The following is a 57,671-nucleotide window of genomic DNA, read 5'->3' on the forward strand; positions in this document are numbered from 1 at the left end:
GCCGTTTCCTTGGCCAACTACGGGGTTCCCGTTGATTTCGTGACCCGTTTGCCCAAGAACGATATCGGCGACTGTGCCCTTATGGAAATGCGCAAAAGGGGCGTAGGTACCGACAACATCATATTCGGCGGCGACCGCTTGGGCATTAATTTCTGAGCTCCGTCGTAGTTGGCATCAGAAAAAATAAATGAGTACAGTTAGGTAAACCCAGAATTTTGGGATATTTTTCATTCCTAGTAAAATTAATTAGCATGACCATAGCAACGATTGCCGAGTGAGCGCACCCAGCAAGCCTTATAATAACAAACTTAAACGCTGTATAGTGGTTGTAATAGATTAAGATAATGACCCGTTGCAGGTATAAAGCATTATAATATGGCCCCACTTACATCAACGCTTTCGAACAGATTAAAAAGGGTACTGAAAAATTATGGCCCGGCGTTTTTTATAATTGGGTATGTAGTGGGTACCGGGAGTGTAACTTCCATGGTTATTTCTGGTGCCAATTATGGATTGAGCCTTTCATGGGCGCTGTTACTTTCCTGTTTTTTCACCTACTTCCTTATTGTTGCTATCAGTAAACTAACCATTGTTTCGGGGGAAACCCTGATGTATAATTTTAGAAAGGCTTTTGGAAAACCTTTGACCATTTTTATAATTACAGCACTAGTTATTTCTATAGTTTCTTCCTGCATTGGGGTTATGGGAGTAGTGGCCGAAGTTGCCATGGAATGGATTTCGGTCAATACCTCGGTATCGTTTTTAAACGGTCCGATTATCGCCAGTGTACTTATTCTTTTGTTAGTAGGGCTTTTTTGGACCGGAAAGCACGAAAATTTCATCAAAATTATGAGCATCATGGTGGCTTTTATGGCCTTAGCATTCATCATCACGAGTATCATGGTCGTTCAGGAAGCAGGTACATCTATTCTTGAATTCTTTCCTAAAATAGAAGGAGGAGAAAGTACAGGACTTGTAATTGCGGGGGTTGTGGGCACAACTATGGCCGGGGTATGTTTAGCGTCTAGAAGCATTTTGGTACAGGAAGAAGGCTGGGGATTGAACGACTTAAAGACTGAGAATAAAGATGCCATGTCTTCTATGGTCATGACATTTTTAATAAGTCTGGCCATTATGATCAGTGCAACAAGCACCCTCTATTTCAACGATATACAGGTAGATGACGCTACCGATATGATGCACGCATTGGGACCTTGGGCGGGAGATTTTGCCCTTACCCTGTTTACACTCGGAATCATAGCCGCAGGTTTATCTTCTATATTTCCCAATCTGCTATTGTTTCCTTGGCTAATCGCAGACTACACCGGAACCAAGCGCGACATGAAAAAACCCCTGTACAAACTCATCGTCGTCATTGTAGCCCTAACTGGATTAATAGTCCCGCTTGTGGGTGGTAAACCGGTTTGGATACTAATTGCTTCCCAAGCCCTTAGCCCTTTTATAATGCCCTTGATTACGCTTTTCTTATTGATTTTGCTAAATAGGGACGCCATTATGAAGGAACACAAAATCAAGACAGGAATGAACATTGCGCTGGGCGCGACCCTTATTTTCAATTGCTATATGCTCTACGTAGCATTAAATGGATTCTTAGATTTGATATAGTACGAAAAAAGAAGTTCTACTTTTAATCAGTCAATGACAACCTGAAAGTTCTTTCGTTGTAATTGCGAACAGCAGTCAATTTTACCGTCTTGCCACGGTACTTTTCGAACAATCGCTTCAAATCATTGATATTGCTAACGTTTTCACCGTTCACTCCCTGAATTACCCAGCCGCTCATAAGTCCTGACTTTTTCCAAATCTTATCGGAATCTGCACCAAGAGACTTTATGAAACATCCAGAATTATACCCTCCGGAGGCATCTATCAAATCTGGATCATCAGCTATATTAATCATAGTAGCTCCATAAATTTCAATGGAACGCTCAGTATTATCTACTACTGCTGTTTTTGGGCCTTTGTAATTGCCGGAAAGAAGCGTGCCCAACCAACTTGGATGAATTAGTTTATCGACCTTCTTATAATCTGTTGAATTCACAAACCCTACAGCATGGCCCTGTTCGTCAAAAGAACAAAATTTCAAATGGATGGATCGGTTGAATTTTAAGGGTTGAGTATATAAAGGGGATGCTTTCGTAGGTTCTGAACCATCAGTCGTGTAACGGATACTTCCCGATTTCTCGATTCTGTTGTCGGCAATAAGCTTAACGGTTATTTCTTTTTCGAATTCACCACCAAAAGGAACTGCCTTTGTCATTTGATGACCGAATTTATCCATCGGAAAATTTTTAAATCCCAATTGCAATGCGGGGGAGTTCTCCGCGACTGTATAATCACCATGTTCGGGGTCTACAAACATCGGCTTGACAATTTTGGAATTCTGATCATAACCTTCGGCCTTCCATTGTGCAAAATTCTTTTCTTTTAGAATCTGGCTTGTATTAGGGAAGTTTACATTCCAATATAGATTATGGTCATAGTGATTACTCCACTTCGTATTTTCCGGTAATCTTATGGGCCGTATGAAGATATCGGTAGGTGCTTCTTTACCCGGTACACTTCCAGAAATAACAAAAATATTCTTATAGACCTCATCTTCCGAAGCCCGGGGCCATACATGCCAACCGAGAGGTACTGCACTGACACTAATATTGTTGAACACTTTACGGAACATGCCATCTCGTAACTTTATAGTAGAGCCTAAATTCAGGTTATTATATATTTCATAGAAACTAGAGCCATCGTCCAAATCAATTGTCCAGTTTCCCGCACTTATCGATTTTCTATAGTTGGCGATACGATTATTTCTAACGATTACGGGGTCAATGGCATCCAACTTTACATATTCCTTTATAAAATCAGTATCGGCGCTCCCCCCTGCCCCTAACCACTGACGTTCTCGGCCCCAAGAATTAAACGGACCATGCTCGCCCGTTTCGCGCACCGTTTCCCAAATATCGTTATGCTCGATAATATGGCCGCCCCACGTACCATCATTGATACAGATACCTGCTCTTGGGCAATCATAAATGGTATTATGCGATACGCTGATTTTATGACTCATGGAAATGTACACCCCGGCCACCTGTTTGCCGTAGTCTCCAAAATCATGCATAATATTATTTTCTACCGTACAATTTTTAGGATAATCGGGCGACTTAGGACCTGGTTCCAGATCCATACCTTTTCTCATTTCGTTCCAATCTTTTCCGTTTATTTCCTTATCGTCCCAGGTTTGATAAAAACGTACGGCTTCGGGAGAACCGACCAGGCATACAGCGCTTTCCCCAATATGGTAAAACCGACAACCTCTAACCGTATTATTACGATTGTAGTTGCTCATAAAAATTCCATTGCCTCCCAAGTATTCGAAATTGCAATCGGTAACGATACAATTTTCGGCACCTTCCAAAAAAATGGCGCCTCCCCGATGAATCGCCCAATCTCCGCGATCGAGCGGTTCATAATCCTCCATAAACGTGGTGTTGCTCTGGGAAAAGTCAAGTCCCGTTATGGTGATGTGTTTGACCGGTTTTTTACTGTTTCCTTTTATCTGGATCAAATCTTCAAGCACGGGAACTTCAAGCACCGCATTGCTTAAATCAATACCTTCTTCGGGATAGTAATAAAGTAATTCTTTCTCCGTATCAAAAAACCACTCACCGGGCACTGTCAGTTCCTCAAAAATATTTTCAATAAAAAACCAAGAGGCGTTTTTCCCTTTTCCGCCAATACCGAATGCCCGTTGCAATTGCCACCCGCCTTCTCCCAGAACTATTTTGTTTTCACTTTTTTCGACATGCTTTATACGGTATTGCATATTGCCCCAATTGTGACTTTGAAAAGCATGAACGATACCAGTACTGGGGTTTTTCCAGTTCTTGTTTTCAAAATCTTCGGACTTCAGCGTAATCCATTTATCATACCGGCGATCGGTACCATCTGCCACTTGTAAATAACCTTTTCCGTCACGCAAAGGGTTTTCATAATCAAAATCGGGAAAGCGGGAACGCACCTGCCGTTGACCGTTTACAAACAACTGATCAAAGGCCATACCCGACGGAAGACTCGTTACGTAAATTCCATTTTTGTAGGGTTGCCACTGTAATCCCTTCAAAAGACGTGATCCTTTAATAATAACCTCAGCACCAGGTTCACCGGAAAAAACAACGGGGTTCTCTGCGGTACCCGATAATTCTGGCCCCAAAACAATCGTTTCCTCCAAGTAGTAGGTGCCTGACTCGAACCAAACAATTACCGGTTCTTTGCCCGCAAACTTGTTCAGCTCTTCTACCGCACGTCCGAAGGTGGCAAAAGGTGCCGATTTGGAGCCTTTATTTTGGTCATTGCCCTTTTCCGATACAAATATATCTTGGGATCCGTATATCTGCACAGAATATAGCAGGATAATGAATAAGCACATTTTAGCCATCCTTTTCATATGCATACCAATTTGATTTGAGTTTTTTATTTTGCTTGATTCCAAAGTCGGTATGGGTCGCCGTGAAGTTCCATTTGCTCTAAAAGCAAGGTTTCCATTTCGGCAAGCTTTTCTGCATATTTCGGATTATCAGCAAGATTCGTTTCCATTTCACCTTCCTTATGATGTTCTTTTAGGTACTCATTGGGGTTCTCTGCCAAATTAAACAATTGTGTTTCATGTACAGCTCCGTTCATTACATCATATTTGATTAATTTCCAATCGCCTTTTTTTACAGTTCTCATTCCTGGTTTTGTACCTCCCGAATACACCCCGTACATCACCTCTCTAACGGTTTCCTTTTGTCCATTTAACACAGGTTTAAAGCTTGTACCCTCTACTGTCTTTGGAATATCAATACCCGCCAAATCGCAAAGTGTCGGTAAAACATCGAGCAGATAAATATTTCCTTTCACCCTTTTACCCGCCTCAATACCAGGGCCTTTTACGATAAAAGGTACGCGCCACGTATGCTCGTACAGGTTTTGTTTCCCCATTAGCCCGTGTCGCCCTATCGACATACCATGGTCAGAAGTATAGATAACGTAGGTATTATCCAACTCGCCCATTTCCTCTAATTTTTTAAGGACCTTGCCCAATTGAATATCAATATTCTCCGAACAGGCATATTCGCGCCCCAATTCATTGCGAACGGTTTGTTCATCTCTATTTTTCCATACGCCACTCACCCGTTCTTCGTCCCTTAGTAAGGGATGCCCATGAAAAAAAGGATGAGCCTCTAAATAATTATCCTGTAATGGTGGTTGGTTCGCATTGCTCGGAGGAAGGTTAAGGGTATCGGTATGATTGATTGCCCCATATTTTGCCAAAAGTTCAGGAGTGCCGTCGCGGGTATCATGTGGATGCGAAAAGCCAAAGTAAATCAGAAACGGGTCAGTCTCCGTTGCACTTTCACGATCATTTAAATAACTCATTACTTGTTTGGCGTGCCAAGCACTACCGGTTTCTTCTGTACCGCCTCTCTTGGTGGCATCATGTACTACCGTGAATTGCTCGTTTGCCGCGGGGTACGAATTGCCCCTTTTGCAGGTCCGCATAGTTTTATACCCCGCACGGTTGAAAACAGCTCCCATGGTTTGTTGTTCTAATTTCACTGGTTCATTTGGATTTTTGAAATCACCTCTCGAAGGAAGGTGCCAAAGAGTGCGTCCGCTCATAATCATATGCCGCGACGGAGTACAAACGGCCCCCAGCCAAGAACCCATATTTCTTGCACTTTCGAAGACCATGCCTTCGTTGGCAAGTTTTGAAATAGTCGGTGTCTCCAATATTGATGCTGGATCATAGGTCTGTAAATCAAAAGGTGATTGGTCGTCTACCAATACGAACAAAAAATTGGGTCGTTTCTTCTCTACGATTTTCTCCTCTCCATTCTTACAGGAAATAAGAATAATCATCAAAAATAGTGGCAATATGAAGCGCTTTATACTAAAATTCATACATGTAGTTTTTTATTCCGATACTAGTTTGTAGACCCTGAAATTATCGAGGGTCATATGATTATTGACCGTTCTGAACCCAAAATGTCCTGATTTGTAGGGATGGGCGTCATAAAAATCGACAATGAGTTTCCCATCGCGATAATATTGAATGATACCATCGAACGCTATAATCTTGATTTCTGTGACCTTATTCGGTTTTATCAGAAACTTTCGTTCCGAAAGGTCATGTTCGGGCAGCAAGGGTCTATTACCATCGCCTACATATCGCCGAAAACGAGTCTTTGAATTATTATGCCCGCCTACACCCATATAATAGAGTTGCAAACTATCGTAGTTTGAAAATTTGCCGCCCCGTTCTTCGGAGTTTGCAAAAATGTTATCAGGATACTCGATATCCTTGGCCATCCAAAAGCAATTCAAATCGGATACGCGATCCTGAGGACCTTTTTCATCGATTACATAGGCATCATAGGTTATCATAATTGGCCCTTCCAACTTCTTTTTTAGCCAAATGGTACACCCTGAAACATCAGTAATTTCCAATTTTCCGTTTCTTGGTTCTACCGTACCTCCCGGCATCTGCTCGACTACCCAATTTTGCAATCCGACCTCAAAAGAATCAAAATACACCATGGTTTTTTTTACCGTTAGCGTATCATTGATACGTTCGCTTACTTCTTGTGCGAATGCTGCTATCGAAAGGGATACAAGCATTAAGGTCAGTAGCACTTTACATTTCATCTGTTCAAATTATCGGTTTATAAATAGGCCTACTACAAAAGATCATTCTCAAATTTCATAAGGGGTGCCAAAAAACGTAAAGCCGTAAGTTAAAAAATGAGCGGCAAATCTATTCTAATTTTAAGACAACTCGTTAGTGATGTCCTTTCGATAAAAAACAAGCTACTACATAATGGCCTATTAAACATCAGCATATTTTTTAATCTTTGACCTTTATACAATCTGTATACCCTTTTGGTAAGGGCGGTATATTTAAAACTTCTTTTTCATCTGGAAACCTGTTTGATGTTGTTTGTTTATCACCATACCAATATACCCCTACACCGTAGCCCATTTCACAATCTGTCCAGCTCCAAACCTCCATATCTAGTTGTAAAGCGCTACTAAACGGCATAACATCCAAAGCGCGGGACCTTGTTTCTGTACTGTAGCCCAAGGTGTTTTTTTCTTTACTTATTTTCCGATTCAGTTTGTTGTAGACAAAGCTTTTCGGTTGGGCATGAAAGGGATGTTCATAGAAATCGGTGCTTCTACCTCCCCAGGAATAGGCATAATAATCTTCGGTTCCGGTTCCAAAAATGGATGGAAAATCCTCTCCGTCGACCCATATTTTTTCATCCCCTTCGCCCCACCATCTTTCTACGGGATTCATAATCGTTAGGGCATCGCCCACATATACGCCACGCCCTTTAAGGGTTACGTAATTCCAATCCAAAAACGGTCTAGTCGTCACGGGGTATTGCCCTCTCCAAGCTGCATTAAAGTACATGCTTTCACTATCCCACTTCCAGCTTCCAACGGTAGCCTTTAAATCGATATTTATGGCTGTTTCACCTAAATTGACCACGGATATTTTACCGGATTTTTGATAAGGCATTGTCCATCTGCAAGTCATTGTTCCATCTTCACTTACCGTTCTGTACCACCCTTGAAACGGATTTAAACCGATACCACTGCCGAAAAAATCACCAATTGGCGTCCAAACCGTTTGCATGCCATCAAATTCCATTTTTAAAACGACCGAACGGGTTACCTCGGGATTTTTGTAATCGGCCAATTGTAAGCTTAGTTCCCTGACCGCAGCATTTCCAGAAGGTAGTGTTATAGATTTCTCCTCTTTAGCCCCTAACTCTCCATTGAATGAAATTTGTTTGCCTTCGTGCCGATTTTTTGGGTGTAATAACAGTTCACCTACCCTTTGGGTCAAGGGCATCGTTTTGCCAAAATCAGTTTTTGTAAAGGTTTTTATAGCTGTGTCCTCGTCATAGGCCCTATAGGTAAACTGATAAAAAAACGGTCTGGCATCTGTGGTAATTTTGCAACTTTTAGCATAGGGTATCGGAAAAAAGGATACCGCAGATCGTAACGATTGATGCGCCAATGGATATGGAATCAGCCCTGAGCCATCAAGCAGGCCCAACATATTTCCTTCTAAGGCCGGTTTAGGGTTTCCGTCTAAATAAATTCTGATTTGTATGTCGGTATTGGGTTTATCCGCACTTAAAAACGGCATCCACGTACGTACAATGGCGCCTGGGCCCGTATGATCCATCAACACCCATTCTTTTTGTCCGTTTTTTTCTTCTATCCTAATAAAGTTGCGATCTTTTTCATTGGTGTTAAAATCCCTATTCGTAAACCAACCAACGGTGTCGGCAGGGGTTTTAGAGGCCCTGTTATAGCTACTTTCCTGTTTTAACCTAAAATCAGTGCTGGGAAAACGTGCCACAGCATCACGATTTACCATCTCGTTTAATAGCGATTCGATAGAAACTTTATCCTCATCTTGAGCAAAAGCAATAGAAGCAAATGCCATTACCGCAAGGCCTAGAATTGATTTTGTTAATTTCATTTTCATAAAAGTTTCCCCTAACATATAAATAAAGACCGGTTATTTGGCAACTAATTGTTACTGATGGCGGACTCTAGCGTTGAATTTTGTTCAAACGCCCTTAGGTAAAAAGAGGATTGTTTTAAATACCAAAAAAAATCTACCCCATGATTCGTAGAAATCATTTACTTTTCTAATTCCGCCAACGTCCAATATTCTTCTCTATCGGCAGTCTGCTTTCTAGCATTGGCAACGAACCTTTTATGAACACCTCCTTCATCGTTCATTGCTCTAATGTAGCTAAGGACGTCTGCAATCCATTGGTCGCCATTGCTTTTTAAAGGCATCATTATACCATAATCCTTTCCATCAATTGGCCCAATTAGACCATTCAACAGTATTTTGCTCAGTTTTTCTTTATCACCGGTCACACGCGGACTCCCTATTAGTGAAGGAGCAATAAGAGAATTATCTGCAGTAGGCAATCCTTTTAAATCGGGACCATGACAGGTAGCACATAGCTGCTTATAGGAGTCATATCCCCTTAAAACACTTTTTTTACTATCGGCATCTCTAGCAGAAATTCTTTCTTTTAAATTTGCCAGTTCTAAATCATCTTTTTTAAGACTTTCTGTAATAGCATGCAACACTATTTCATTATCGGCATACTTGTTCCCAATTTTATTTAGCACATCAGTAGCCTGTTTGTCTTTACTGAATCTTAAACTAAGTGCAAGCTGATTTACCACCTCCAAATCTTTGTCGTTAACTAACTTTTCTAGGTTGTCAATAATATCGGTATCACCTGATTTTAAGAAATTTTCGCTTAATCGTATGGCTGTTGATCTTACTCGGGGATCTTCATCCGATAATTTATCAATAATTAGATTTCTATCTACAATTCCAAGTCCTTCCAAGGTCCATAGCGCATGGACTCTTTCTATTCCAAAATCTTTAGCGGGATTGAATATTCCATCAAAAATTGAAGTATTGTTTTGAGCAATCTTTTTTAATTCGGGAATTACGGAAGCATCATCCTTTAAAATTATAAGTTTTTGTGCCGTATTACGATACCAGCCATTAGGATGGCCTAGAAACTGTATTAAGTCGGATGCTTTTTTATTTAAAAGTTCTGGTTTTTTATCAGGTTTTATATCCTCATGAACGATTCTATAAATCCTCCCTTTTCCAATATTTTTATCCAATTTTTTTCGAATGATCACGGGGCGGAGAAAACTGCCTTCTTTTGTCCAATTGCTTTCTTGGATTATTCCACGATACATATCTACAATGTACAACGCCCCATCTGGACCTGTTTTAGCCTGCACAGGTCTAAAATTAAGATCGGTCGATGCCATGAACTCGGTTTTGTCATAGGCATTATAAAGCACTTTTTTACCCTCTTCAATTTTTACTTTGGCACGTCTAATAAGTCTGCCAACGGGTTCTGGTATAAATAGGTCGCCATAGGTGGATGGCGGCAACTTATGACCCCGAAATATTTCTTGGCCCGCGACACCTGTAAAATAGTTTAGGGTGTTATCTTCCCGAAGTCTTTTCGTACCCCCCTGTACATCTGGTGTGCCCACAATTGGCCACGGCTGTACAAAGTCGGGCGACAACCTTTCGGGCGGTGAATAATCTCCATAAACTGCAGGCTGTTGAAAGCCATAAGCCGGATTTTCGCCACCCGCAGTTGAATAATACATGACCCCCATATCATCTTGCGTCAGTCCCCATTGACCACGAGGCATGATGTCGAGGGAATCAACCAAAACTTCTCCACCTTTAAATTTAAATCGCACTGGGTTATAGGTTGTATATACCCAATTATCCAAATTCCAAAGCAACCCACTTTGTTGGTGTTCCAAATTACCCCCTCGACGATTAGGATTATAATATACGCGCTCTTTCTTATCAGCTACACCATCATTATCGGTATCCTTATAGCTCCACAGGTCATAAGAATATGTTTCATTTACGATAAGTTCATTTTCCAAAGGCAATATCATACGGGGTAACAAAAGGCTATCAATAAATACCGTGCTTTTATCCATTTTACCATCACCATCAGTATCTTCCAATAATTTTATTTTACTAATAGGCCTATTTGTTCCAGAACCGTTTACGTCTTGCATGTAAGTATTCATTTCTGCCACATACATGCGGCCATCTCCATCCCAGGCAATTGTGGCAGGCTCGTCGATCATGGGTTCGCTCGCCACCAACTCTACTTTATACCCTTCAGGAAGGTAGAAAGTTTTCATACTTTCTTCCGGGGAAAGAAAATCGGAGGCTGCATCTTTTATAATCTCTGGTTTTTCATATATTTTTTCCGAGTATTCTTTTTCTTGGCAGCATGACAGTAGGGCGACGGCCAAAATCAGGAATAATTTTTTAAAATAAGGCATCGTTATGTTCATTTTTGGTTCTTATGAATTTATCTTTTCCATCGATGGAATCATTCTCGGAAAACAATAATAGAAATTTTATATGTATTATCCATTGAACTGATTCAAAACAGTAAAAATGCCTTCCTGTAATGTCTTAATGCCACGTAATTTTAGCCTTCGTTGTCTCGGTATTGCCCCATACGCTCGTAAGCTCAAATTCCCTGTAAATATCCATCCATCTGTTTTTCACATTTAAGGACTCCTTTGGGGCTCCCAAGTGGTTTTTGTTTGGCAGGATAATTCACTAGGTTGCCATCTTTCAAATTACAACCCCAATTCCATAGAAAATACGAATAAGGTTGAGCCCCGATAAGGAAACAAGCATGGTAATATTCCAATTGATCTTTAGACCTTTGTTCTATTCCATCTGTTTTTGTGAAGCCTACGTTATAAAGTTTCATTCTTTTCCTTTGGCACCGAATCGATAGATTGAAATTTTTCCCGCATTGGCCACCCGAACCATATCACCCCATTCTTCGAGTAGATTTTCTTTATTGGTAACCGTAGCATTGTAATGCTCGAACATAAAAGCATCACAGTAAGGGAAAACATCTTTAGTACGGGCACCATTGTTACCGACCAATATTTTATCCGGTCCCATTTTTGTTTTAAGGGCGGCCATCATTTCACCTTTGGCTTTTGCGATTGCAGCCAAGTCTTCTTTCGGATAACCTGCATTATCATCTACATTCATACGGTCGATAAAAACACCGTCGGCCCCAGAAATTTTAACGCCTTCAACGGCCGATGCCACCCACCATTTGCGAAATTCAGGATTTAAAGCATCCAAATAGTACGAAAATGCAGGTCCATTGGTTTTTTCCAATAGTTTCCCAGTCTCTGGATCAACGGCCAAAAATTTCGCCAATTCTTTATTTTTAGCAATGCCATCAGGGGTCAGATTTTTATTGAACCGGGGAAAAGGCCACGCCACGTATGAATTATAGTAGAACAATACTTTGGTTTCCGGCTTTATTTTATGAAACGCCTCCACTTCATGTTTTGTGCCCAATACTTGGTCACCGAGCCGGTTGTACGCATGTGATTTTTCGATACAGATAAAACCGGTTCTATCTGCAATGAATTTAACCTCTTCAGATTCTAATACGCGGTCAATATCACCAAAATGATAGTACATCGGGGTCGTATCCCAAGTAAATTCTGGAAAATAGGCTTTCGATTCAAAACTGGAACCGTCACTAATCTCTAGCGACGATTTTTGTTGTGCGTACGAAAACAAGCTAACGGAGATTAGACTACATACACTACTTAGTGTTTTAATGGACGAAATCCGAAAAGGCACTATTATTTTCATACATTCTAAATTTATTCCAATACAATTTTACGCAGTGCACCGGCACTAAATTCCTTTTCTGAGTTATTGTGTCTGATTGTCACGGGTACTTCGTTATTCAATAGTAGTTCCTGTTGTTTGAATTCCAAAACGATATTACCGACTTCGGATGCCGAAATAGTATACCCTTTGGCTATAACTTCTGTTCCGTTACCCACAAAAATTACCCAGTCCCCATTCTCTTCATTGGCGATCAACGTATAAGTGGCATCGGTCGATAGCTCTTTGTAATTGACTTTATTAGAATTGGCCAATGAAAAAACAAGATCTTGCCGACCTGATTTATGGGTAATGTGTAGCCCTACAAATTCTTTGTTTCCGCTTTCATCTTCAAAACTTGAAATTTTCACGATGCTTTTTCCTTCACCAGATGTAAAAGGTTCATAAACCGAAACGAATGGCTGCTCCCAAGCCGCCCCATGTTGTCTTGCCGCCAGAGTTAAATAAGGTACCTTGTCAACTTCGTAGGGCAAGCCGTGGTTTGCTCTAAAAGCTTTGTTGGGTGGCGATTTAATGGAAAATACCTCACGGCCTTTGGCTCCTTTCATCCATAAACTCATAAATACGTCATCTTCCCCTTCCGGCATATCTATTTTCCATTCCGCTTGATAGTCATCTTCCAGCTTTACAGATTTTTTATCCCACATATAATCGAAAGCGTACAGATGACCTCCTGCAAATCCCATTTCCTCGCTTGGAGCTAGATTTAAAGGAGTTCCATTGGCATCCATAAAATTCATGGTTTGACCGAGGTTGTGGTAAAAATAATCGTGGAATTTATCGCCTTGACGCTGCTTCTTAGAACGGAAAATATCAATGTAATACCCCGTTTCTTTACCTGTTTTTACAATACTCACCAAACGCTTTTGGTCGCTTCGGGTCTCTGGTTCCAAAAAATAAACATCGGAATAGGTAATGTCTGGATAATAGCCTTCCTTCTGTTCCGATTTTGGATATTGTCCCATTAAATCGAAAGCGTGGTAACTCAACATTTCGGTGTAAGAAGAAGCTCCGTCAACCATCACCGTGTTATGTGCCGGAAACTGCGAATAATACTCTAAATAGATCGGTTGTAAATAGCCTGACCCCTTTCCCGGGTCGGCACCTTGCACAAATCCCTTACCGTATAGCTCCATGTTGATTCCATTGGCATGCATATGGTTTCCCAAAGATGCGTTCAACGATACCATCATGCCATCTTTACCTTGTCCCATGCGTTGCACATGCCAACTCACATTCGGGGCGTAGAAGGTTTGGGTTATGTAATCGCTTAAATTTCCTTTAGAGTACTTCGGATTCAGCACCAAAGGCTTGCTTGCAAAAAACGAACCGATATCAGCTCTGGGCTTTCTGTTGGGATTCGATAGTTCGGGGCCATGGGTGAGCAAACGATATAGTGCGGTAAACTCTTTTTCCAATGCGGCATCTCCATTTTTTTGTGCCGTACGGATCATATCGCCTATCGCCCCAATTTTTAGCGATTCGTAATTGCTATCACCGAAAGCGACGGTCTGACCGTTGGGGAACAGATACTGCGGAAGAACTTTTACGGCTTTCTGCATGATTGGCATATAAGGCAATATATTGTGGTCGAAGGTGTTGTCGAAATCATTGACAAAGTGGGTCAAATCGCTCGTTACCCCGAACGAATACCCGGGGCACTCGGCCCAAACCCCGTTGGCCGGATCATAGCCATAGTCCATGAACTTTGTCAGCGACCATTGGCGAGGGGAGGTAACGTTGAGAATGTAATCAATGTAGTATTGACGCCCTTTTTTATCCGCATACGTATCATCGTTTTGCAAGACCATGGCGGCCTTCAATATGATTTTTGCCTGATGCAGGTTCCAGTTGTTCTGTGGCACACCGTTTTTTATGATTTGGTTGATCCATTTTTTTATGGTTGTGTCATACTTTTCAATTTTATCGGGATGGTTTCCTTCAATGTAGTGATGTAGAAAATCATAGAGTTCCGACGCATATACCAAGGTGTTTTCGTGAATGACCTGAAAACATTCGAGCCCCACCAAGGTCTGTATATGCCCGTTCATCAGGTCGATCGGCTCGTTACGGTAGTACATACCCATCATGTACGAATCGAAAAGGTCGAAGGCAAATTGGGCGAAGCGGTCGTCTTCTTCAAGCCAATACAGAAATGCGGCATCGCGGGCCAACCCCATCATTTTTTGATTGTGCCTGTGGATAAGCCCCCCGGTTTTGGACTGCTCGACCCATTCCAAAGGCTCTCCCTCCTTGGTTTTGTTACGAAGGTACAGGCCCCGTTCATCGTCCATGTAAGGTTCAATGTCTTCCAATTCCGGCATGGCATAATTGGTGGTATAATCGCGTGAGCCAGTAAAACGGACCGTTGGGACCGGGGCTTCGCCATCGGCATGCGAATAATTGATGCCGTTGATGTATACGTTCGTAGCTTTTGTTTTCCAGTACATCATCAATCTTGAAACCATCCATTCGGGGTCGGTTTCATGGCGTTCCACATGCACATCGATACGTTCGTGAATGCCCTGTAGCACTTCTTTTGCCCACACTTCTTTTTTAATTGTTTTTTCAAGGGATTTCTTTTCTGATTGGGTAATGTATAAGCGGGGATATCCTTGCTCTAAATTGGTTGGCAGCGGGATTTTATCAAATGTTTGCGCCCTTACGATGGTGCCTAAAACACATAAAACCAATACAAGGGCATAAGGTTTAAAAATAGTTTTATTCGATTTGTAAAGTGTTGTAATCATATTATTCGTTTGCTTGCTCTACTTCTCCCTTGCTTTTTATAGTCGGTTTTTTTGTTCCGGGAAACAAAAGCACTTTCGTTGCTGTTTGATTTTCCAGTTTAATGTCAGTGGCATGCATTTGGGCATTTTTATTAAAATTGCCGTAACCTTCCCAAACAGACAGTTTAATGGCCATATTTTCCGGTATGAAATCTGGATTGGAGGTTTTAATAATAACTTCATGTTCAGAACCATTAATTTTTGCCAGTAAGTCATTTGCCAGTCCGTCTCTACTATCCAGAATGTTCATTTCAACATAGGCTCTTTTGGCATTGGTGTAGGGAATGCAAAAGGCTTCTGCATATTTGGCATCGGCGCTACAATTGATTAAAGTATCGGCATTGCCCACATTATAACCGGTTGCCACACAGTCTTGGACCACGCAATCAATTATTTTGTCACCTGAAGTACTTAGTCCGGTACAAATACCCCTTCGCATTTTCGTTACGCTACAGTTCTTAACTGTTGTATTTTTAGTTCTATGTCCGTTATATTCGGGGTACATTCGAATACCATCTTCACTTAGCGATATGATTTCCCCCGGTAGAATTTTTCCGTCTTCATCAACGATCGTGCCCTCTACATAGCCTCCTTTAGCCGCATAAAAGTTTTTGTCAAATGCATAGCCAGATGTTTCGGAAAGAATTGCATCGGTAGTTCTAAGCAACCCATCTACATGACAATTTTCTATTAATGTATTTTCAGCTCCTTGTATAAAAATGGCATGCCCCATAGCTCGCATATGAACGGTGCATCCTATCAGTTTGGCATTTTTTGCGGGATAGCCAACCCGGATGCCGTTCATCTTACGCACCCCGCTATTACCACCGATGCCATACAGACTTCCGTAGCCCCACGGACTTGAACCTGCCGTACGAACCTCAATATTTTTTAAGGTTACATCCTCCCCTACAACATTAAATATCTTGTTTTTGCTCTGTCTGCCCGGTTTATCGCCATAGGTCTCGATGTACAGACCTTCAAGCGTAACATTCTTACCGGAAATTTCAATGGCACAATACATACTGTTGCCATCGTCGCTAATGGCCAGATCATCTCGACTAAAGAGTTTGGTATCGACCATAAAGCGTACTCCCGTCAGGTCAAAATGGGTGTTGTTGCCCGTAAATTCCATGAACCGAATTTTCTTGGCATCATTTATTTGATAGTTGCCGGGCGCAAGTCTGACCTCCACATTATCCTTGTCCAGATACTTTTTAAATTCCAAAAGAGTAGCTACTTTAATGACCCCATTCCGATTTCCGGTCATAGAAGTCTTGAACGATGAAACCACAATAAATAGGAATAGAACAGAAGGGAGTAGCTTTAGGTGCTTCATGGGAATATTATTTCGTACTGATTTCAATTGGGATAATCGTTTTAGTTTGCTTTTTGAACATGCTTGCGGGTCTATTTATGAATTTGTTCATATGGGTGTATACTCAATGGTATCTCTTATTGAATAGCAAAGCCTTCACTTTTTATTGTAATTCCAATTTAATTACACTCACCGATTTGTCGGGGGTTTCTTTAGGAAGCTGAACCACATTGTCTTCAGCAGTCAGTTCGGAATTTTGGTCAGTCAGTAGCGATGCCTTTTTTAGCTTGATGTCTTTATTCAACACCAATTTTCCATCCTTTGGCCAGTCAAAAACATGTGCAAACACTACACCTTCCTTTTTGGTATAGCGACCCCAATCCGGCATATCATACGGACTAGCAGTTGCGCCATAAATGGCTTCTCCATTGGCTTCGGTCCAGTCTCCCATGGCGTTCAAACGGCGAATACTCTGTGAAGGAAATCTTCCGAATCCATCAGGACCAATGTTCAATAAAAAGTTGCCCCCTTTGGAAACAATATCTACCAATTTTTGAATAAGATCTTCACTACTTTTCCATTTGGTGTCGTCGGGCTTATAGCCCCAAGTGCCGTTCATGGTCATGCACGACTCCCAGTCTTCGGCTATTCCCGTAGCGGGAATTTCTTGTTCTGGGGTGCCAAAATCTCCGGCAAAATTCCCTTCCTTGTCCATACCTTCCATGCCCATACGGCCTTTGTCGACACGGTTGTTGACAATGGTATTGGGTTGTATTTCCATAATAAAATTGTACATATCCTTGCCCATTTCGGTGGTATAATCCGCAATCCAATCTCCGTCGAACCAGACCACATCAATATCACCGTAATTGGTCAATAGCTCTTTGACTTGGGGTTTTAGGTAATTTTTAAAGTATTCAGGAAATTCAGGGTTGACCACGCTTTGGTCTTTTTGACCCGCATTGTAATTCGGAAACAAATTTCCCTGGGCCTGCGGATGGTGCCAATCGACAATCGAGTGGTATACTCCAAATTTAAGACCCTGCTTTCTAGATGCTTCGGCCAATGCTTTTATGATATCTTTTTTATAAGGTGAGGTATCCATGATATCATATTCTGTTACTTCCGAATCCCATAGGCAGAAGCCGTCATGATGTTTGGTAGTGATAACGATATATTTCATGCCCGCATCCTTGGCCATTTTTACCCAGGCATCAGCATCGAACAATTCAGGATTGAACATTCTAGGGAACTTTTCGTATTCCTCAATAGTATAATCCAATTTGTCCATCGCCCATTCGGCACCACCGCCGGCAATTTGTTCTCCCCGTTCGCCTCCAATAATGGAGTAAGCACCCCAGTGGATAAACATACCAAATTTGGCATCGCGCCACCACTCCATACGTTCATCATCGGATAGTTTTTCCGTTTGGGCACTGCGCTGTGCTACAAGGTTGCCCATGGCCACCACCATCGCAAATACTAGGGTTATTGATTTTTTTAATGTTCTCATGTCGTGGTTCTTAAAAAATAGGTTCTTTATGGGATTATAATATAATAGTTCAATGTTTCGCAACGGACAACAACGATTCGTCAAGTGTTTTACCGGTTTTTAGCCTTTGCAATCGCAACAAGGCTTCTACATAATAATAATCTGCGTAATTTATTGAGTAATCGATTTCGGTTCCACCGGGTTTATGTCCGGTGGAATGTAGCAAAAATGCCGAATTTTCATCCCTACTTTGATAGTTGTCAGAAAGTTCGACCAACATTTTCTCTGCCTTGTCGGCATACATCTGGGCCAGATCAGCATCTTTGGTAAGTGTGGTCAACTCCAGTAATGCCGATGCTACCAGCGCGGCGGCAGAGGCATCCCTAGGCTCGTCGGGAATATTGGGGGCATTGAAATCCCAATAAGGAATAAGGTCATTGGGCAGACGGTCTAGATAGACTTGTGCCACTTTTTGGGCAAAGTCCAGATATTTTTCGTCCCCCGTTTCCCTGTAGACCATAGTATAACCATAAATGGCCCACCCTTGTCCGCGCGCCCACATGCTGTCATCGGCATAACCCTGATGGGTTACCGCCTTAATTTTTTCTCCTGTTTCCCGATCATAGATTACTACATGATACGAAGTGAAATCGGGCCTGAAATGATTTTCCATGGTCACATCGGCATGGCTGACCGCTAAATCATACAGCGATTTATCGCCCCCATTTTTAGACGCCCAGAACAAAAGTTCCAGGTTTATCATATTGTCCATAATAGTGTTGTGCTGCGGCCATTCCATATTGGGTACCTCGCGTGGCCATGACAGGATCGTGCCCACATTTGGGTTGAACAAGGTTGCCAAAGTATCCGCCGTTTTCAGAATAATTTCCTTGTATTCGGGATTTCCCGTAAGCCTGTACCCGTTCCCAAAACTATTGTAAATCTGAAAACCAAGGTCGTGGTCTATAGCGGGGATTACCGAAAGCGGCGTAAGGTACCTCGAGTATTTGGCCGCCTCCTTTTCCCATTTTTTATTACCAGTACCTTCATATAAGTACCAGAGTGTACCGGGCCAAAATCCGCTAGTCCAGTCAGTATATTTTATAAATCGCCATTCTTTGCTATCAGGGGCTATATTTCTTGGCAGACTACTAGAATCGTTGGGAATTAGCAGCAAAGTTTTGGCGGCTTGGTCGTTACAATATTCTATTTGTGCAACGATATCAAAGGCAGCAACCTCAGCCTTTTGAGGTGGCTTATCACCACAACCAATAGTGAAGGACAATAATACAAGGCTACTAAATACTAATATGGTGTTTTTCATATTTGGGGATTATCCGTTTTATTAATTCTGTTTACCCGTTCATTAACTTTAGACCTGGAAACTACCTGTGCAATTATACCCACATTACGCTTAAAATTGGATAAAGCATTACTCAAAGACTATAAATTATAGTTCTTTTTATAGCACAAGCTATTAAATAGCACCCACTTTCCCTAAGCACTCGATAATTACCGCTTGGTTTTTTAACAATTTAATTCCATGTTTTACGGCTAGATCAATTAAACGGTTTCCATAAAACCGAACGAGGCAAAAGGGTTATATCCCTAAAGAATCAGGTAATGCGCTGTATACAAAATTCACATGTACCTGATGAAGGAATTTGAAAGAATTGCACTGTAGTATTTTCATCAATAAATTCTTGTGAATTTTGTCCTTTATTAATAAAAGTGTAGCAAAATGGGGTAGTAACAGCCGTAATGAACCATAATTTATAGTCTTTGCATTATAATTTATCGATTGCGGATGGCATTTTTTTTAACATTGCCTTAACGATTTCAAAGCAAAAGTCTTGGTCTCTAAACTTTGTTAAATCAACTCAACTTTTACGAACTATTAAATAACACTTTATGAACACAATTAAAAACTATCAAACCAACCTAAAGTATGTGGCGGGTTTACTAGGAATCTTAGGATTTCTAATCAGTGGTATACAAACATCGTTGTACGCTTCAGAACCAGACACAAATTGGAAGAACCCGGTATTAAATCTGGAGATAACACAAAATCTTACCATTACAGGTACGGTAATCAGTGCCGATGATGGTTTCCCTATTCCAGGGGCCAATGTAATCGTAAAGGGTACCACCAACGGAACCACGACCGACTTTGATGGAAATTATACGATTAATGTTCCATCGAGCAATACTGTACTAATCTTTTCATCCATTGGCTTTACCAGCCAAGAGATTACAGTGGGAACCAATGACACAATCAATATTTCATTGGAGACCGATGTTAGCGAACTTGACGAGGTAGTGGTCGTTGGCTATGGAACGGCAAAAAAAGAAACCTTAACAGGATCCGTAGAACAAGTAAAGGCCGAAGCTTTTGAAGATTTAGCGGTGGGTAGCCCTGCGTTGGCATTACAGGGTAGAACTCCTGGTTTAACAGTTACCCGTAGTTCCTCAAGGCCTGGTGATGAGGGTATAAATTTTCTTATTAGAGGTGCCTCTTCAATAAACGGAATAGAACCTCTAATTGTTATTGATGGTATTCCTTCAATAAATTCATCATCTTTTAACGATATGAACCCAAATGATATTGAAAGCATTAGCGTTCTAAAAGGTGGGTCTGCATCTGTGTACGGTTCTCGTGCCGCTGGGGGTGTTATTTTAGTTACAACAAAAAAGGGAAGAGGGGATGTTAAAGTGGACATAAGTACCATAACCCGTATGGGTACCATAGGTATTCGTCCACCATCACCAAGCATGTCTGAATATGGACAACTTTTTTTAGCCGCAGCTTCAGAAGATATAGCTTCGGGTAAACCTCCACGTTATTTCTTTTGGAATGATTTTGAAACGGTAGAAAGAATCGCTGCCGGTGAAGAAGGATATTATGACTTACCTATAAATGGAAGAATATGGTTGGGTGATGCTGCCAGGTTTGATGAAATGTTTGGTAACTCCTACTCTAGTCAACATAATATTAGTGTATCTGGAGGTACTGAAAAAAGTAATTTTCGTATTTCTGCAGGCTATGACAATAATGTTGGTGGTTTAAAAGTGGCAGATGATAGTGCCGACAGGTATAATTTCTCATTGAATTATGGTGTTGATATAAGTGATAAACTAAGTATAAACACTAATGTTACTTATTTTCATAATAAGTTTTCAGGACCTGCAGCAGGTTTAGCAAGGGAAGCAGCTACATGGGACGCACCCTTATTCCCTACCTATAACCCCCAAGGGCAATATTACGCTAATTTTGGAGGTGTTGAGATTACAGGTGATAGAAATGCAATAGCACAGGTTAAAGATGCAGGCCGTGAAAACAAGGCAATTGAGCAGTTCAAAATAGCTGCACAGGCTACTTATAAACTAACGGACCATTTAAACCTTACCGGATCTTATGCCATTAGTAAGCAAAATAGCGAATACCAAGTGTATGCGGTATCAGTACCGCTTTATAGTTGGCAAGGAGGTTTCTCCAATAATATAAATAATACAACTTTTATTGAAGAAGGAACTGGGCCAGATAACAACGATGGCAACATTACTTACAAGAATTATAAAGGTGCCTTAAACTATACGAATAGCTTTGGTGATCATAATGTGTCTGGCCTATTGGCAGTAGAAGCAGAGAAAAATGTAATTAATGAGTATCGTGTTAGGAGAAATGGCTTTGTTGATTATGGAGTGTACGATTTAGATTTAGGTGCCACGGATCAACTTGTTACAACTGCAGGTGGGGGTAATGCCTGGGGCTTTTTCGGTTATATCGGACGTCTAAATTATGATTATAAAGGCAAGTATTTATTAGAAGTACAAGGCAGGCGAGATGGATCTTCAAGGTTTGCAGAAGGGGCCAAATGGTCTAATTACGGCAGTATTTCCGGTGGTTGGGTTATAAGTTCTGAAAATTTTCTCGAAGACAGCAACTTTATATCATTCTTAAAATTAAGAGGTGGTTATGGTGAATTAGGAAGTACCTCCGGTATTGGTAATTTCGGCTATTTATCAACCGTTGGCTTCGGTACTACGGTTTTTGGTGAAACAAACGCCAATCAACAAGCAACTTCAAGAGCCAGTAGTTTATTTAGTAGTAGTACAACTTGGGAACGCATTGTTTCTAAAGAAATTGGTTTAGACTTTAGATTATTAAATAACAAGATATTCGGTTCTTTAGACCTCTATCAGAAAGACAATGTTGGAATGCTTGTTAGAGGTATTACACCAGATGTACTTGGTACAGCAACTCCATTTACCAATATAGGTACTTTAGAGACTAAAGGATGGGAAGTCATGTTAGGATGGCAAGGTAAAATTGGTGATGATTTAGACTTTACGTCAAGTGCTAATATGAGCGATACTAGAAACGAAATCACTGAATATGACGGGGCTCAAACAATTTTTGAAAACCTAAATGATGCAGATAGCGGTCGAAACATTTTAGGCAAACCGATCAACTCATTTTATTTATGGGAAACTGATGGTTATTTCGATTCTCAAGCCGAAGTTGACACCTATTATGCTAGTCTTAATGAAGGAGGCATATTGCCATCGCAAGATTCAAACGATGCATTACGTCCCGGGGATATGCGCGTTGTAGATTCCAATGGAGATGGTAGCCTAAATAACGATGATTTAACGTTTAAAGGAGATGCAGCCCCTCATTATGTTTATGGACTTAACTTTGATGTAAAATACAAGAATTTTGATGTAAGTGCATTTTTTCAAGGTACGTTAGATCATAATATATACAGAACAGGTTATTTCGCACAACCTTTTCAAGCAGAATGGCAGAACCAATCCAATACGTGGTTAGGCAGAACTTGGACAGAAGATAACCGAAATGCAGAGTTTCCTAGATTAACTACCCAACGTGGATTATCTGCATGGAATTACAGAAGTAAAGACCATATTTTACAAAATAATAGATATATGAGATTAAAATCCCTTATAGTAGGATATAACATAAAGGGCTTGGAAATAGGCAGCACCCCTATAGATAATGTACGCATTTATTTTTCAGGAAACGATTTGTTTGAAACTACCAGTGTTAAAGACGGTTATGACCCAGAATTTCAAGCCAGTTCAAATAACAGCGCCTATCCATTTATGCGCACCTGGGCCTTGGGTTTAAAAGTATCATTGTAATAACATGAATTTTGTACGATAGTTAGTAATTAAAATATAGACAAATGAAAAATATAAAATATATACCCCTGTTAGTAGCAATGGTATTCTTTACCGGATGCGAAGACGAATTTATAGACTTAACACCGCCAGCTTCGATTACGGACGGAGTTTATTATACCGAAGCCGAGCATTTTTTAACAGGTTCTAACAGATTCTATACAAACTTAATAAGATGGCAGGATCAGGGAATATATGCGGATCACGGTTCCGATTTAGTCGGTTATACTGAAGATGGTGGTATGCAAGAATATAGTAGAGGAGACACTCAGGCACCAGAAGCCGATGATTATTATTCAAATGCTTACACGGCTATCAGAGACATGAACCTTTTACTTGAAAGAGCGGAGAGTTACGAAGGAGACGATATTGGCGAATATGTAGCTGTAACTAAATTTCATAGAGCTTGGCAGTATTTCTTTTTAGTACAACGATTTGGAGGTGTTACTTTAGTAACACGACCATTAGATGTTGATTCGGAAGAGTTGAATGCCCCCCGTAATAGCAGATATGAAGTTGTCGCCCAGATTATAGCTGACTTAGATGACGCTATAGCGGGTTTGCCTACAGAACAGAATATTAGTTCTGCTGATAAAGGAAAAATCAGTAAATGGGCAGCCATGGCTTTTAAGGCCGAAGTTCTATTACATGAAGCCACATGGATGAAGTATGTGAATACGACCACCGATGGCGATGGCACTTCGTCTGGGGCAGGTAGTGCAGGGTTTGATGCAGGTAATATAAATCCATATTTACAAGAAGTCGTTACCTTGACCAAAACGGTAATGGATCAAGGCGGTTATGAGCTTTGGAATTACAACGATGTTCTTGATAACTTGAGTTCAAATTTCTTATTTAATCTAGAAGATGGCGGGTCTAACCCAGGTGGATTGGACAAGGCGACAAACAAAGAATTTATTTTTTATAATAAATACGATTTTACTTTTAGACAAGCAGGTACATTAGTAAGTCATGTTTTCGAAGGCAGAGTAAAACCCAGTAGAAAAATGATGGATATGTTTTTATCTGCCGATGGTTTACCTATAGATCAATCTCCATTGTTCCAGGGGTATGCCAATACCCCTGATGAGTTTCAAGACAGGGATTATAGAATGAGAGCTTATTTTACGTATCATAAAAACCTTGGTGAGATACCTGAAAATGGAGACGTGCTTTTAAGCGGAACAAACAATTTCGGTTACTTCAATTCAAAGTTCATGAGTTGGAAATGGGGAACAGATGAAGCTTATAGAGCGACAACGACCGAAGCCTATGACATGCCATTTTTACGCCTGGCAGAAGTATATTTAATGTATGCGGAAGCTTTATATGAGTTAAATGGAAGTCTAACGGATGCTGAAATGAATGAGTCTATAAATTTGGTTAAATCTAGAGCTGGCTTACCCCCTCTTTCCAATGCTTTTTTAGCTGCTAATAATATGGATATAGAAACAGAAATTAGAAGAGAGCGTACCATCGAGCTTTATGCAGAGAGCGCAACACGGTTTAATGACTTAAAACGATGGGGTATTGCCGAGGAAGAATTGGGTCAAACCATATATGGTGCTGTTATTGAAGGTACTATTTACGAAGGAAACGCTGATCTATACGATTCAGCCGGATATGGTTTCGGAGAAGAAACCACCACAACAGGAGTTGGCCCTAGACGGTGTCTCATTGTACAGCCCTCGTCGATCCGCAACTTTTCTAGAGATGATTATTTATTCCCTCTGCCGACATCTCAAACGGGGTTAAATGAAAATTTACTTCAAAACCCAGGGTACTAATGAAAATATATCAAAAAAATTGAGTTAGTTGATTGAGTTAGTTTTTTTGAAAGCGGCTGTGGCAAAAACCACAGCTGTTTTTTTTTTAAAAGATACCATCCCGTTGGCAGGAAGCGTACCAACTTAAAAGTGAGTAGCGTAAAAATGAATTGTTTAATCATCCTAAACATCGGACTTTAATTTGCCTTCCATAAATTCAGTAGGCGTTAAATCAAATAGTTCCTTGAAAGTTTTGCTAAAATAGGCGGTAGAATTAAAACCGATCATATAACTCACCTCTTTAATAGAGTACTCCTTTTTTCTCAGAAGTTCAGAAGCATATCTCAATCGGACCGTACGTATAAAATAACTCGGGTTGTTTCCTGTTAGGGAACTTATTTTTCGAAACAATTGTGAACGTCCCACCCCTAATTCCTTTAAAAGATGATCTTGTTTGAAATCCATATCGCTAATATTATCCAAAACAATTTTCGTAGCCTTGTCTAAAAAAGCCTCATCGATATTGTTCGAGGTTACCTCGCTGGAGGGAAAGATACCCCCCACTTCTGAAAACCGTTGTCTGAGCCTTTTTCTGGCCTCCAGCAAATTGCTGACCCTAGCCTTCAAGACCCTAGTTACAAAAGGTTTGGCCAAATACGCATCGGCCCCGCTATGGTAACCGGTAACCCGGTCATCGTCTTGACTTTTTGCAGTTAACAGCAATACGGGAATATGGGAGGTTTCAAATTCGGTCTTGATCTGTCTACACAGTTCAAACCCATCCATCTTCGGCATCATCACATCACTAATAATGATATCGGGGTAATATTTTCTCGCCATCTTCAAGCCTTTTTCGCCATTGGCGGCCTCTTTAACATTGTAAACACTTTTCAAATCGTTGGTCAAATGTATTCTTAGTTCTTTATTGTCTTCTACAATGAGTACCGTTTGGAGGTTCGTTTGTTCTGACTGTGCTTTCTTTGGGACTACATCAATTTCCTCATTCGCTATCAGCATATCGTATTCTGCCGCCTTCATCGAGTTGATGCGAAATTCATTCTTGACTGTCTCGACCTTTTCCCGTTGCGCTTTGAGATTCAAGGGCAATCGTACCATAAATTTGGTTCCTTTTTTATGCTGGCTTTCTACCGAAATATCACCTCCGTGCATTTCAACCAATGCCTTCGTAAAGTTAAGCCCTATACCGGTACCTGATTTGGTAACATCCAAATTATAAAATCGCGAAAAAATATTTTTCAATTGTTCTTTGTCTAAGCCGACCCCACTATCCTCGACAATTATTTCAACATAATCGCCGAGTTTTTCCCTTGTAAAGAATAGTGAGTCGTATATTTTTTCTGTCCGTGACACCTTCTTCATCGAAACGGTAATGACTCCCCCATTATTCGTAAACTTGATGGCATTGGAAATTAAATTGGTGATTATTTTTTCTACCTTATCCTGGTCAAAAAGCGTAGTAATATTTTCCGAACCCGATTTGAACCGGTAGTCTATTTCCTTTTTACTGGCCAAACCCTCGAAAAGCGAAAAAATGTCCTCGCAAAACCTAACGATATTTCCCTTTTCAAGTTGTAGTGGAGACATGCCCACATCCATTTTTCTGTAGTCCAACAATTGATTCATGAGATGTAACAACCGCCTAGCGCTTCTCTGAATGGTCAGCGCCGAAGATTTGATCGGGCTCGTTTCATTTACGTTAGAAAGTATATTATCTATCGGGTTCAGTATCAGGGTTAATGGTGTTCTAAATTCATGCGACACGTTCACAAAAAACTGCAGTTTCATCTGATCTAACTCGTGTCGTTGGTTTTCCCTTACTTTTTGGGTATAGTAGTACATTATGGCCCAAAAAAGCAAACCGCCTACGAGCACATATATACAGTACAACCACCAAGTTTTCCAGAAAGGCGGTAAAATCTCAATATTCAATCGTGTCGCGCCGGCATCTACCCACTCGCCGTCAACAGATGCCTTGACCTCAAAAACATAGTTACCTGGCTGCAAATTGGAGTGGTTTACAACCCTATTGTTGCCGATATTGAGAAAATCATCATCGAGGCCGTGCATTTTGTACGCATACTGCACTTGCTCTGGATTCTCGAAATAAAGTGCTACAAACTCAAACGAAATATAATTTTCATTGTACCTCAATTTGAGTTTTTCTTCAGAATCCAACGCATCATTGATCAAGACTCGCCCATTTACAGTGTCGCCCTGAACCACTTTTTTGTTGTTCAGTTTAAAATCGGTGATTTGGGGTTTCAACACAACGGAAGAAGGAAATGTGATATCATCTGGATGAAAAATATTAAACCCATTAATACCACCTACCAAAATACGCCCGTCCCGGGTCTTTTCAATTGATTGGGTCTGAAACTCGGAACCCTGCAAACCATCATGCACGTTAAAGTTTCTGAATTGATGGGTGGTCGGGTTCAAAAATGATAGTCCGCTTTTAGTGGAAATCCAAAAATTATAATTATCATCTTCTTTAATACCTACCACAAGATTGTTGGGGAGGCCGTTTAGGGAAGAGTACGATTTTATCAATTTTAGGCCGCTATCGAGTTTCAGTATGCCGTTGTCGGTGCCCAACCAAATATTTCCGAGATGGTCTTCGGAAATATAATTTATTCTATTGCCTTGCACGCCGTTTTCCCTTACCTCCGAAAATTGCATTTGTTCAGGAGCATATTCTTGTATTTCATCAAGTTCAACGACATTTAATCCGAGCGTAGTACCCACCAACAAACGGTTCTTAGAATCAATGAATAGACGTAGTACAGAATTACTGGACAGGCCGTTTTCGTTCAATGAAGTGTTCTTATAATTATGGAAGATTTGCCTATGGGGATCGAATAGACTTAACCCTTCTGTTCGCAGGCCGAGCCACAGTCTTTTTTGGTGGTCTTCGACCCCCGCCCAAACAGAATTTTGACCTATGGAGCTTGGGTCAGTAGGACGATACGCATATCTCATAAACCTCCCCTTTTCAGGGTCGAAACTGTTCAGGCCCCCATCTAAAGTACAAATCCAAATTTTACCATCAGATGAGTCAAAGGTGTAAAGTATTTTGTTTGAGCTTAAAGAGTTACTATTGCCATACTCGTGGCTGTAATGTTCGTATGTCTTTTTTTCTTCGTTAAAAAGGTTGAGACCTCCGTCATAGGCACTAATCCAAATTCTTCCCTTGTCATCTTGTAATACGGATTGTACGATTTTTTCATTAAGGCCCTGGGCATTGTCAGGTTGATAATAATAATGGCCGAATGAATACTTTGAGGGGTCTAATTTGCTTACGCCTTTGTCATAACTCCCTATCCATAGAATACCGCTATCGTCTTCTAAAAAGGTCGAAGGTTTATCATTTGGCAAGGAAAACGAATCAAAGTGATTGTTTACGATTTGCTGCTCCACTTTTTTTTCCTCTTTGTTGAGAAGAAAAAGGCCGTGACCATCTGAAGACACCCAAATGACACCGTGATTGTCTTGATGTAGATTTCTATAGGGTATATGGACATCTGCGAACGAGAGATGGGTAAAGGAATTATTTTTCCGGGACCATAAAATTAGGTTCGAAAGGTCGTTTCCGATCCAAAAATCATCATCGGAATCTACAAACACATTTTTAGGCAAATGATTTAATTCATAAGGTCGCTCATAGTCGATATGTACCCGCTCAAAATTATCCGTCTTCCCGTTATACCGATTAAGATATCGGCCACCGGTAACCAGCCAAACCTCATTTTGCCCATCTACAATAATCGAATTCACACTATTGTGGTCCAATGAATAGGCATTGGATTCATCGTTCATATAATATGAAAATTCTAATTTATCTTGAGTTATTAGATCGCCCTGAAACATTATTTTTATAGCACCATTATTCGTTGCCGCCCATAACACATTGTTTTTTTCATCATACAATACATCGTTAATAACTTTTCTCGGGCTATTTGAAAGAGACAATTGCCTATATAGGCCTATTCGGTAGAATTGATCGGTTTTTTTATTAAAAACATTCAGGCCGTTGTTTGTGCCAACCCAAATGTTACCATACTTGTCTTCAGTTATTGCATTTATTCTATTATTGCTTATCGAGGTTGAATCATTCAAAATAGAACGGTAGATTTCAAACTCGTATCCGTTATATTTATTCAGTCCATCTATGGTGGCAAACCATAAAAACCCTTCGCTATCTTGAAATATTTCAGTACAAGTACTGCTGGACAGACCCTCGGCCGTGTCAAGATTTTCAAATTTAAGGTTAGGAAATTGGGAATACGTAAGAGATATGGCCGATAGCCATATCAGCAAATAAAAGACAATCTTCACTTTTCCCAAACTTCTGCGTCGTTCCATATCATGCACAAAAATACGTTCAAACCAATAAGACATGAGGCTTGAGCTTATTCTACATACAATCAAAGTTATTGAAAAGAATTGGTTTTTATTTATCCTTCCGAACCCATGGCATTATGTGTAGATTTCAAAATTTACTATTAAAATGTTTGTCGGGAAGTCTGAAATTGAATCTGAAAATGAGAAAAATCAACCATTTGAAAACTATTCCTTCAAAGTGGACTTCGATTTGGAAATTATAATACGTGAAGTTTTAATGTTTCCGTCTATTCTAGCTTTCTTTATCTTTCAAAAAAATATTCAATAGGAATAAGGCTAACCTCTTTGTGAATACAAATCGATAATATGCAATGGCATAGATCCTTCGTTCTTCACTATTCGGTGGAAGATACTATTTATTTACTATTTCTTCTATTTTGTTGAGCAGATTTTCTGGGTCGAAGGGCTTGAAAATAAAGCCGTCCATACCACTTTCATGCATTTTGTCTTTCACCTCTTGAAATACGGAGGCCGATAAAGCAAGAATGGGCACAGTGGTATTAAATTTTCTTATTTTTTCAGCTGCCATATAACCATCCATTACGGGCATTTGAATATCCATCAAAATTACATGATAGTTATTTTCCTGTGCTTTGTTAACGGCAACTAGACCATCATAAGCAACGTCTACCACTAAGTTGGCCTTCTCTAAAATTTGTTTTCCCACCATAACATTGATTTGATTGTCTTCTACCAACAATACTTTTTTTCCCTTTAAATCATGTACTCTCTTTTGGGTGATTTGGTCCAACTCTTGACTTGAGGCCAACTTTAGTTCCAAATTGAAATAAAAGCGACTTCCGACTCCCATTTGGCTTTCAACCCGTACCACCGAGCCCATGGCTTCAATTATACCTTTAACAATAGGCAACCCAAGCCCGGTTCCACCGTATATACGATTCGTATTACTTGAGGCTTGCGTAAAGGCCTGCCAAACTTTTTTTTGTTGTTCTTCATCAATACCAATTCCTGTATCTATGATTTCGGTGCGTATGCGTACGCTGTCATTTGTCTCGGTTTCTTTTACGATTTTCAAAGTCACGCTACCTTCGTCGGTGAACTTAATAGCGTTGGAAACTAGATTATTGATTACCTGATTGAAACGAACAATATCTAACCAAACAATAGGAAGTTCATCATCAATTTCCAATTCCAAAGTAATTCCTTTACGTAAGCAACTGGGCTCATGAATCTTTTTTATCTGTTTCACCGCTGCTAAAATGTTAGTAGGAATTGGATCAAGCTCAATTTTTGTTGATTCCATTTTACTAAAATCCAAAACATTATTCAGTAAATTCAGCAGTATTTTTCCAGAGTAATTTAACGCCTCTATATTCTGCATTTGGTCCTCCCGAGGATTCGAATCACCTAATATATGCGAGAGACCCGTGATTGCATTTAATGGAGTCCGTATCTCATGGCTCATCATACTTAAAAACCTAGACTTGGCATTTGATGCTTCAATGGCCTCTTCACGCTGATTGTGTATTTTAGAATAAAAACCAGCATTTATAAAGGAGAAATATATCAATTGATACGTTACTAGGATAATGGTGGTAAAAATGGAAATGGGATAAATATATCTTCCTGCCAGTACTGGATCCATATGGGTACTGGTAAAGAGATTAAAATCGGTAAAATATAAGAGAAACCAAAATATCATCGACAAGCCTGAAAATATTGCGATAAAAAGTTTTTCCCGTCTAAAGGAAAACAATACAAAAGGCAATGCCATGGCAAACATCAGGATAAATTCTACACTACCGGCTTTTCCAATAAATGAGGCAGTCAGGGTAACACTAAAACTAAAGGCAATCATATAGATAAAACGTGCCACTGTAAGATTTCCTCTTCTGGAGATAATTGCGGAAAGGATAAAAAGAGTCCCTGTGAAGGCAATATAGGTGCTTAATTCATTCATATTAAGCATTCTAGATACAATAAACCAAATTATTGCTATAGCGGTAGTCAATAATGAAAGTGTAAAGACAAGGCTTACCCTTCTTTTAGAAAATTCTGACATAATTTAGGCGTTTTTATGTAAGACAAATATAAGGTAACGGTTCCAAAACCAACTTACCCCCTTTCAGTTGTCTGATTTTTATTTTATCAAAATATCACTTTCTGCTGCCATGTCGTTCTTCTTATTTTCTAATAGTTATCCAGCGGATGGAAATCGAAACAATAATTGAACTTCTATTGGTGACGTAGTGACTCCCCAAAGAGGTTTTACAAATACAAAACGCTTTTTGGGGTTTGATATTTGATTAATTCTAAAAATTTATTGACCAAAATGCGATAAATCTGCAAGGACCATTTAGAAATAGAATCAAAAATTTCTACAAATACTTCCTGAACAATGCATCCCATATTCTTAATTTGGGATGAGGGTTACGAATGGCTTTGGGCCATATCAAAATAACAACTCATTGTTTCCTATCGCTTATTGAAAAAATTTAGTTTTCCTTCATATCAACAGTTTCTTTCTCGCGTATAAGATTTGAATCGTTGTGAATATGTTCGACTTCTAAATTTTCAGCCTCGCGGTTTATATAGAGGTTTTGGGAAAGTTCAAAAAGATGGGCTTCCGTTTCGTAGAAATGCATCATATAGCCCGCAGTATTAACAAAAGCGACATAGTCGCCACGGGACGGCAATCTCGGAAAGACCAGTTTTCTTTTGAGCAATACATCTTGCTCCAAACAGTAAGCCCCCGTAAAATAGACCTCAGCGGATTCGTTTTCTTCGGTTTCAGAACGATAAATGACGAACGGATCTAGCAAAAAATCTGCACTTGAACTCTTTAACTGACTCATATTCATCTCAAGACCCACTAACCAATTGCCCTTGGCATCACGTTTTCTATGTGCGACTGTGCCCAGTGTTAGACCCACTTGATTCAGTAAAGAACGTCCCGGCTCGATACGCATTTGAATGTTAGCTTCTTTTATTAGCTCTGCCACCGTTTGACCATTTTCATTTTTATAACTCAAAACTTCGCTTAAAAATTTTGCGCCGTTGACCTCATTGTAATAGGGATAGGTTTTCAAATCACCTTGAAGTTGATACTTATCGTTCAAAGAAAACCCCAGCCCGTTATTATTAAAAGTTATTGCCTCCCCTTTTCCCAATACAGCATCTTTTAGGTTATTTTGAAAAGTCACCCATTCGGCTTTCGACTCTAAATAGTTCATCAATATTCCGCCACCTATGTCCAAAAATTCGATATGGTGACCCATCTGACGAAATTGTTGAACAATCGTTAAACTTTGAATTGTAGCCTCGCCCCGCTCCTCGATAGAATATCCATCCAAGTGAAAATGAAAACCAGTCAATTGTAAGTTCTTAAAAGTAGATGAATCAGAAAACCAAACTTTCAAATTGTATACATCTTGCTCGATATCAAAGCCGAACCTGCTATACAATTTTTGCTTCCCGACTTGAAAACCACTTATGCGTAAACCAATGGTTGCTTTTTGATTCAAATCTCCGGCAACTTTGTTTGCCAATTGCAATTCGTCTAGATTATCAATGATTATAGGAATCTGATTTTGTATAGCCAGTCGCATGAGTGCCTCATTCTTTATAGCTGCGGTCAGCACTACATTGTCGTTCGTACCTCCTAATGAAATCGCCTGTTCCAACTCCCGATAGCTGGCCGTGTCTACACCTATGCCAAACTCTATGGCCGACTTGACGAGAATTTGGCTTTTGTTCGCCTTTCGGGCAAAGTATATTTGACCGTTGACCTCAAAATTTTCAAAAACTTCTTGATACTCCATTATATTTTTATGGAACGAGGGAATATGATGCACATTAATAGGCGAACCATATTTCTCGACGAGTTCTTCTACTAACTCCGAATTGCCCATGAACTGATGCATCCACGTACTTGTTATTGGCGTTAGTTGATTTTTTCCAGTTGATTTAAAATAGGTATTATTATCCATTATAAATTTTTGATTTCTTTGATTTAATTGTGGTTGCCTTGTAGTTTTTCAAAACGTTCAGGGCCCATTGTGAGGCAAAATTATTTCTGGTTCGCGAGAGTGTATCGTTATCATAAGTAATTCTTTCGGTCGGCGTACCATAAAGTGATATATTGAGTATAGGATAACCGTTATGGTCAACGGCCCTACCTTGTCTGTCAATTTCGGGGCAACCAGCCTCATAAGTAGTATCATCGGAGATTGTGAACGGGCGTAACAACCCATTTTTTCGCATGTTCGAAAACAATAAAGACCAATCTTTAGTTGAATCTAAGGTGGGAATTCTTGCATCTATCAATACATCAACTTTTTGAAAATTAAACTGATTTGTACAGATACCCCACCCTTCATTCAAGGTTTGAACTTCCGGCTTCTCGGAAAAATCTAAATCAATAAGGCCGGTTTCAACGAGTGCCACCATTTTTTTCATATTCAGCAGCGGCGGACCATAAGAAATTCTGTTCAATATTGAGCGGTATTGCGAATCGAATAGGGCTTGCGAATCAGCTGTCATTCCCCCAAAACTATAAATAGCATTAAAAGTTTCACTTAATCTGCCCCAGGTCGTGGCTGCTGCCATAAATGCACTTGATTCGGAACCGAGCGCCGCCTCTTTTAAAAGATAATGCCAATAAGCAAGAGCACCAAGCTCTGACACGGATTCATCAAAAGGTTTGGCTTTAAATAAATCTGTAAAATTAAACCTGTAAACTTGAGGGTACTGCTCATGAAAGACCCTGATCTGTTTATCTAAACTTCTTAAGTTCTTATCGGGATAAAAACTCAAGTCATGGCTCTCGAATACAATTCGATAATAACGATACTGCATCTCCGAAATTAGTAGCGGCAACATATGTTTAGCAAAACTGATTTTTTGGTTTGAACCTGCTTGTGCCTTGATATTTTCGGGAGTAAAATATATGGGTTTATAAGGAAGTAAACCCTCATTAGCGTTGCGCGGAATCATGGGCATACCACTTCTTGAAAAGGGAAATATCTTGCTTGGCTCTCGACCAGACGGCATGTAAATCAACCTTCCGTTCTTCAATTTTTCAAACCGGCCTCCCCTACCTTCCGTCAGGGCCAAAACGGTGTCAATAAAAGTTAATCCAAGACCTTTTACGGCTACTCTGGTATTTGCCTTTATTGGTGCCAATTTTTCTTCAACAGGATAAACAAAAGGGATAAAAGCTTGGTGATCTATATCCGGTGCACAACTATCTTTATCCCTTTCAAGTTTGGCCTTGCAACTTGAGTGTCCCGTTGTGAGCAATACTTCATTTACCTTCAAAGTTGTTGATAGTCTACTATACTGACTTACATACCTTAAAAGCAATTCATCCCCATGAGGTTTAACATCAGTTACCTCTGTTTTATGTTTGATAATTTGAATGGACTTTTTTGCATGCTTCTCCAATAAATTGAAACAATAGATAAGATATTCACCGACCGTTCGTCGTGGGGAGAATCCATTTTCAGAATCACCTATGGAAGGACCACCATTTTTATCCAACCATGCTACAAAATCCAACCTTTCGGGAACGATTGATTCAGGATGTTCCTTTAGCCAGACATTTATATTTCTATTGGGATAATTCATTAACAAATATTCCGGTTGATTGGGATGATATATTTCTCCCGCCCCAAAAACCCCGGTTTTCTCAAAGAGATGAACTTCGATGTTTGAATCATTATTCTCTTGGTGCAATCGTGCCAATAATCGCTCGAATGCATAAAGCCCTTTTGGCCCCACCCCAATAATAGCTATACTATATGGACGCATTTACAAAGGTTTTGAATTTTGTTCTTCTTAGTGGGTCAGAAAATGTATCCGGAGTATTTTCCCCATCAATATTTTCCCTTACCCAATCATCATTATAAACTGTATCTAAATAGCGTTCCCCCCTATCGGGAAGTAAAAGAACGGATGTCGAATTCTTAGGTAGGCGCTCGGCATATTTTAAATAGGCCGATACAATTCCACCAGATGACCCTCCGCAGAGTATCGCTTCTTCCTTTAGCAGCTTCCTACAACCTTTTATACATTCTGCATCCGATACATGAACCACATCATATAGTTTCGATACATCAAGAAATTTTGAAGGCATTCCCGCACCATGGCCCGGAATTTTTCGCTTTCCTTCTTTATCTCCGAACAAGATGCTCCCGACCGCATCTACTGCGATTAATTTAGTTTTTAATTCATTCTTTTCAATATAGTTGGCACAACCCATTAAAGTACCACAGGTGCTCGTAGCAATGAACAGATAATCTAAATCATTGTGCAAGGCCCGCATAATTTCGTTCATTGTAGCATGATGGGCTTTTGGGTTATTCGGATTTCCGTATTGGTTCGACCATATACTATTAGGTATCGTAACCAACAACTCTTTTACCTTTTCTAAACGGGCCGCTAGTAAGCCTCCTTCTGGATGCGGCTCTTTTACCATTATGATTTCAGCTCCATAGGTAGTCAATAACTTATGGGTTTGTGGGTTCAAATTAGGGTCAACGACCACCATAAGTTTTAAACCATAAAAGAGACAGGCTTGGGCCAGGCCAACTGCCATGTTTCCCGAACTCGACTCTATTATAGTACCTCCCCTACCGATTATTTCATTTCTCAGAAGTTCGGAAATGATTAGATATGAAGTTCTATCTTTCATACTACCAGCGGGATTTGAACCTTCGAGTTTGGCAAAAACGCGCTGTTGATCGTCGAAAATGTTATTGAGTCGTACCAGTGGCGTATGGCCGATGGCATCTAATATGTTTGTTGCTATATTTCTCATTTTTCTTTTTTTAACTACAATTACCAGATTGAAAATCGTGAATTTCATACGCTGTAATTGTACACTACGATATTATAAAAAGCGTATGATAGGCCTTAACTGCATACAGTCAAAATTTAATGCAATTCGAAATATTTTGAGCAATGGGTTATGTAGTACGCTTTATCCCTATAGATTTAAATTCAATTCCTGAAGCGCAATTCCGTAGTTAATTATTCAATTTCTTTGACTTCTCAGCCCACTTAAGGTTCTTTTAATGATACAGTCAAATACTAAACTTTTTGAGTTACAGTAATCGCATTTTCATGACTAGATTTCCTCCCATTTAAATGACATCTAATAATATATTCATCATGGCAAAGAAAGAAGAACACACCAAAAAAACAGAACAACTGAAAAATTATACTGACGACGCGCAGGGTCAACCTTTGACCACACGCCAAGGTGTCAAAGTCAATGACACGAACAATTCATTAAAGGCCGGACCCCGTGGCTCCACACTTTTAGAAGATTTTTTACTAAGAGAAAAAATTACAAGTTTCGACCATGAACGCATACCCGAACGAATTGTACATGCGCGCGGAAGCGGGGCACATGGATATTTCGAACTCTATGAAAATCAAAAGCAATATAGCAAAGCGGGTATTTTCAACGATACCGGTCGAAAGACTCCTGTTTTTGCGCGATTTTCTACAGTCGCCGGTTCCAAAGGTTCTCCAGATCTCGCACGTGATGTTCGAGGTTTTGCCGTAAAGTTTTATACGGAAGAAGGTACTTGGGATCTCGTAGGCAACAATATGCCCATCTTCTTCATTCAAGATGCTATGAAGTTTCCCGACCTTATCCATTCGGTCAAACCAGAGCCCAATAATGAAATTCCTCAAGCTGCATCGGCGCACGATACATTTTATGATTTTATTTCGCTGACACCCGAAACCCTACACAATCATATTTGGGCTATGAGCGACAGGGCAATCCCCAGAAGTCTTCGTATGATGGAAGGTTTTGGTATTCATACATACAGGCTGATCAACGATAAAGGAGAATCCCATTTTGTCAAATTTCATTGGAAGCCTGTTCTCGGAGTGCATTCCGTTACTTGGGACGAAGCTGTAAAAATCAATGGAGCGGATGCAGATTTTCATAGACGTGATCTTTGGGAGGCCATAGAAAGTGGACAATATCCGGAATGGGAACTTGGATTTCAAATCGTACCCGAAGCCGATGAACATAAATATGAATTCGATTTATTAGATCCCACGAAACTGATTCCGGAAGAGATGGTTCCGGTCACCATTGTCGGAAAAATGACCTTGAATCGCAACCCTGAGAATTTCTTTGCAGAAACAGAACAGGTCGCCTTTCTTCCCGGAAATATTGTACCTGGAATCGATTTCAGTAACGACCCGTTACTTCAAGGCCGCATATTCTCTTATCGCGATACACAGTTATCTCGTTTAGGAAGCCCTAATTTTCATCAAATTCCCATAAACCAACCCATAAGGGAAACACATAACAATCAACGTGACGGACATATGCAGACGCGTATTCCGAAAGGCCAAACAGCTTATTTTCCAAATACCTTGGGCGGTGGTTGCCCACACCTTTCAAAAATCGCAGAAGGTGCATTTTCATCTTATGAAGAGCGCATAGATGCCAATAAAATCCGCACCCGTAGTGAAAGCTTCATCGACTTTTTTTCTCAACCTGCCCTATTCTATAGAAGTTTGGCCGACTGGGAGAAGCAGCATGTTGCAGACGCTTATTCCTTTGAACTCGGAAAATGTAAGCAAGCGCACATCAAATCGCGAATGCTTTGGATGATTGAACAAATCAACAGTGATTTAGCACAAAAGATCGCCAATAACCTAGGAATGGATATTCCAAAAAGCATTGAACAACCTATTAATCAAGCTATTGGAGCCGACAGCAATGTAGAAGACTTTCAACCGGGAAAAGCAAAGAATTATCTTGAAAAGTCTCCTGCTTTAAGTCAATCGAATACAAAATTTGACAGCATTGCTACACGACAGATCGCCGTACTCGTCGGCGACGGATTTGCCATGAAAGATTTTGAGGCAATGCAAAACGTCTTGGAGAAAGAAAAGGCGGTAATCAAACTGATCGGGCCACATGGCGGTACTATCAAATGTGACACCGGTATGGAACACCATGTCGATGCTTCAATAAGTACGACAGAAAGCGTCCTTTTTGATGCTGTCTATATTCCTGGTGGGAAAAAATCGATAGATAAAATAATGTCAAATGGTAAATATTTAAAATTTATCAACGAGGCCTTAAAACACTGTAAGGCCATCGCCGCGGATAGTGAAGCGGTAATGCTTTTGGATAAAACCTACGTAAAAGATTTTAAAGATGACAAAGCTATCTGTATCAATTGCGACCCAAAAGATTTTGTAAAGGCGATAGCCAAGCACAGAAACTGGGAACGTATGAAGAAAACGGACGCTATTCCCGTATAGCGAAAGGAATTGTATCTAAAACAGATTATGCCATTTATCTGAAAAATGTAGTATACTTTAGCGTTTAAACTTTAGGTTTCGAACTATTTGAACCGCCAATTTTAATTAAAAATTGGCGGTTCTTGTGTATCATTTTCAGCGGATCAAAGTTTTTTCGATTCAGATAATTTTAATATGGATTGGTGCATTTTTAGACCTACCGAACGACTAATTTTCATGTATTATTCAAGTGTTAAACTTAAAAAAAATACATATCATGAAAAACTTAAAAGAATTATTCGAACATCAGTTAAAAGATTTGTACAGTGCAGAAAGTCAGTTGGTATCGGCATTACCGAAAATGGTAAAAAACGCCTCGGATTCGAAGCTAAAAAAAGCCTTTGAAAGTCATTTGAAGGAAACCAAAGAGCAGAAAAAACGATTGGAGGAAATCTGCACAGAATTGGGAATCAAACCCGGGGGAGAAAAATGCAAGGCCATGGCCGGTCTCATCAAAGAGGCTGAAGGTTTTATCGAAGAGGCTGAAAGTGACGAAGTAATGGATGCAGGTCTAATCGCCGAAGCCCAGCGTGTCGAACATTACGAAATCTCGGGGTACGGTACCGCTGTGCGATATGCCAAGGAACTCGGTCATAAAGAAATTGCCCAAAAACTTCAAAAAACTTTGGATGAAGAATATGATGCCGACAACAAACTCGACAAGTTGGCGGAAGGCCGTCTTAATGAAGAAGCTATGGCGTAATTAAAAATAAATATTGTATACTTTATAGAAGCACCCTTTTATACTAGGGTGCTTTTGTTATGAAGTTACTAAGAACTACCTTTCATATCTAACTAAAAATCATGAAAATTTTCGATTGTCCCAATTGTAGCTCTCCATTATTTTTTGAGAACACTAAATGCGTTTCTTGCGGTAGTAGTTTAGGTTTCGATCCGGACGAATTGCTCTTCAAATCTGTTTCCGATGATTGGAGTGGCTATTGCAAAAATCATGAATTAGGATTATGCAATTGGTTAATTTCGGCTGGTTCGAAAAATACTTTTTGCCCGGCGTGTGCACTGAACCGAAAAGTACCCAATGCCAGCGACGGCGAGAATTTCGAAAAGTGGAAACCGCTTGAAACGGCAAAACACCGATTGGTGTATCAACTGCTTAAACTGGGACTTCCCTTGGTACCCAAGTCAGAAGCAGATGAGGGTCTAGCTTTTGACTTTCTAGGAAGCGATAATGACGACAACAAAATGACTGGTCACGCCAATGGGGTAGTCACCATAATTTTGACGGAGGCGGATTCGGTACATCGTGAGCAATTGCGAAAGCAAATGTCTGAAGCCTACAGAACCCTTTTAGGCCATTTTAGGCATGAGATCGGACATTATTATTGGCCATTGTTGTTTAAATATAAAAACCTTGATCGATTTAGGTTCTTTTTTGGTGATGAAAGGAAAGATTATGGAGCATCTCTAGAACAGCATTACGCCACAGGTGCTCCCAAAAACTGGAATGAAAATTTTATCACTGCCTATGCAAGTTCGCACCCATGGGAAGATTGGGCCGAAACTTGGGCGCATTACCTGCATTTAATGGATACTTTAGAAACTGCTGGTTCGCTGGGACTATCTTTGAAACCAGAAATCGCAAAACCTTCTTATTTAGAGATGGTAAAAGCCCAAGACCCTTACACCATTAACGATTTCAAAATAATCTTCGATGCCAGTATTTCCTTAACCTGCGCGGCCAATAGCCTTAATCGATCGATGGGACTTCCCGATATCTATCCATTTATCATTGCCGATACAGTATATGAAAAATTGAATTTTATCCATGAAATCCTTAAGGATTACAGGCAAAGAAATACTTGAATAGCCTAGGAATTATAGACGAGCATTATATCGGATGATTTTCGCCTAATATAATCTATCAAAATGGGTCTTATTTTTTGGAATACTACTATATCGGTTAAAGCCTAAATTTTAAAAAAATCTCGTGGGTCCCATTATTCGTAGTTGCCAAAGCCGATTCAAGAGAAGCCTCGTAACCGTAACCGATATAAATATCATTGGCTAGATTAATAAGGAAATAACCAGCTAAACCCTCGCTCCAACGGTAAGCTGCTCCGAATTCGAATATTTCGTTATAGTTGAGGGCCAAGGTCAAATCTATCGACAAAGGTGCGTTTTCCACGTAGCGAAGCATTGCCGAAGGCTTCAAAAGTAGTTTCTCGTCCAGTTGCATGTCGTACGCCCCCATTAGATACATATGTATTTTGTTGCTGCCCAACTTGGCCGAACTGCCTTCTTGTTCCAATCGCCGGTGTCTCAACACTTTTGGGATTGAAAACGATAAGGCGAGCTTTCTATTCTGAAAATAGATACCGGCACCCACATTAGGGGTAAATCCCCCATCAATATTCATCAATGAAGGGTCTGAATCGATACCGAAGGTTGTTAAACCAGCTGTATTGACATTATAGGAATTACCTGAGGCCTTCAATCCAAAGTAAATATTGCTAACGTCATCCCATTGCACCTTGTAAGAGAAATCAATTGCCAATGAAGTTTGAGTCTCGATAAAAGTCTTGTCGTTGACAATACTTACGCCAAGACCTACTTTCTTGCCCAAGAAAGTACTGGCCATTAAACTCTGGTTCTCCGGAGCGCCCTCTACCCCAGACCATTGACTCCTTATATTTGCTGCAAATTCCGTTCTCGCCTCAGCACCAGCATAGGCAGGATTCACAATGTTCATAGCGTATCTATATAAGATGTAGTTTGGATCCTGCTGAGCCTTAACGCCAGTAATAACTAAAAATAGTAGTATAACGAAATAAATATGGTTGGTCTTCATGTTAGTCCGGGAATCTTATTTTTAATAATTGATGAATATCCATCCGTCGATGGGTGTTGAACCATTTCTCAAGTTTACCACATAGTAATATGAGCCTGGAGGTAAATTCTCTGATTTGGAACCATACCTACCGCTCCAATCATTTCGGTATCCTATGGTTTTGAATACCTCATGGCCGTATCGGTTATAAACACTAACGACAGCATTAGGGTAATTTTCGATGCCTTTGATGACCCATGTATCGTTGATGCCATCACCATTGGGTGTAAAGGCTTCGGCCGACAAAACTGACCGTTTTTCACCAACTCTCGCATCATTATCATCTTGATCGGTATTAGCGCCTATGCCGTCACCATCAAAGTCTACACTTTCAGTCGCATCGTTCGGGAACGCATCTTCGTTATCGGGTACTCCATCTCCATCAGCATCTGCTGTGTCGTCGATGGTGTCGTTTGCATCGTTGATACCGTCGCCATCACTATCGTTACCGTTGTCTACTATACCATCTCCGTCAACATCTGCATCCTGACCGTCAGGGATGTCGTCACCGTCTGTATCGGAATTGTTGTCATCGGGATCCTGCGCATCGGAAAGACCGTCATTATCATCGTCGTCATCTTCATTGTCTCCCGCGCCGTCTCCATCGAAATCAGTATCTTCGTCTCCGTTCAAAGGAAAAGCGTCTTCCGTGTCCGGGGTTCCGTCATCGTCATCGTCGGTGTCTTGGATATCTGGAGTGCCATCGCCGTCAGTATCCAATTGGTCACTATCAGGGTCTTGGGAGTCCGGAATACCGTCTCCATCGTCATCGGTATCTTCATTGTCGCCTGTTCCGTCTCCGTCCGTATCCGTATCCTCGTTTTCATCCAATGGAAAAGCATCTTCCGAATCCGGGGTGCCGTCACCATCATCATCGGTATCGGCATTATCGCCAGTTCCGTCTCCGTCCGTATCCGTATCCTCATCTTCATCCAAAGGAAAAGCATCTTCCGAATCCGGGGTACCGTCACCGTCGTCATCGGTATCGGCATAGTCACCGGTTCCGTCTCCGTTTGTATCCGTATCCTCATCTTTATCTAGGGGGAAATCATCTTCAGTGTCAGGCGTTCCATCATTATCGTCGTCTAGGTCTTCATTGTCACCAGTACCGTCACCATCGGTGTCGGTATCCTCGTCTTCATCCAACGGAAAAGCATCTTCTGAATCTGGGGTACCATCACCGTCGTCATCGGTATCGGCATTGTTACCAGTTCCGTTTCCGTCCGTATCCGAATCCTCGTCTTCATCTAATGGAAAAGCATCTTCCGTATCCAGAGTGCCGTCACCGTCGTCATCGGTATCACAAACATCACCTTCACCATCACTATCGGTATCTACTTGATCCGCATTGGCAATTAAGATACAGTTATCTACCTCATCTAAAATGCCATCTAAATCAGTATCACAGTATTTACCGCTATCGGTAATGATCCAACCAAAGTCGGTTACCAAGCTACTTTTCGCAGTTTCTCCAGCACAATATTGGCTAGATCCTGCATCAAAAGCAATCGTAGTAGGAATATGTGTTTCACCGGAATCTAAAGTACTCCAACCATTCAACAGACTGTCATAGTTAGCTATAGACAAACCTGCATCGGTAAACATATCACCCATACTTGTCACACTACTAATATCCCAAGCCCCTAAATTCTGGTCAAACTGAGTAGCTTCCTTGAACATTTTAGCCATATTGGTGACTAAAGAAACCTCCCAACCGCTGATATCACTATTGAAATTATGGGTATCCTCAAACATGCTTTGCATATTGGTTACCTTGGCCACATTCCAACTACTAATATCTTGGTTAAAAGCAAAATTTCCATTGAACATATTGGCCATTGTGGTCACCTCTGATACATTCCAACCGCTAATATCTTGATTAAAAACGCGGGCAAGATTGAACATAAATGACATGTCTTTTACAGCAGATACATTCCAATTGCTCAGGTCTTGGTTAAAATTTACGGCACTTCTAAACATATTGGTCATGTTGGTTACCGCAGCAACCGTCCAACCACCTATGTCTTGGTTAAAACTAGTTGCCCCAAAGAACATATTAGACATACTCTTTACTGCCGTTACATTCCAAGTGCTCAGGTCTGTATTAAAATCATTTGCCAAGTGGAACATATGTGCCATGGTTGTAACAGCCGAAACATTCCAACTACTAATATCTCCATTAAAGTTACGGGCGAGCCAAAACATATAAGACATATCTGTAACCTTGGACACATCCCAAGCATTAAGGTCTTGGTTAAAATTGGTAGCCCCTGTGAACATATAAGACATATCTGTAACATTAGACAAATCTGGAACATCACTTGTATTACCTTGAAGGTTAGCACAACCATAGAAGGCATTATTCATACTTGTCCACGCTATATTTCCCCACTGTTCTATAGACAATAATTTATCACTATCATCATTGCTTCCAGAAAAATAGATTCTAGAAAAATCACCTTTCAGTTGAACCGTGTAGGTGCCAGCTGTTCCATAGTCATGGGTAGCCACGCCAGATAGGCCAAACTCGTCAAAAATTCCATCACCATCCCAATCTACATCATAACTATGGCCACTGCCTTGTATAGGGATGTTTATAGAGGTGCTATTGGAAGTCCCATCATTATCGGTTTTCCAGGTGGTAACAAAAGCGTCGTCATGTAAGCCGTCGTTATTTACATCTGTATTGATTACAGTTACCACAGCGGTTTCAGAATCAGAATTACCATTTACATCTGTAACAGTTAGTGTTACTGTATTTTCACCGGTATCACTAGCCGTAAAATTTTGTTTGTCTAAGGTCATGGTATCAATACCACAGTTATCCGTTGAGTTGTTATTGATTTCTGCCGCAGTGATGGTTGCCTCCCCATTGTGATCTAGGGTAACCGAAATATTCTGGGTTACCACAATAGGATCATAAGTATCTGCCACGGTAATAATTTGTGATTCGTTTACCTCATTTCCTTCCGCATCCGTAGCGGTCCAAACAATGGTATTTTCACCTAGGTTCAGGGTTGAACCGTCTAGCGTATTGCTCCCTGTTTGGTACTCTTGAACTATGGCATGAGCTCCAATACTTATTTGAATATCATCCCATGAAGCTGAATTACCACCAGCGAATACCACTCTATTAGATCCTGATGAATAGTTAGAATTGAAAGTGAATGCGTGCGAAACATCAGTAACCAAATTGGTCATGGTTACGTTCACAGTAGCCCCGTAATCTATAATTTCAAACCGAACTGCATTTGTATAAAAGGCGTTTCCTGGGCGTGGAGACAGGTCAAAACCTGTTGAGTTTCCTGTTTGGCCATTATTAAAATTATGGATACGCAGGTTTAACCCTACTGGCTCTGCATTGAATTGCCCTGAAGGCTGTTCACCGGTACTTCTTGTCCCTACAAATGCAATTGCCTCACCACTAGAAAAACGCAGCGTTGCAGAAACATATAAGGGATTTTCCAGGCTAGGCACAAACTCTGCTACAGTTCTAAGTGTTCCTCGGCTACTGGTATCACTTTTATAGGTGCCATCTACTACAGAACCTGTATTGGTGCCGAGTTCAAAATTATTGGCATCCCAGCTACCCGAGTTAAAATCTTCCGAAACCAGATTAGGATTTGGCGCTAATTCTTGGAGGGAATACGTTAACGAAGCCAAACTACCGCTATTATCGGTTGCGGTGCTCGGATCAAACTCGGTTCCATCTACGGTATACACACAATTGGCTACACCGGTAGCTCTGTTGGCATCACCCGTAAGGACTAGAACAGGGTCTATTTCATCACCATCTGTTAGGGTTACGGCTACTGTTTGATTGTCTAGGGTATCATAGGCATCATCTGAATCTGCATCGTTTACCGCGATGGTAATCGTAGCAGTATCATTTCCGATGTCATTGTCGTCAACACCAGTTATTGTAATGGTTTGTGGTACACTCCAGTTAGCAGCAGTAAAGGTCAATTGTGCTGGTGAAACTGTTGCCTCTGCGATAGCATCACTTGAGATATCAAAGACTACGTCGCTTATTGGTTCACTGTCCAATACGACCGTAAAGGTTGCCGTTCCAGCATACTCCGCAACGGTCAAAGCTGTTTCACTTAGCGTATACCCTGTGGTATCATCATCGGTGACCGTTATAACCACAGTCTGATCGTCTAGTGCATCATAAGGATTATCCGAATTATCGTCGTCTACGGCAATAGTAATTGTCGCAGAATCATCACGGTCAAAAGCATCGTTAACTCCTGTTACGGTTACAGTCTGTGGTGTATTCCAATTGGCAGTTGTAAACGTTAACTGTCCTATATTAACTGTGGCTTCGTCCGTATCTTCACTTGAAACATCAAATACCACATCGCTGGATGGCTCCGTATCCAGTACTACCGTAAAAGTAGCAGTGCCTCCATTTTCGTCTAATGTTAATGTTGTTTCGCTTAAGCTGAAGCTGTCGGCAATAAACGTAAACCCATTGGCCGTTGCCGTACCGCCCGCCGTCGTAACCGTAACATTTCCTGTTGCCCCCGTACCACTAACCGCGGTAATCTGGGTAGCGGAATCTATGGTATAGGAGGTAACATCTATGCCTCCAAGAGTTACTTGGGTAGCGCCTTCAAAATTGGTTCCGGTAATAACAACGGTGTCTTCTTCTCCTGCTTCAGTAGGGGTAAAAGAAGCAATCGTTGGCTCAGGAAGTGCTGTTACTTCCTCAATCTCTAAAGCGGTCAAGGCACGGTCAATAATGACCATATCATCAATACATCCTTCAAAATATTCCCAAGTGGTGTTGGCCGGTGTATTATAGGCTTGTGAATAAGATAACCCTAACTGATTATAATTCATTGATAAATGCACAACAGCGTCACCACTTTTACTCGCTTCTAAATTTCCATCCAAATAGATTGCTACGGTATTGGTGTCTGCTACAAAATCTACTTGATGCCAATTGCCATCATTTACAACATTAGCAGAAATAGCCTGAATAGCACCGCCTGTACCGGTCCAAAGCGTTCCTTTTAATTTTCCGTCAGAAGTAATTAATAAAATGGGAATCCACTCCGATGGTGAACCACTTAGCGATTCGACATTTTGATAGCCCAAAATACTTCCTGTTCCTGTTGTTTTAAAACGAAGGGAAATTGTAAATTCAGATAAGCTACTAATTAAATTATCCGGAAGTTTAACATACCCAGGGCCATTGTCAAAACAAATGGCTTGCCCTTGAGCACCCGTATCATAAGTGACTGCGTTAATTGCTGTTCCATCGTAGTCATTATCGGTCGCATCCAAGGCATCGTTCTCAAAATCATATTGAGCTACTTTGTAAATAAAACCAACTTCTGTATCGCTACCTTGTGCATTGGTAACGGTAATTGCACCTGATGCACCTGTATCTACCACAGCAGTAATTTCAGTACCTGATACCACCGTAAAGCTAGATGCTTGAGTGTCGCCGAATGCTACTGCAGTTGCTCCTGAAAATCCATTTCCAATTATGGTCACCGTTTCTCCTTTGCCCGCCAGTTTTGGTTCAAAAGACAATATGGTAGGCGTCGTATTGTTCGTGTGCAAGGTGAGATAATCACCATCTTCCAAACTAACTCCGCTTATTTCTCCATTGGCATCTAAAGTACCTAAGGAACTAGCTCCGGCCGAAAAATCGCCGTCACTATCTTTTAGTAGTTCCCAGGTTTCATCAAAGCCATCAAATTTTAGGTTGATGTTTTGCGTAAAATTGGCTGTTTTATCTACTTTCCATTCTCTAGTAATACGCGCCCCAAAAGCGGTAGCATCAATTTCTGTAGTTTGTGTTGTAATGGCTCCGTTATTATTGGCCAAAAACATAAATTGTTTGTCATTCGTATGCACAGTGGTACGACTAGCATCTGTATTAGCTACCGTAAAATCAGCGTCTAAAGCTGCAATTAGAATTGCATCCGTATTCATAGAGGTGGCTACTTTTTGGTTTAGACCGCTCGCATCATCTCGGCCTATACCGAATATAGCCGTAGCATAGCCCACATTATTTGTTGCCGACCAGATAGTGGCGCCATTCGAGGCCAGGTAATCATTCGAGGCAGTTTGATCAAGGGCAATGCCGTACTTAAGGGCCAAATAACTATCTATTTTCTGTTGTTCAGCTCCTGTTATATCAGCATCATAGACAATGACTTCTGCAATGTTTCCTGTCCAGAACTGTCCGGTTATTAATGCCATATCTGCTCCAATACGCATTCGCGTATTTACCGTGTTCCAAGTTGGAGGTGCACCATCAGCATCGGATACTAGTGTTGCCCCATCGGCCTGTAAGTACGTTGTAGAAACACCGTCATATCCCCCACCTATAATATGCGGAACATCTAACTCCCAAAAAGTAGTACTTGTAACATCGTTTACTGCGCCCCAGCTACCATATATCAAACTATTGTTAGTAGACGAACCAGCAAAAACATTTGCTTGGCCATCTGTTTCTATACCATGCCCAAATGGCACGTGATTACTTGTAAATGCAGCTGTTTGAGTAGCTACTACACGCATTAATCGTGCATTAGACCCTGAAGGCATACCCGTAATACTCAAAGCATCCATAGCCTGTGTGCCATCAAAATACGATTGTGGGTTAAAATTTATTGAATTATCTAAATAGATTGGTTTTTCCGGATTTGTTTGGGTGAAATGATTGTTGTTGGAAGATTGGTCATTCCATAGTACTATTTCGTCATTATTTGCCGCATTTGTAGATCCCAAATCTGAGAAAACTTGTTGATCGGAACTGATCCAAAGAGCAATTCCATTAGTAACACCACCTGGTGCTTTTTGAAATTTTGCCAAAGTAAATACGGTTCCATCTGCAGGAGGATTAGGTGTTGTTAATTCGCCATCGGCATTTAAAGATCCAACAATTTCCACGTTTGAACTAAAATCTCCGTCTACCGTGGCTATCACCGTCCAAGTTTCATCAAAACCTTCAAATTTCACACTTACACTTTGATTGAAGTTAGTTGCATCTATTTTCCATTCACGTGCCAACCGTAGGTTAAGACCCGACGCGGCATCTAATATTTCTGTATTTTGTGTGGTTGTGGTGGCCCCATTATGAGCAACCATTACAAATTGTTTGTCATTGGTATGCGTCGTAGTACGACTTACATCACCATTTTCAGACGTAAAATCAGCATCCAAGGCAATTGTGAGAATAGCATCTTGGTTGACGGATTTTGATACCTTTTGATCCAAACCAGAATCATCGTCTCGGCCGATACCTAATATATTGTTTGTATATCCGGTATTTCCAGATGCATCCCAGATGACAGTGGTTCCATCAGATGCTATATAATCCGTAGCAATAATCTGATCTAATGAAAGGCCATATTTTAGGGCCAAATAAGAATTTACTTGTTGTTGTTCGGTCGTTGAGAGTTTACGATCGAACATGATTATTTCCCCAATGGCTCCTTCCAAATGATTATCACCATCTTGAGCCTGGGTTCCATCTGCATCAAGACCGATCAATATAGATCCATTACCAGGCAGGGTGGCCATAGCTGTGGAAGTTGCTATTTCTTTATCATTTACATAAAGTTCCGTAGAGGAGGAATTACCAGTGAAACCAAACAAATTAGGCAGGTCATTGTTTAAAATATCATTCGTAACCTCAATTGTCAAACCTCCTGTTAGCGCTACATGAAACCCATAGTCGTCAGGGTAGGCAAAAAGGGCAAAATCGTTTCCGCCAGTAGCGCCATAGTGCCAAATGGCGTTACTTTCGCTAGTGGTGTTTGCCAATACCTGTTGTACAGAGAAAGCCGTGGTTTCTGAAAAATTGAAATTCGCTGCATTTAAAGCAGTAGCAAGACCATTATCTACCCCATCAAATACGATGGCCGGATTGAAATTTGTATGGTTTGCCAAAAAAGTAGGTGCGGAGTCTGAATCTGGGCCTTGGACCAGATTGGAATTTAGGACCAAAACATTCGTCGATTGATCCAGCCACTCCGCATCGGTTATAGAGTTATAGGTAAAACCAGTATCTGCTTTGAGCCAAAGTTCTAGACCCGTCGAGACCCCACCAGGGGATTGTGCTACTAGCGTTTGAAAACTACTAATTAGTACTAGTAAAAAAATGAATCTAAGAAAGGATAATTTTTTTGTTAACAGTATGGTGAAGATCATGTGCCCCGTAAGAATTAAAATTAATCTATAACCACAAAAATCAACGTTTTACGTAGTACAATTCTTATTTTTGTTGCGTAACACCTTGTTCTTGTTGTTAAACATCGGATATCAGGTAGAAGATTATCGACGAAATACCGCTTTTTCTAAGAATTGGTCTAGTATTGGGGATAATGTGCTGAAGAATTCTTGTAGAATGAATTTCTTTCTTCCACCATAAATCAATTATTTTAAATAGGGTGAATGTGAAATAATACAAGAGCGAAAATCAATGAATCAAACCACCACGGTTGTTAGTGATTTGCAAGGCTTATCATCAAATTTGATAAGATTATCTCAAAAATTGTTTTACTTGCTTTCTCCTAAAAATAGCGTCGAAATGATTTACATGTTCTAAAACTTTGTAGCTACATCATTAAGCCCATAAGACCCTTCAAAACTCATAAAGCTATACTCGTAAATATTGCCTATAAGTTTAAAAAATAAGATAGCAAATTCTGATTTATATAAACAGAACTTCAGAGGCACGCCCTTCTCCCCTATTTCATTAAGAGGATCAATAATCTTTGTCAACCTAGAAAGAACCTCGATTTCATATTCCAAATGTCTCTTAAATATGATGGCTGAGTGGCTATAAAAGCTAAAATAAATTAATTTTTTGGATAGCTTATAAACAGGGAAGTCCGCAGTACAGAAAATTATACAACATAAACACTTTTCATTCAACTAATTGTCATATAGTTAGTTAAAATCATTTCTTATTGATGTATTGTTGTAAAAAAAAGGAGAGACAATTTTAGTAAACAGATTTCCTGAAAGTCATGCAGAAATCTTTTTCACCACATAAATTGACCAATATGATTATTAGAAATACCAATAGAAACCTAGTTCGTTTTCTATCAATTTTGCTTGTAGCAAAATAACAATTGCCAGAAGAATTCCTTATTTATTTAATAATAATACAAATTATTAACTATTAGTTAACAAATAATTTATATTTTTAAGAAAATTTACCTGTACATTACCTCGGTAAAAAAATCGGGAAATGCTGATACATTTCCCGAAAACATAAAAAGCGATCAAAACCAATGTCTAACCACCTTAAGCACTACAAAGTAATGAAAAAACTTCCATAAACTCTCGGGTTAGCCGCCCTTTTCTGGTTAATTCAATTTTTAAAACCACCATTTTCAGCTTTCATTCCTGAATTTTCAGCGTGATTTATCACGATTGAATAGTTGTGAATTTGAGTATGAAAATGAAACGGCTATTACCACCAATTGTAATCAAACAGTTTTACTTTTTTGAACAAAAGTTAAACCGTCTTCTATAGTTTTAAATCCTATAGAACAATTTCTTAATACTAGATCAGCAATACTTTATTTCTAGGAAATATGAGTTTAGAACACTCATTTAGCATCAGTACCGTATATGCTTTTTCATATATACGCCAATTCAGAAATAGATAGAATAATCAACTTAATAATTTTAATGGAAATGAAAATTAAAACAAAATTTAGACCGATGGCCAGGGCAGGAAGTTTATTCTTGTTCGCCATGTTCTTTGCGTCAGGAATTCAAATCACTTTTGCCAATGCGAACGTCGTGAATACAACTTTAGCAACTGATAATCAATCGACTACTGTTACAGGTGTTGTAAGTGATGACAATGGAGTACCGCTACCAGGTGCAAGTGTGGTTGTCAAGGGCACTACCACGGGGACAGTTACCGATTTTGACGGTAATTATTCCATTGAAGTAGATTCCGACGGAATATTGGTTTTTAGCTATATAGGTTACAAAACTGTTGAAGTGGTTGTAGATGGAAAGTCCATTATTAACACGACCCTACCCATCGATGCTACCCAGTTGGATGATGTGGTGGTGGTGGGTTATGGTACCCAGAAAAAAAGTGAGGTAACTTCTTCCATCTCCCAGATAAACGGAAAAGATTTCCAAACATCAACAGCTTCCAATGCAGCGATGGCATTGCAGGGCCGGGCCTCGGGGGTTGAATTCGTGAATTCTGGAACACCGGGAAGTACACCTAGTATTAGGATAAGAGGAATTGGAACAATTAATAACTCTCAACCTCTTATCGTTTTGGATGGGGTGCCTGTATCTTCTGACATGTTATCGCAACTGGCTTCATCAGAAATACAATCTGTGGAGATATTGAAAGATGCAGCATCAGGTGCCATATACGGTACCCGTGCAGCCAACGGTGTTGTTTTAATTACTACCAACAATGCTAGGTTCAACGAGAAAACAACGGTTAGGCTTAATGCCTCCACTGGTTTTAACAGCATAATAAAGAAATATCCGGTCACCAATGCCGAACAGCTTTACGAATTAAAACGTGAAAGATACGTAATGGACGGTCTTCCCATTGACCCAAATTCACCATGGGCAGATGAGTATTACAATCAGACCAGGACCGATTGGCAAGAAGAAATGTTCAGAGATGGTGTCTTTCAAGATTACAATATGAACATAAGCGGTGGTTCTGAAAAATCGACCATCAATGCTAATATCTTTTATAGGGATGAAGAAGGTACCCAGATTAATACCTACTTCAAACGTTTGGGAATTTCTTTAAGAGGTACCCAAAAAATATCCGATCGTTTTAGAATTGAAGAAAATATAAGAATAACCAACAACCACACCTTATTAACTCAGGATGATGGGGGAACGGGAACATCTCAAACTATTTATTCTTCCTATCGATTTATGCCGGCCATTCCAGTGCTTTACGAAGATGGAAGCTATGGTTCCGGAAAAGCGTCTACCCAACTAGGAGACATGTGGAACCCAGTATATAAGGCTAAAGAGGAGTGGCGACATCGGTATAAATTCAACACGCTTATAAGCATGAAAGCTGATTATGATTTTACCGATTCTTTAACGCTTACAGCGAGGGCTTCTTACCAAAAATCGACATCGAAATACGAAGCATTTCAAGACATCACCCCAGATCAGTCTAGAACGGAAAATCTACCCATTCTTAGAATCAACACCGATGAAACTACAGTCACTTTAGGTGAATTGTTTACAAGCTACAAAAAGACTTCAGGATTGCACAATATAGGTGCCGTGCTAGGGGTATCGGGACAAGTAGATAAAGGTCATTTCATTAATATGTCAGGAGAAGGCTTTGCTTCTGTAGACAAAAACCAATTGGTTATGGACAATGCTTCTATAATAAAAGGCGATGGCAATGATTATTTAGCCACAGGTTTGGCATCGGCCTTTGTAAGGGGAACCTATAGTTACAATAATAAATATTATTTATCAGGTATTTTTAGGGCAGATGGTTCTTCAAGATTTGCTGACGGCAATCGTTGGGGGTATTTCCCATCAATTTCTGGGGGATGGAGAATTTCCAATGAAAGCTTTTTAAAAGATGACCCAACAATTTCCAACATGAAACTGAACGTGGGTTGGGGACAGCTTGGTAATCAAAACGTGAGTGCATTCCAATATCTGAATGTGTACAATAAAGACACCGAGTATATTTTAAACGACACTAATTTGACAGGAACCCGATTGGCGTCTTTTGCCAATCCGGATATTACTTGGGAAACAACAAGTGCTTTAAATATCTTATTGGAACTAGGCCTGTTTAATAATAAATTCAATTTGGATGTAGCCTACTTCGACAGGTTAACTTCTGATATGTTGATTCCTTTACCAGGTTTAGGTACGGCAGGTTTGGTTGCAATACCGGATTCCAATATTGGGGAGATGCACAATTCAGGGTTTGAAATAGAGCCCTCCTATGCCGGCCAAGTAGGAGATTTGAATTTTGAATTGGGGGTGAATGCCACAATAATTAAAAACGAAGTCACCAAGCTTTATGGCTCTAGCAAATTTATTTCTGGAGGAGAGCAAACTAGAACTTATGAAGGGGAGCCAATTAGTTCATTTTATGGCTGGAAAACCGATGGCATATATCAAAACCAATCGGAAATAGACAATGACCCCAATATTTCAAACGACACCCGAAGAACTGATATTACACCAGGTGATGTTCGCTTTGTCGACACCAATGGCGATAACATTGTCGATGAACAGGATAGGGTACATATAGGAGATGCAAACCCGAGTCTACTTCTGGGCTTTCATGCCGATCTTAATTACAAAGGCTTTGACTTTTCAGCCGTATTCAGTGGTGCATTTGGGCATGATTTGTACGATGCTATGATGATGCGGGGAATTGACCCGACACAAAGTGCCAACATGGATGCCGTAGCCTACCAAAGATGGACGGGCGAAGGAACCTCCAATACCTACCCTCGAATGTCGACCATTCGCGCAAATGACAATTACAGAGTTTCCGAATTGGGCCTGAAGAGCGGCAACTATCTTAGAATGAAAGATGTGGTATTAGGTTATACAATACCTGAGACCATAACAGAACAAATAGGTGTGAGTAATATGAAGTTTTATATTTCAGGGCGTAACTTATTGACCTTTACTAAATTTGATGGAGTAGATCCTGAAGAAAGTGGAACTGGTAATTTGGCACGCGGTGTAATTTATAATAATTATCCTCAGTCTAAAAGTGTTGTTCTTGGGGCAAACATTACCTTTTAATTTTAAAGCTATATAACGATGAGAAACTATATAATTATATTATTCGCAATCATCATTTGCACTTCATGTGATGATATATTGGAACAAGATTTAGTCGGTAAGCGAACTGATCAAGATTATTGGAGCACCGAAGCCGATATGGTAGATGCATTGGCAGGTGCATACGGGCAATGGGCCACAAGGGCTCTGGGCATGCATGATCTATTTTTTGACAATCAAGGTGATGACCATTGGAGAGCGGGTGATCATGCTGAAGATGAAGAGATCGAAACCTTCAATACCAATCCCTCCAACTATAAACTAAGGGACACCTACAAGTATAAATATGAGGTGATCAGTAGTGCCAATGGTATATTGATCAATGGTCCAAAAGTAAAGGATTTAGGGGCTATAGGTGATGCTTCTTATAATTCCATTATGGGCCAGGCTTATTTTTTACGCGCCTATGCTTATTACCGGTTATACCTTATACACGGTCAAGTACCTATAATTACCGAAGAAAATGTATTAATCAATGAATATAATATACCAAAATGTGAGTCTCCAGAAATATTGAGCGATTTCATATTATCCGATTTAGAAAAGGCCGTTGACCTTCTTCCTATGAAGAATGTGGCGGGCAGTGTTGGCAAAGGTGCCGCTTGGGCGGTAATGACTTCCATTTATATGCATAGGGCCACAGAATATAATAATACTGAATTTTTGAACAAGGCAATTACCGCTGGTCAAAATGTAGTTGACAATTATCCTTTAGCAGATGATTATCTGTCTCTTTTTCGTGAAGGCAATCAATATTTAGAGGAGAATCTTTTTATTATGATGAACGATATGGAGTGGATCAACCAAAGTATAATGTCAAAACACAGAGGTCCTAGACCTTGGGGAATGTATGGATTTCAAGAACCTTTGGATGATTTGGTAGATGAATTTGAAGAGGGAGATGTCCGAAAAAGTGTTACCATCATTTCAGATGGCGAATTCGCCTTTCAGGGTTCACTGGGTTTAGTTGAGCACACTTCCGATTTAACCAATACGGGCCATAGTTATTTTAAATATATGGATTGGACGGAATCCGGTAATTTTAATCATGGTCTAAATATTCCATTTTTAAGGGCAGCCGATACCTATTTGTTGGTGGCGGAAGCACAAATACGACTAAACGGTGCGGGTGCGGGTGACGCTCTGATCAATGCCGTTCGGCTTAGAACTGGTTTAGGGCCAGTTTCAGGAGCGGACATAAATGACTTGATCCATGAAACACGGGTAGAATTGGCCGGAGAGAATTTCCGCTACCAGAACCTGATTAGATGGGATAAGGCAGGCATTTACGATTTGGAAGAATTCTTGGCCAGACCTGAAAAAATGATTCCTAGTGATGTGGGGAGAAAAGTTTGGAATGGTCCCAAGAATTATTATCAGCCGTTATATCAAACTGACATTGATAATTCGGATGGTGTACTCGTACAAAATCCAGATTGGGTCAATTAAAGAACTTAGATTAGTCAAGAGTAATTGATTGTTCTTTTACTCTTGACTAATATATTTTGTTACAACAAAATGGCTATCCTAATGGACTTGTAGGTACCTTATTTTAATATAAGATTTCTACAAAAATAATATAGGACTGAGTTCCACCCATTAAACCAGACAGAATAAAACTTTAGAATTTTAAATATATGATTGAACCAAGTGTAAATTAAAACAATTTGTGATAATGAGATTTTCCGGTTTACTATTGCTCTTTCTATTAATTGTATTTCATGGTTGCACACCGATTAAAAAGACAATTGAAAAGCCAAAACTGGCCATCATTAGTTTTGTATTTGATGATTTGAACACAACGGATTCGGTTGTTAAATCTATTTTTGATGCGTTTAATTTTAAACCCTCATTTGCCCTTACTACCAATAGGCTAAGCTCAAGAACTGCATCGCTCTACAAATCTTATTCCGACGAAGGTATCAGTATTTTATCGCATTCGCACTCCCATATTAAGATGCAAGATCCCGCCTCAGTAAACAAGGATACCCTACTCCACGAAATTAAAGTATCAAAACAAATACTTGAAAGCTACGGCATACCGGTTCTTGGTTTTGTTACCCCCAATTCGTACATGCATCCTGATTTTTTACCGTTGTTAAAATCGGATTACACTTATGCTTTTACCAACAACAACGATGACAATTATGACAATTCGGTTCAAAAGCATCAGCTTTCACGTTATGGTATTGAAAGTAATATTTCAAAATCGGACCATAACATAGACACCATTAAAGCACGTATAGATAAAGCTATCATTAATAAGGAATTGTTAGTACTGTATGGTCATGCATTACCCTCCAATTATATGGATGATTTTGACAAACCAAGGGTAAATGAAAATGACTTAAGAGCTATTCTTACTTATTTAAAAACAAAGTCTAGTAACCACGAATGCCTCGTTTTGACCTCGGATTTAGCGATACAGGCGTATTATCGGCAAGGATTTAATTAAAAAAGGTTATCCCATAAAGTACGCAATTAGAAAATGGAAGTTTACCCTAACATCTTAGCAATTTTCTAATAACTAATATCGTACTCGCCATAATTATTTGAGACAGACAAACCACCTATTTTCTCTCTCCCAAAGCTCTGGTCTCCAACGCGATATAATCGACCAAACTTACCATAGCATACTGTCATCTCTCCACCTTAAAGATTGAATAATTGTTTGGTGTAGGTCAACAAGTGAATTGATTTTATTGAGCATCTCAGCATATCAGCTGCAATCCACTCTCATCATTCTTTTATGGATAATGCAAAAAATAAGGAATAACACAATTACCATTCAAATTTTAACCCAAAATACTTACAGATAAAATAATATTTGGCAATTAATATTATATTTATTATAATTGTCCTACAAATAGAATTGGTACTAATTGACCATATAAAAAAGAGATGATTTGTAGCCATATGCAGTTCTATTTTGTTCCCAAGTGCATCAATTCAGTCTAATCTTAAATATTAATTCCAAATTCAATTCTTTCAACCTTAAAACGCAATTATGAAAAAAAACAATCCTAAAAGGAAGGAATGGTTCTTCTGGAGAATATCTTCAAGGAAACTTATTTTTGGTATTTTCGGCGTACTATTTTTCACGCTTCCTTTTGATGCAATCGGCCAAGATGAAATCACCGTTCAAGGGTTGGTTACGGGTACGTCTGGTGAAGTTTTACCGGGAGTAAATATTATAGTTAAAGGTACCAGTAAGGGCACGATGTCCGATTTCGACGGAAACTACAGCATCGATGTAAGGCCAGATGCTGTTCTGGTTTATTCATACGTGGGCTACGAAAGCCAAGAGGTAGCTGTAGAAAATAGAACTACTATCAATACGGTGCTTTCTGAATCGGCCTTTGGACTGGATGAAGT

28 protein-coding genes and 1 pseudogene (1 of these 29 running past the window's edge) are annotated in these 57,671 nt (G+C 40.1%); 11 read left to right on the forward strand and 18 right to left on the reverse strand.

The genetic code is table 11. The features are described from left to right. Nucleotides 1-153: pseudogene (locus BLS33_RS25215) on the forward strand (sugar kinase); the annotation flags it as partial. A gap of 222 nt (nt 154-375) precedes the next feature. After that, complete coding sequence (locus BLS33_RS19215; protein WP_089893556.1) at nt 376-1,626, forward strand: NRAMP family divalent metal transporter; 1,251 nt, start codon at nt 376-378, stop codon at nt 1,624-1,626. A 22-nt stretch (nt 1,627-1,648) separates the two neighbouring features. On the opposite strand, the gene BLS33_RS19220 is transcribed toward BLS33_RS19215, so the two are convergent. The 11 genes from BLS33_RS19220 to BLS33_RS19265 form a co-directional block, all read right to left on the reverse strand. Then, nucleotides 1,649-4,465 carry a right-handed parallel beta-helix repeat-containing protein gene (locus tag BLS33_RS19220; protein ID WP_176801455.1) on the reverse strand — a complete coding sequence of 939 codons (2,817 nt, stop codon included), beginning with the start codon at nt 4,463-4,465 and terminating at the stop codon, nt 1,649-1,651. Nucleotides 4,466-4,491: 26 nt separating this feature from the next. Then, the gene (locus BLS33_RS19225; RefSeq protein ID WP_089893563.1) at nt 4,492-5,964 is read right to left on the reverse strand and encodes a sulfatase family protein; all 1,473 of its coding nucleotides are present in this window, start codon (nt 5,962-5,964) and stop codon (nt 4,492-4,494) included. Nucleotides 5,965-5,976: 12 nt separating this feature from the next. After that, entirely contained in the window at nt 5,977-6,708 is a 732-nt protein-coding gene (locus tag BLS33_RS19230) for a DUF6250 domain-containing protein (protein WP_143017651.1), read from the reverse strand. Between the two features lie 199 nt (nt 6,709-6,907). Beyond that, the gene (locus BLS33_RS19235) at nt 6,908-8,560 is read right to left on the reverse strand and encodes a glycoside hydrolase family 172 protein (RefSeq protein WP_218129612.1); all 1,653 of its coding nucleotides are present in this window, start codon (nt 8,558-8,560) and stop codon (nt 6,908-6,910) included. A 164-nt stretch (nt 8,561-8,724) separates the two neighbouring features. Further along, nucleotides 8,725-10,962, reverse strand: coding sequence for a DUF7133 domain-containing protein (locus tag BLS33_RS19240; protein ID WP_143017652.1), 2,238 nt, complete (start codon nt 10,960-10,962; stop codon nt 8,725-8,727). A 182-nt stretch (nt 10,963-11,144) separates the two neighbouring features. After that, a complete protein-coding gene (locus BLS33_RS25330) occupies nt 11,145-11,393 on the reverse strand; it encodes a putative glycoside hydrolase (RefSeq protein WP_218129613.1) in 249 nt (82 codons plus the stop codon). After that, nucleotides 11,390-12,307 carry a putative glycoside hydrolase gene (locus tag BLS33_RS19245; RefSeq protein WP_218129614.1) on the reverse strand — a complete coding sequence of 306 codons (918 nt, stop codon included), beginning with the start codon at nt 12,305-12,307 and terminating at the stop codon, nt 11,390-11,392. The genes BLS33_RS25330 and BLS33_RS19245 overlap by 4 nt, the downstream gene beginning before the upstream one ends. A gap of 11 nt (nt 12,308-12,318) precedes the next feature. Continuing rightward, on the reverse strand, nt 12,319-15,096 hold the full coding sequence (locus tag BLS33_RS19250) for a hypothetical protein (RefSeq protein WP_218129615.1): 2,778 nt from the start codon (nt 15,094-15,096) through the stop codon (nt 12,319-12,321). 1 nt (nt 15,097) lies between these two features. Beyond that, the gene (locus BLS33_RS19255) at nt 15,098-16,474 is read right to left on the reverse strand and encodes a right-handed parallel beta-helix repeat-containing protein (RefSeq protein WP_143017653.1); all 1,377 of its coding nucleotides are present in this window, start codon (nt 16,472-16,474) and stop codon (nt 15,098-15,100) included. A 142-nt stretch (nt 16,475-16,616) separates the two neighbouring features. Further along, nucleotides 16,617-17,966, reverse strand: a complete 1,350-nt coding sequence (locus tag BLS33_RS19260) for an alpha-L-fucosidase (RefSeq protein ID WP_218129616.1) — start codon at nt 17,964-17,966, stop codon at nt 16,617-16,619. A 49-nt stretch (nt 17,967-18,015) separates the two neighbouring features. Further along, entirely contained in the window at nt 18,016-19,269 is a 1,254-nt protein-coding gene (locus BLS33_RS19265; RefSeq protein WP_089893575.1) for a glycoside hydrolase family 88 protein, read from the reverse strand. A 587-nt stretch (nt 19,270-19,856) separates the two neighbouring features. On the opposite strand from BLS33_RS19265, the gene BLS33_RS19270 reads away from it, so the two are divergent. After that, nucleotides 19,857-23,108, forward strand: a complete 3,252-nt coding sequence (locus tag BLS33_RS19270; RefSeq protein ID WP_089893578.1) for a SusC/RagA family TonB-linked outer membrane protein — start codon at nt 19,857-19,859, stop codon at nt 23,106-23,108. A 44-nt stretch (nt 23,109-23,152) separates the two neighbouring features. Continuing rightward, nucleotides 23,153-24,934, forward strand: coding sequence for a RagB/SusD family nutrient uptake outer membrane protein (locus BLS33_RS19275; RefSeq protein ID WP_089893582.1), 1,782 nt, complete (start codon nt 23,153-23,155; stop codon nt 24,932-24,934). 162 nt (nt 24,935-25,096) lie between these two features. On the opposite strand, the gene BLS33_RS19280 is transcribed toward BLS33_RS19275, so the two are convergent. The 5 genes from BLS33_RS19280 to sbnA form a co-directional block, all read right to left on the reverse strand. Further along, nucleotides 25,097-29,332, reverse strand: a complete 4,236-nt coding sequence (locus BLS33_RS19280) for a hybrid sensor histidine kinase/response regulator (protein ID WP_245731565.1) — start codon at nt 29,330-29,332, stop codon at nt 25,097-25,099. A 355-nt stretch (nt 29,333-29,687) separates the two neighbouring features. After that, on the reverse strand, nt 29,688-31,358 hold the full coding sequence (locus BLS33_RS19285) for a response regulator (RefSeq protein ID WP_245731566.1): 1,671 nt from the start codon (nt 31,356-31,358) through the stop codon (nt 29,688-29,690). Nucleotides 31,359-31,791: 433 nt separating this feature from the next. Beyond that, nucleotides 31,792-33,285 (reverse strand): Y4yA family PLP-dependent enzyme, encoded by a 1,494-nt coding sequence (locus BLS33_RS19290; protein WP_089893585.1) that lies wholly within the window; start codon nt 33,283-33,285, stop codon nt 31,792-31,794. After that, a complete protein-coding gene (locus BLS33_RS19295) occupies nt 33,278-35,107 on the reverse strand; it encodes an FAD/NAD(P)-binding protein (protein ID WP_089893588.1) in 1,830 nt (609 codons plus the stop codon). The genes BLS33_RS19290 and BLS33_RS19295 overlap by 8 nt, the downstream gene beginning before the upstream one ends. Further along, nucleotides 35,094-36,116: a 2,3-diaminopropionate biosynthesis protein SbnA gene (gene sbnA, locus BLS33_RS19300; RefSeq protein WP_089893840.1), complete on the reverse strand. Its 1,023-nt coding sequence runs from the start codon at nt 36,114-36,116 to the stop codon at nt 35,094-35,096. The genes BLS33_RS19295 and sbnA overlap by 14 nt, the downstream gene beginning before the upstream one ends. Before the next feature lie 353 nt (nt 36,117-36,469). On the opposite strand from sbnA, the gene BLS33_RS19305 reads away from it, so the two are divergent. The 3 genes from BLS33_RS19305 to BLS33_RS19315 all read left to right on the forward strand — a co-directional run bounded on the left by BLS33_RS19305 (nt 36,470) and on the right by BLS33_RS19315 (nt 40,462). Then, nucleotides 36,470-38,599 (forward strand): catalase, encoded by a 2,130-nt coding sequence (locus BLS33_RS19305; RefSeq protein WP_089893591.1) that lies wholly within the window; start codon nt 36,470-36,472, stop codon nt 38,597-38,599. A 256-nt stretch (nt 38,600-38,855) separates the two neighbouring features. Further along, nucleotides 38,856-39,341, forward strand: a complete 486-nt coding sequence (locus BLS33_RS19310; protein ID WP_089893593.1) for a YciE/YciF ferroxidase family protein — start codon at nt 38,856-38,858, stop codon at nt 39,339-39,341. 101 nt (nt 39,342-39,442) lie between these two features. Continuing rightward, on the forward strand, nt 39,443-40,462 hold the full coding sequence (locus BLS33_RS19315; RefSeq protein ID WP_089893596.1) for a zinc-binding metallopeptidase family protein: 1,020 nt from the start codon (nt 39,443-39,445) through the stop codon (nt 40,460-40,462). Nucleotides 40,463-40,559: 97 nt separating this feature from the next. On the opposite strand, the gene BLS33_RS19320 is transcribed toward BLS33_RS19315, so the two are convergent. Then, nucleotides 40,560-41,447 carry a PorP/SprF family type IX secretion system membrane protein gene (locus BLS33_RS19320; RefSeq protein ID WP_089893599.1) on the reverse strand — a complete coding sequence of 296 codons (888 nt, stop codon included), beginning with the start codon at nt 41,445-41,447 and terminating at the stop codon, nt 40,560-40,562. Between the two features lie 21 nt (nt 41,448-41,468). Then, entirely contained in the window at nt 41,469-49,661 is an 8,193-nt protein-coding gene (locus BLS33_RS19325) for a BspA family leucine-rich repeat surface protein (protein WP_089893601.1), read from the reverse strand. Between the two features lie 1,497 nt (nt 49,662-51,158). Here BLS33_RS19325 and BLS33_RS19335 point away from each other — a divergent pair. The 4 genes from BLS33_RS19335 to BLS33_RS19350 form a co-directional block, all read left to right on the forward strand. Then, nucleotides 51,159-54,257 (forward strand): SusC/RagA family TonB-linked outer membrane protein, encoded by a 3,099-nt coding sequence (locus BLS33_RS19335; RefSeq protein WP_176801456.1) that lies wholly within the window; start codon nt 51,159-51,161, stop codon nt 54,255-54,257. Between the two features lie 18 nt (nt 54,258-54,275). Beyond that, nucleotides 54,276-55,745, forward strand: coding sequence for a RagB/SusD family nutrient uptake outer membrane protein (locus BLS33_RS19340; RefSeq protein WP_089893609.1), 1,470 nt, complete (start codon nt 54,276-54,278; stop codon nt 55,743-55,745). A 226-nt stretch (nt 55,746-55,971) separates the two neighbouring features. Further along, nucleotides 55,972-56,751 (forward strand): polysaccharide deacetylase family protein, encoded by a 780-nt coding sequence (locus tag BLS33_RS19345; RefSeq protein ID WP_089893612.1) that lies wholly within the window; start codon nt 55,972-55,974, stop codon nt 56,749-56,751. A gap of 552 nt (nt 56,752-57,303) precedes the next feature. Beyond that, nucleotides 57,304-57,671: the 5' portion of a SusC/RagA family TonB-linked outer membrane protein gene (locus BLS33_RS19350; protein ID WP_089893616.1), read on the forward strand. The gene runs 3,007 nt beyond the window's last position; only the first 368 of its 3,375 coding nucleotides appear in the window; the start codon lies at nt 57,304-57,306; its stop codon lies beyond the right edge, outside the window.

It is taken from the genome of Kriegella aquimaris (genome assembly GCF_900103215.1).
In the GTDB taxonomy this organism is placed as follows: Bacteria; Bacteroidota; Bacteroidia; order Flavobacteriales; family Flavobacteriaceae; genus Kriegella; species Kriegella aquimaris.

Excerpts from the sequence above, each read along its gene's own strand:
- BLS33_RS19305 (WP_089893591.1), top strand. The coding sequence starts at position 36,470 with ATGGCAAAGAAAGAAGAACACACCAAAAAAACAGAACAACTGAAAAAT.
- BLS33_RS19265 (WP_089893575.1), bottom strand. The coding sequence starts at position 19,269 with ATGAAAAACACCATATTAGTATTTAGTAGCCTTGTATTATTGTCCTTC.
- BLS33_RS25330 (WP_218129613.1), bottom strand. The coding sequence starts at position 11,393 with ATGAAACTTTATAACGTAGGCTTCACAAAAACAGATGGAATAGAACAA.
- BLS33_RS19295 (WP_089893588.1), bottom strand. The coding sequence starts at position 35,107 with ATGCGTCCATATAGTATAGCTATTATTGGGGTGGGGCCAAAAGGGCTT.
- BLS33_RS19275 (WP_089893582.1), top strand. The coding sequence starts at position 23,153 with ATGAAAAATATAAAATATATACCCCTGTTAGTAGCAATGGTATTCTTT.
- BLS33_RS19260 (WP_218129616.1), bottom strand. The coding sequence starts at position 17,966 with ATGAGAACATTAAAAAAATCAATAACCCTAGTATTTGCGATGGTGGTG.
- BLS33_RS19315 (WP_089893596.1), top strand. The coding sequence starts at position 39,443 with ATGAAAATTTTCGATTGTCCCAATTGTAGCTCTCCATTATTTTTTGAG.
- BLS33_RS19245 (WP_218129614.1), bottom strand. The coding sequence starts at position 12,307 with ATGAAAATAATAGTGCCTTTTCGGATTTCGTCCATTAAAACACTAAGT.
- BLS33_RS19335 (WP_176801456.1), top strand. The coding sequence starts at position 51,159 with ATGAAAATTAAAACAAAATTTAGACCGATGGCCAGGGCAGGAAGTTTA.
- BLS33_RS19345 (WP_089893612.1), top strand. The coding sequence starts at position 55,972 with ATGAGATTTTCCGGTTTACTATTGCTCTTTCTATTAATTGTATTTCAT.
- BLS33_RS19285 (WP_245731566.1), bottom strand. The coding sequence starts at position 31,358 with ATGTCAGAATTTTCTAAAAGAAGGGTAAGCCTTGTCTTTACACTTTCA.
- sbnA (WP_089893840.1), bottom strand. The coding sequence starts at position 36,116 with ATGAGAAATATAGCAACAAACATATTAGATGCCATCGGCCATACGCCA.
- BLS33_RS19235 (WP_218129612.1), bottom strand. The coding sequence starts at position 8,560 with ATGAAATTAACAAAATCAATTCTAGGCCTTGCGGTAATGGCATTTGCT.
- BLS33_RS19215 (WP_089893556.1), top strand. The coding sequence starts at position 376 with ATGGCCCCACTTACATCAACGCTTTCGAACAGATTAAAAAGGGTACTG.
- BLS33_RS19340 (WP_089893609.1), top strand. The coding sequence starts at position 54,276 with ATGAGAAACTATATAATTATATTATTCGCAATCATCATTTGCACTTCA.
- BLS33_RS19320 (WP_089893599.1), bottom strand. The coding sequence starts at position 41,447 with ATGAAGACCAACCATATTTATTTCGTTATACTACTATTTTTAGTTATT.
- BLS33_RS19255 (WP_143017653.1), bottom strand. The coding sequence starts at position 16,474 with ATGAAGCACCTAAAGCTACTCCCTTCTGTTCTATTCCTATTTATTGTG.
- BLS33_RS19270 (WP_089893578.1), top strand. The coding sequence starts at position 19,857 with ATGAACACAATTAAAAACTATCAAACCAACCTAAAGTATGTGGCGGGT.
- BLS33_RS19280 (WP_245731565.1), bottom strand. The coding sequence starts at position 29,332 with ATGTCTTATTGGTTTGAACGTATTTTTGTGCATGATATGGAACGACGC.
- BLS33_RS19225 (WP_089893563.1), bottom strand. The coding sequence starts at position 5,964 with ATGAATTTTAGTATAAAGCGCTTCATATTGCCACTATTTTTGATGATT.
- BLS33_RS19290 (WP_089893585.1), bottom strand. The coding sequence starts at position 33,285 with ATGGATAATAATACCTATTTTAAATCAACTGGAAAAAATCAACTAACG.
- BLS33_RS19230 (WP_143017651.1), bottom strand. The coding sequence starts at position 6,708 with ATGAAATGTAAAGTGCTACTGACCTTAATGCTTGTATCCCTTTCGATA.
- BLS33_RS19220 (WP_176801455.1), bottom strand. The coding sequence starts at position 4,465 with ATGAAAAGGATGGCTAAAATGTGCTTATTCATTATCCTGCTATATTCT.
- BLS33_RS19310 (WP_089893593.1), top strand. The coding sequence starts at position 38,856 with ATGAAAAACTTAAAAGAATTATTCGAACATCAGTTAAAAGATTTGTAC.
- BLS33_RS19240 (WP_143017652.1), bottom strand. The coding sequence starts at position 10,962 with ATGAACATAACGATGCCTTATTTTAAAAAATTATTCCTGATTTTGGCC.
- BLS33_RS19250 (WP_218129615.1), bottom strand. The coding sequence starts at position 15,096 with ATGATTACAACACTTTACAAATCGAATAAAACTATTTTTAAACCTTAT.
- BLS33_RS19325 (WP_089893601.1), bottom strand. The coding sequence starts at position 49,661 with ATGATCTTCACCATACTGTTAACAAAAAAATTATCCTTTCTTAGATTC.